Annotated in this window: 41 protein-coding genes and 3 tRNA genes; 10 read left to right on the plus strand and 34 right to left on the minus strand. The window is 36.7% G+C overall.

Features of this window, described 5'->3' with window-relative positions; translation table 11 throughout:
- Positions 1–311 precede the first annotated feature (311 nt).
- The 7 genes from P6940_RS06985 to P6940_RS07015 all read right to left on the minus strand — a co-directional run bounded on the left by P6940_RS06985 (position 312) and on the right by P6940_RS07015 (position 7,961).
- Positions 312–596 (minus strand): type II toxin-antitoxin system RelE family toxin, encoded by a 285-nt coding sequence (locus P6940_RS06985; protein WP_277293601.1) that lies wholly within the window; start codon positions 594–596, stop codon positions 312–314.
- A complete protein-coding gene (locus P6940_RS06990; protein ID WP_277293602.1) occupies positions 577–852 on the minus strand; it encodes a ribbon-helix-helix protein, CopG family in 276 nt (91 codons plus the stop codon). The genes P6940_RS06985 and P6940_RS06990 overlap by 20 nt, the downstream gene beginning before the upstream one ends.
- A 447-nt stretch (positions 853–1,299) precedes the next feature.
- Positions 1,300–2,181 carry a GIY-YIG nuclease family protein gene (locus P6940_RS06995; protein WP_277293603.1) on the minus strand — a complete coding sequence of 294 codons (882 nt, stop codon included), beginning with the start codon at positions 2,179–2,181 and terminating at the stop codon, positions 1,300–1,302.
- The gene (locus P6940_RS07000) at positions 2,162–2,452 is read right to left on the minus strand and encodes a hypothetical protein (RefSeq protein WP_277293604.1); all 291 of its coding nucleotides are present in this window, start codon (positions 2,450–2,452) and stop codon (positions 2,162–2,164) included. The genes P6940_RS06995 and P6940_RS07000 overlap by 20 nt, the downstream gene beginning before the upstream one ends.
- Positions 2,449–4,368 (minus strand): DEAD/DEAH box helicase, encoded by a 1,920-nt coding sequence (locus P6940_RS07005; protein ID WP_277293605.1) that lies wholly within the window; start codon positions 4,366–4,368, stop codon positions 2,449–2,451. The genes P6940_RS07000 and P6940_RS07005 overlap by 4 nt, the downstream gene beginning before the upstream one ends.
- Positions 4,361–7,075: a class I SAM-dependent DNA methyltransferase gene (locus P6940_RS07010; protein WP_277293606.1), complete on the minus strand. Its 2,715-nt coding sequence runs from the start codon at positions 7,073–7,075 to the stop codon at positions 4,361–4,363. Before P6940_RS07010 ends, P6940_RS07005 begins: the two co-directional genes overlap by 8 nt.
- 46 nt (positions 7,076–7,121) lie before the next feature.
- Positions 7,122–7,961, minus strand: a complete 840-nt coding sequence (locus P6940_RS07015; protein ID WP_277293607.1) for a helix-turn-helix domain-containing protein — start codon at positions 7,959–7,961, stop codon at positions 7,122–7,124.
- A 213-nt stretch (positions 7,962–8,174) separates the two neighbouring features.
- Between P6940_RS07015 and P6940_RS07020 the strand changes: the two genes are divergently transcribed.
- The 7 genes from P6940_RS07020 to P6940_RS07050 all read left to right on the plus strand — a co-directional run bounded on the left by P6940_RS07020 (position 8,175) and on the right by P6940_RS07050 (position 14,817).
- Positions 8,175–8,366 (plus strand): helix-turn-helix domain-containing protein, encoded by a 192-nt coding sequence (locus P6940_RS07020; RefSeq protein ID WP_277293608.1) that lies wholly within the window; start codon positions 8,175–8,177, stop codon positions 8,364–8,366.
- The gene (locus P6940_RS07025; protein ID WP_277293609.1) at positions 8,366–8,488 is read left to right on the plus strand and encodes a hypothetical protein; all 123 of its coding nucleotides are present in this window, start codon (positions 8,366–8,368) and stop codon (positions 8,486–8,488) included. Before P6940_RS07020 ends, P6940_RS07025 begins: the two co-directional genes overlap by 1 nt.
- A gap of 339 nt (positions 8,489–8,827) precedes the next feature.
- Complete coding sequence (locus P6940_RS07030) at positions 8,828–9,124, plus strand: hypothetical protein (RefSeq protein ID WP_277293610.1); 297 nt, start codon at positions 8,828–8,830, stop codon at positions 9,122–9,124.
- A 4-nt stretch (positions 9,125–9,128) separates the two neighbouring features.
- The gene (locus tag P6940_RS07035) at positions 9,129–11,045 is read left to right on the plus strand and encodes a type IV secretion system DNA-binding domain-containing protein (protein WP_277293611.1); all 1,917 of its coding nucleotides are present in this window, start codon (positions 9,129–9,131) and stop codon (positions 11,043–11,045) included.
- Between the two features lie 6 nt (positions 11,046–11,051).
- Entirely contained in the window at positions 11,052–13,637 is a 2,586-nt protein-coding gene (gene mobF / locus P6940_RS07040; protein ID WP_277293612.1) for a MobF family relaxase, read from the plus strand.
- Complete coding sequence (locus P6940_RS07045; protein ID WP_277293613.1) at positions 13,606–14,214, plus strand: site-specific integrase; 609 nt, start codon at positions 13,606–13,608, stop codon at positions 14,212–14,214. Before mobF ends, P6940_RS07045 begins: the two co-directional genes overlap by 32 nt.
- A gap of 30 nt (positions 14,215–14,244) precedes the next feature.
- On the plus strand, positions 14,245–14,817 hold the full coding sequence (locus P6940_RS07050; protein ID WP_338116630.1) for a site-specific integrase: 573 nt from the start codon (positions 14,245–14,247) through the stop codon (positions 14,815–14,817).
- Here the strand turns inward: P6940_RS07050 and P6940_RS07055 are convergent.
- From P6940_RS07055 to P6940_RS07075, 5 genes are all read right to left on the minus strand, one after another.
- Positions 14,806–15,171 (minus strand): hypothetical protein, encoded by a 366-nt coding sequence (locus tag P6940_RS07055; protein ID WP_277293614.1) that lies wholly within the window; start codon positions 15,169–15,171, stop codon positions 14,806–14,808. The two genes, P6940_RS07050 and P6940_RS07055, sit on opposite strands and share 12 nt — an antisense overlap.
- A gap of 2 nt (positions 15,172–15,173) precedes the next feature.
- Positions 15,174–15,722: a hypothetical protein gene (locus tag P6940_RS07060; protein ID WP_277293615.1), complete on the minus strand. Its 549-nt coding sequence runs from the start codon at positions 15,720–15,722 to the stop codon at positions 15,174–15,176.
- 90 nt (positions 15,723–15,812) lie between these two features.
- Positions 15,813–15,889: transfer RNA gene (locus tag P6940_RS07065), tRNA-Arg, on the minus strand.
- 36 nt (positions 15,890–15,925) lie between these two features.
- A tRNA-Gly gene (locus tag P6940_RS07070) sits at positions 15,926–15,999 on the minus strand.
- Positions 16,000–16,005: 6 nt separating this feature from the next.
- Positions 16,006–16,082, minus strand: a tRNA-Pro gene (locus tag P6940_RS07075).
- A gap of 376 nt (positions 16,083–16,458) precedes the next feature.
- On the opposite strand from P6940_RS07075, the gene P6940_RS07080 reads away from it, so the two are divergent.
- Positions 16,459–16,623, plus strand: coding sequence for a hypothetical protein (locus P6940_RS07080; RefSeq protein ID WP_156004906.1), 165 nt, complete (start codon positions 16,459–16,461; stop codon positions 16,621–16,623).
- Positions 16,624–17,180: 557 nt separating this feature from the next.
- Positions 17,181–18,074 (plus strand): LysR family transcriptional regulator, encoded by an 894-nt coding sequence (locus P6940_RS07085; protein WP_028257845.1) that lies wholly within the window; start codon positions 17,181–17,183, stop codon positions 18,072–18,074.
- Positions 18,075–18,903: 829 nt separating this feature from the next.
- On the opposite strand, the gene P6940_RS07090 is transcribed toward P6940_RS07085, so the two are convergent.
- The 21 genes from P6940_RS07090 to P6940_RS07190 all read right to left on the minus strand — a co-directional run bounded on the left by P6940_RS07090 (position 18,904) and on the right by P6940_RS07190 (position 47,987).
- Entirely contained in the window at positions 18,904–19,878 is a 975-nt protein-coding gene (locus tag P6940_RS07090) for a dihydroorotate dehydrogenase (protein ID WP_277293616.1), read from the minus strand.
- An 82-nt stretch (positions 19,879–19,960) separates the two neighbouring features.
- Entirely contained in the window at positions 19,961–20,731 is a 771-nt protein-coding gene (locus P6940_RS07095; RefSeq protein ID WP_028257843.1) for a dihydroorotate dehydrogenase electron transfer subunit, read from the minus strand.
- Positions 20,732–20,734: 3 nt separating this feature from the next.
- Positions 20,735–23,935, minus strand: coding sequence for a carbamoyl-phosphate synthase large subunit (gene carB, locus P6940_RS07100; RefSeq protein WP_277293617.1), 3,201 nt, complete (start codon positions 23,933–23,935; stop codon positions 20,735–20,737).
- Positions 23,936–23,939: 4 nt separating this feature from the next.
- Entirely contained in the window at positions 23,940–25,004 is a 1,065-nt protein-coding gene (gene carA, locus P6940_RS07105; protein ID WP_277293618.1) for a glutamine-hydrolyzing carbamoyl-phosphate synthase small subunit, read from the minus strand.
- Positions 25,001–26,290 carry a dihydroorotase gene (locus P6940_RS07110; protein ID WP_028257840.1) on the minus strand — a complete coding sequence of 430 codons (1,290 nt, stop codon included), beginning with the start codon at positions 26,288–26,290 and terminating at the stop codon, positions 25,001–25,003. Before P6940_RS07110 ends, carA begins: the two co-directional genes overlap by 4 nt.
- Complete coding sequence (locus P6940_RS07115) at positions 26,274–27,224, minus strand: aspartate carbamoyltransferase catalytic subunit (protein WP_038152754.1); 951 nt, start codon at positions 27,222–27,224, stop codon at positions 26,274–26,276. The genes P6940_RS07110 and P6940_RS07115 overlap by 17 nt, the downstream gene beginning before the upstream one ends.
- A gap of 558 nt (positions 27,225–27,782) precedes the next feature.
- Positions 27,783–29,378 (minus strand): hypothetical protein, encoded by a 1,596-nt coding sequence (locus tag P6940_RS07120; RefSeq protein ID WP_277293619.1) that lies wholly within the window; start codon positions 29,376–29,378, stop codon positions 27,783–27,785.
- A gap of 22 nt (positions 29,379–29,400) precedes the next feature.
- Positions 29,401–30,342 carry a DNA-binding protein WhiA gene (gene whiA, locus P6940_RS07125; protein ID WP_277293620.1) on the minus strand — a complete coding sequence of 314 codons (942 nt, stop codon included), beginning with the start codon at positions 30,340–30,342 and terminating at the stop codon, positions 29,401–29,403.
- A 41-nt stretch (positions 30,343–30,383) separates the two neighbouring features.
- Entirely contained in the window at positions 30,384–31,733 is a 1,350-nt protein-coding gene (locus P6940_RS07130; RefSeq protein WP_028257836.1) for a gluconeogenesis factor YvcK family protein, read from the minus strand.
- 103 nt (positions 31,734–31,836) lie between these two features.
- The gene (gene rapZ / locus P6940_RS07135; protein ID WP_038152760.1) at positions 31,837–32,751 is read right to left on the minus strand and encodes an RNase adapter RapZ; all 915 of its coding nucleotides are present in this window, start codon (positions 32,749–32,751) and stop codon (positions 31,837–31,839) included.
- A gap of 2 nt (positions 32,752–32,753) precedes the next feature.
- On the minus strand, positions 32,754–33,554 hold the full coding sequence (locus P6940_RS07140) for a Cof-type HAD-IIB family hydrolase (protein ID WP_277293621.1): 801 nt from the start codon (positions 33,552–33,554) through the stop codon (positions 32,754–32,756).
- A gap of 21 nt (positions 33,555–33,575) precedes the next feature.
- Positions 33,576–37,520, minus strand: a complete 3,945-nt coding sequence (gene cydD, locus P6940_RS07145; RefSeq protein ID WP_277293622.1) for a thiol reductant ABC exporter subunit CydD — start codon at positions 37,518–37,520, stop codon at positions 33,576–33,578.
- Positions 37,521–37,612: 92 nt separating this feature from the next.
- On the minus strand, positions 37,613–38,632 hold the full coding sequence (gene cydB, locus P6940_RS07150) for a cytochrome d ubiquinol oxidase subunit II (RefSeq protein WP_038152766.1): 1,020 nt from the start codon (positions 38,630–38,632) through the stop codon (positions 37,613–37,615).
- A complete protein-coding gene (locus P6940_RS07155; RefSeq protein WP_338116631.1) occupies positions 38,623–40,011 on the minus strand; it encodes a cytochrome ubiquinol oxidase subunit I in 1,389 nt (462 codons plus the stop codon). The genes cydB and P6940_RS07155 overlap by 10 nt, the downstream gene beginning before the upstream one ends.
- 46 nt (positions 40,012–40,057) lie before the next feature.
- A complete protein-coding gene (locus tag P6940_RS07160; RefSeq protein ID WP_051212138.1) occupies positions 40,058–40,534 on the minus strand; it encodes an RrF2 family transcriptional regulator in 477 nt (158 codons plus the stop codon).
- A gap of 339 nt (positions 40,535–40,873) precedes the next feature.
- Positions 40,874–41,869: an inorganic phosphate transporter gene (locus P6940_RS07165; RefSeq protein WP_277293624.1), complete on the minus strand. Its 996-nt coding sequence runs from the start codon at positions 41,867–41,869 to the stop codon at positions 40,874–40,876.
- A complete protein-coding gene (locus P6940_RS07170; protein ID WP_028257829.1) occupies positions 41,862–42,491 on the minus strand; it encodes a DUF47 domain-containing protein in 630 nt (209 codons plus the stop codon). Before P6940_RS07170 ends, P6940_RS07165 begins: the two co-directional genes overlap by 8 nt.
- Positions 42,492–42,990: 499 nt before the next feature.
- Positions 42,991–43,488: a MogA/MoaB family molybdenum cofactor biosynthesis protein gene (locus P6940_RS07175; protein WP_277287655.1), complete on the minus strand. Its 498-nt coding sequence runs from the start codon at positions 43,486–43,488 to the stop codon at positions 42,991–42,993.
- A gap of 64 nt (positions 43,489–43,552) precedes the next feature.
- A complete protein-coding gene (locus P6940_RS07180; protein WP_277293625.1) occupies positions 43,553–44,794 on the minus strand; it encodes a serine dehydratase subunit alpha family protein in 1,242 nt (413 codons plus the stop codon).
- 639 nt (positions 44,795–45,433) lie between these two features.
- Positions 45,434–46,804, minus strand: coding sequence for a C4-dicarboxylate transporter DcuC (dcuC, locus tag P6940_RS07185; protein ID WP_277293626.1), 1,371 nt, complete (start codon positions 46,802–46,804; stop codon positions 45,434–45,436).
- 16 nt (positions 46,805–46,820) lie between these two features.
- On the minus strand, positions 46,821–47,987 hold the full coding sequence (locus tag P6940_RS07190; RefSeq protein ID WP_277293627.1) for a M20 family metallopeptidase: 1,167 nt from the start codon (positions 47,985–47,987) through the stop codon (positions 46,821–46,823).
- Positions 47,988–48,328: 341 nt separating this feature from the next.
- On the opposite strand from P6940_RS07190, the gene P6940_RS07195 reads away from it, so the two are divergent.
- Positions 48,329–49,198 (plus strand): LysR family transcriptional regulator, encoded by an 870-nt coding sequence (locus P6940_RS07195; RefSeq protein WP_277293628.1) that lies wholly within the window; start codon positions 48,329–48,331, stop codon positions 49,196–49,198.
- 252 nt (positions 49,199–49,450) lie between these two features.
- Here the strand turns inward: P6940_RS07195 and P6940_RS07200 are convergent, their stop codons facing one another.
- Positions 49,451–52,054 (minus strand): hypothetical protein, encoded by a 2,604-nt coding sequence (locus P6940_RS07200; RefSeq protein ID WP_277293629.1) that lies wholly within the window; start codon positions 52,052–52,054, stop codon positions 49,451–49,453.
- Between the last annotated feature and the right edge of the window lie 914 nt (positions 52,055–52,968).

Here is a 52,968-nt window from a genome sequence, read left to right on the forward strand (position 1 = left end):
ACTTCATTTTATCACTAGGAGGTTCTTTCCTTTTCTCTAAGAAATTTTACTGACCACCAGTTTAACTGGGGGTTAATCATGCCTATTCGGCGTACAATGTAAAAAAGCGGATAACTCATTACGAGCTATCCGCTTTTTTACTCTGGTGATCCAGGAGGGATTCGAACCCCCGACCCACGGCTTAGAAGGAACAATAACTATAATTTATACATTCTATTAGCTCTTTTCTGCATATATTATTGTCATTTTTATCCTTTATTGTATATATATTCTATGTTTTCTATATAGTCTTTACTCTACTGCAACTCAAACTACATATTTACCTTTTTATAAATATCGCCTCTTGAACCAACAGCAAATAGATAAACTAAGAGCTCATTATCTACAATTCGGAACACCGCTCTATAATCACCTATGCCCAGCCTAAAAATATCATTAAAGCGCTTAGAATGGAACTTTTTTATATCGTAGAACTGAATACTTTCCTTATCCGTTACAATTTCATCAAAAGCCTTTAAGAATCGAACGCCGATAGCTCTATGTTTCTTAACGAATTTTTCTGCATTCTTTGAATACTTAACCTTGTAAGAAGTCATCTAAGGTGATTTCCTTTCCATCCAAATTATCAAAGTCTATATTCAAATTCTCAATTTCTTCTTGTTCTTCTCTGTCTACATAAGAAGTCTTAGCTTGCATATATGCCAAAAGACTTGCGTCTTCTTGTTTCGAAATTGCTTTCATAGCTGTTTCTCTTAAAAATTCAGAAAAAGATACTCCACTTCTTTTCGCATATTCATTGATTGCCTCATATACATCAATAGGCAAAGTTATATTCTTTCTAATTGTTGCCATAATATCATCTCCTTTTATCTTTACTTTATATTATACACACTATACACACTTCGTCAATTTAAAATATTACATATTCTGATAACCTAATATTTCAACCAAAAATACACCACAAATGTTGGGATTACGTGAATTTAAATCATGATATAATTTCCGTTTGACGAATCATCCAAACAGGTATCAAAGAACTAGAGAATTTAGGAATTTGAAAACTACCGAAATTCATACAAAAAGCGGATAGCTCATCTCGAACTATCCGCTTATTTACGCTGGTGATCCAGGAGGGATTCGAACCCACGACCTACGGCTTAGAAGAATTAAAGATAAGTTTATATACAATATAAAGGGTGCTTTTTGTATATAAACAACAAATATGTGTAGTATTGAGTATATATATTCCGTTAATTATAAATAGGATATATTTTATTACAAGCACAACTACACATTCAATCACACTTGTAAATCAATTACCATCTTATTAATAATATATTGGATATTTTCTAAGTCTATCAGGAACCATTCTTTTATTGTCATTTGGCGACCATTAGGCGCTACTACAGATAAATCCACTCTTTTATCTGCTAACCTATGATGAATATATTTTTCTACTTTTCTAACATCTATATTTTGAACTTCAAACTCGCATACTAATTCTACTGGCGCAAATAAATATGTTGATTCATTCGCAGTATTATCTAATCTTTTCTTTACATCCTTTGCAAAACCAATCTTATATAGATTTTCCATATGCAGAAATCGAGGATCTTTTCCTGCATATCTTACAACATATATATATCCTGTAGTAATACTTTTACCAGAATCATCCAATGACTTATCAATCACGTCTGTTACAAAACGGCCAAGGCGTTTTGTATCATAAAGCGAAGAAATTAAACTTAATAACTTTACATCATTCTCTGTACCATTTTCATAAACTACATGAATTTTATCATTTCGATTAGTCGAACTTTGTTTACTTTCGCCTGTTTTCGGGTCGTAAATCCTGTCAATATAAAGCATTATGCCATTGTCTATATAAAAAGAACCTTGTTTAATTGGATTCTCCTTACTAATTTTATCTCCTGTATGAATATCATCAAATGATTTAATCTTTCTATGTCCTCTAGCTACGTCATCTTGAACTTGTGTGAACCTCCATTTATACTCATTAAACCCTTCGTTCATTCTTTTACGTTGGCTAGATCTAGCTTTAACTGCCACAGTTCTTCTATAACGCTCATTACTGAAAAGATTTTGATCCATCTCTAAATCTGCAAATAAACTTTCATCTGATAATATATCATCTAAATTATCATGCATCGCTCTCACCATCCAGCAGATTGTAAATATCATATTCTTTACATTTTCCCCATTTATCTGGATTATTTCTTATTCCTTTAAGCCTTGAGTATAACTTTCGTTCTTTCATAACTTTTGATTTTGTTGGCTCCCTTCCATGCTCCTTCATCCAATCAATAATTTCTTGAAACCTTTCAATCTCTCCGTCTATTATTATACTTCTTTTGGGTTTAATATCTTCAACTAATACATCAAAAAGATCATCCGCAAAAACATCCTCTAATGTTGCAAAGTTTTCAATCATACATTACGCTCCTGTTTTAATTGCGCAAGCTTAGCAAGCGCATAATATAGTCTAACTTCCTCAAGATTCTTACTATCTCGTCTAGGAGATCTTCCATGTTCTTTTTGAAAAGATTTTATTTGTGGATAAAGCATTCTAAGTTCATCATTAGTAAATTCAAATTTTTTAGCATCAAAAGCACGTGAAATTAACTGTAAAGTTTTTGAATCTACATCCCTAGAAATGACTTCATAAGCTGATTGGAACGGATTTACGGAATCAATAAGATCAATACTTAAATCTGCAACATTAACAAATTTATCCGCCATTTTTAACAGTTGTTTATTGTCTTTATCTCTCTCAGCATTAGTTAAAGTAAGGTCTACAACAGTATACTGACGAACCTCCTCAACCTCCTGTTGTGTTAAATCTGGATACTTTGTAGCTATAACTCTAGGAATTAATTGTTTATTGATAACTTTTGCATCAGCACCTGCTGATATAGCTGTTTGAACAATTTCATCCTGTAATATTGAAGCTTTTAACTCAACCATATCTTGCTCTATTATTTTTTTTGCACGGTCAGTAGAAATTTTAGGTAGTCCGCGAATAGATATTATCGGTTTATTTATCTCCGTATTCGTTTGATCTTTCGGTTTAAATTTGATAACAGGGGATAAAACGCTTTCCATTAATAAACTCGCTGTAATAGCCTTCATAATATTATTAACAGCATACTGTACTTCCTCATTATCTGCATCCGGTTCTGCTATGAGATTAGTAAACATCGCTTCCGTTTTATTAAATGAATCTCTCGTAACACGTCCAATAATTTGTACTACCTCTGTTAAACTTGATCGATATCCAATTGTTAAAGCATACTCTGCAAATGGCCAGTCGAATCCTTCTTTAGCCATTCCTAATGCAATAATCATATCTAAATCTTCAACTTTATCCATTTGTGCCAAATATCCAGCTACTTTCTCTCTTCCATCCTCTGTAACCAAATCAGCAACTTTAAGGATTCTTCCAGTCTTTGTTTTAATATAAGTAATACCTCGCTCATCTTTTTGTAAGTATGTGCCAAGCACATCCAAAATCTGATCCACTTCTCCATATTTGTCTTTAGTTGACTCCCCAGAGTTTACATTAGGAATATGAATAATAGTTTTTTTATCTATAAACTCGTCCTTTAGTTCTTCTAAAGCATCTATATATCGACCTCTATAAAACTTATAAGACATAGCAAAAGATTTTAAATATTTATAACCCTCTAATTGCTCATAATAAGTATATGTCACTCTATCAAAAAGTTGCTCATCTGAAGGTTCTAAAATTGGAACGGAGTCACCTCGAAAATATGATCCCGTCATAGCAAAAACGTGCGCACTTGAATTCTTAAGAATATCACGTAATGCAACCCCTAACACTGAATTATCTTCCTGAGAAACGTGATGAAACTCATCAATAGCAAGTAAACAAGAGTCAAAATCTCCAGCATCCAACTTTTCAGAAGCAAAACGTAATGTTGCATGAGTTGCAATAAGAATATCATCCGATGGGTCTGAAGACTTCATAAAATTGATAAAAGCATCAACTTTGCTCTTCGATGTACCGCCTATTGTTAAATTATTTTCATCCTTTACAATCCAGTCCCAGTAATATCCATATTCAGAAAGCTTTGTCGATTTAAAAGACTTTCCTATCGACTTCTCAGGCACTGCAATGATAACCTTTTTTAACCCTTGATTTCTTAATTTATCTAACGCAACAAACATAAGTGCACGCGATTTTCCCGAAGCTGGTGGGGCTTTTACTAGCAAATGTTGTGAATTTCTTTTTTCATACACACGTGCTTGCATATCTCTCATACCTAAACTATCTGTATTTACCGATGTTTGCTTTTGACCATACGTCACTTCAAATAACTTACTCATTAATTATCTCCTTATACCGTTTAAGCAAATAACTTAATCTTTCCTCATCTGATTTGAATGGAGCATCTCTATATGCCCGTTCAACAATTTCATCAAGATTATGATGTGCATCACGAAGTTCTTTGGGCATCGTATCTCTATGATATAATTCTGATAAACTTCCACCCAATTCTTCTCTCAAATCCAAGATATTAAAAACTTGATCCTCTATCATACTCTTACGTTTAGCCGATAGTTCAGGAACTGGAAATGTATTATACACTAATCCAGCCGAATATCGATAATCCGTTTTTAGCTTGCCACCTATCGCTGATAACCATATCATATGCATTTTAGATTGTAACAAACCTAATAACCAAACAGGTGCTCCATAAATCGTTATTACTGCATCTGAAACCATCGTATCATCATCATCTAAAAAATCCATAGGAATATACTCCCTATTTTCAGAGGAAACTCTAGGTATTAAAATTGCCTGTCCTGAAAAATCTTTCGTTTCACCAAATCTCCATGGCATTTTAGCTAATTCTTGGGTTGGCTTAGATTTAGATGCTAATCTATAGGTTTTAACTCGTTCTACTCTATTCGAAACAATCGAATTATGTAAAAATAATTTATAATCCTCTTCTGACATATAAAGCGCATATCTATAGATGCCACGAATAAATTCTTGACCATTTATATATCTTTTAAACAATGGCTTCATATCTGGAAATAACTCTATAGCTTCTTCGTATTCAGCTATTTCAAAAATTAATGCACCTCCATCATATCCACCATTCCCCCTACTCATCTTAGGTAAGCCAGTCAATGAATTTCTACTATTCCGAACTAAAATATTTTCTCCATTAGTTAAATATGGACTGATGTTATTCACTATAATTCTTTTATTATTCTCATCAAATAATTGCTTATCACTTTTAGCATTCGATAAATTCGATAATCCAACAATAGCTACCGTTACTCCCGCATTATTAGCTGCAGAGTTTCCCCACTTAAAAGATGTATATGCAAAATTTATTGAGGCTTTTGTTAACAATGGTTCCCATATTATTGCAACTTGCTCTCCCTGAAAAATAGAATTAGTTGTAACGAATGCAAGTTTAGCATTTGCTGAATTAATAAAGTTTACGCCTTTAAAAAACCAGCCAGCAATATAATCCATTTTTCCAAAACCTTCAGCCTCATCCGTTGCCAACTTAACATCCATCTTTTGATTTTTAGACTGTAAACTTGAGCCAATATATGGCGGATTACCTATCAGATAAATTTCATTTGTATCATCATGATTTACTATTTCATTCCAATCTAAAAGCATCGCATTGCCTTGTGTTATATTACCAACATCTTTTAGTGGAAGAAATGCTGGCTTCCAGAAAATTTCCCGTTCAGCCTCTATATCCATCTGATATTCTGCAATCCATAATGATAATCTAGCCACTTCATGTGCAAAATCATCTAACTCAATACCATAAAAATTGCTAAGACTAATCTTCGAAGTCTGGAACATATCAAATTCATAATTTTTTTGCAGTTCTCGTATGGATTTTAATAATTTGATTTCTAATCGCCGAATAGATTTATAAGTAATAATCAGAAAATTACCAGATCCACATGCAGGATCAAAAAACTTTATTTCTGAAATTCTATCATATAATTTAATCAGTGCATTTAAATAAGCGCTTTTATTCTCACGTCGTGTCCGATCTGTTATATCTTTTTCTTCATTTTCATTAATCTTTATAATAATATCTGAATAAATTTTTTCTAATTCATCCAAAAAAAGCGGCCGTATAACCTTCATAATATTCTCAACGCTAGTATAGTGCATTCCTGATACCGCTCTTTGTTCTTTACTAGCCACAGTTTGTATCATAGCACCTAATATATCTGGATTAATCTCGTTCCAATTTAAAAGTTCACCTGCTTCTATAATTAATTTTCTGGTTTGTTTATCAAAGCTCAAAGCTGTATGCGCTTGCGTAAAAAGCTTACCATTTACATATGGAAATTCTCTTAACCATTTATCTTGACTCTCTCTATCAGGAACATCCAGACTAGCAAAGACTGTGTTAAATAGATCATTTAAGTCTGTTCCATCTTCCTTGGTTCTCATTTTAATAGTATTTGTTAAAACACCTTTAGGCATAATACCCGTATCTTCAGCAAATAATAAAAAGAGAAGTCGAATCAAGAAAAGATTAAACTCTTTTTCTTTTATAGTTTGATCTTCAAATTGATTTATTTTTCTTAATTCATCATATAATCTCGTAAATCTTTCCGCAGCTTTAATATCTGCTGGACTCTCTTTGGCATAATCGATTTTTTCAATACCATTCCATGGCAAGAAAAAATCAACATATAAAAATAACTCGTCAAAATCAATATTTAAAGTATCCTTTGTCGCCATATCTTTAGCTGCTAGTTCTTGATAGTCCGTGGCAATAATAAAACGTGGTTTAGAATTTCTATTATTCAAGTTTTTCTCAATTTCTACCACATTAGCAACAGGTGATTGACCTTCTTTAATTTCATTAAATAAAACTTTGTTTTTTACCTCGAACTCTTTATTATTCCTAATTCTAGTTAAAGTAGACTTTGGAAAACTATATAAAGCTAGAAAATCATAAAAAAAAGTGTCCTTATCTAAATTATTTATTAACTCCTTTGCCCGATCTTCTATCGCTACAATATCAAACTGTGCCATCATTTCCCCCTAAAATACACCCTATAATATTCTTATTGTAAAACTTTTATTTGAAATTACTCTTTATATGTCTTAAACGTCTCATCAATAACTCTCTTCGGTCCTCATCCGATAGATTCAACCATGTAGTCAAATGAGGCATTGCACCGCTAGTTGAACTGTAATTTAATCTAACCTTTTCATTAGAAATCGGTTTCAATAGATTCGTCAAATATTGGGGGTCCACACATGGCAAAGCCCCTATAGGTGGCTTTATACTCTCTTCATTCCAGATTAATAAATTCACAAGATATTGTGATTGTATGGCCATCGCACCTACATATTCTTTCATAAATGGAAGTCCTAACTTCTGCTGCATCTCAAATAAAAATTCTTTGACACTTAATTCATCTGTTAAGAAAAGACACTCATACAATCGTTGATTACTTTCTTCTTTAGAAAATTTAAAGCATAAGAATTGATTTAAAGCATTCTCATCTTTTGGCAAATCCATATTCCAAATTGTTAGGCCAAAAATATAATCTAACCAACCTTCTAATCGCTCTTCCTCTTGATTTTTATTAATAAAGATAAAACTATAATTAATCTTTCCAATTGGACAAAAATAAACAAAATCTTTTTCTAAAAATGGTTCATCAGTTCGTCCTAACAAAAAGTCTATAGTTACATTAAAGTATCCTGCAATAGCTACTAAAGCATCAAAAGAAGGCATTGAAACACCCTTGGTATACTTAGTTATTGCAACTGGCGCTATGCCTAAATTATTTGCTAATTCTTTCTTTTGCATCCCAAACTCTTTTATTAGCATCTCCAATCTATTAGAAAATTCACTTTTTGCAGATATATTTACACTACGAAAATTCATTAAGGTATCAAAAAACTTCATAATTTATCCCTCCTCTTCTATTGCTTTTTTATTTTATATATATTATAATGTCCTCAACAGATAGATAATTGCTTATTTAGCAATTAATTTTATTATTAGTAATTTTATTTATTTTTTTATTTTCATAAAAAGATATTGTTATCATTTTTAAGCACTTTTTTATTAATTTATTATATCAGATTTGCTATTTTTATACAATGAAAGGAACGTGCCATGAACCTTTACACTGTACGAGAAGCATCAGAACTTTACTTCAACAAAAATATCAGTGTCAGCCATATCTACAATTTAATTAGAAGTAAAAGTCTAAACTGCATCTATATAGGACATAAAATTTTAATTCCAGAAGAAGCCTTGGAAAATTTTTGCAAAGCTAACTTCAATATTCAACAGGAGAACCAGTAATGAAAAGTAAACAGCCAACTTGGCAAAAGCAACGAGATTATTATCCTATCACACTATCCAACGGAAAAATTAAATATGTAAGAGATCGTATTAAATATAGGAATAAAAATATTACAAAATAAAACTTCTGTTCTATGCTGCGTGAGGCGCTAGAGTTCTATTGCTTTAAATAGTCTTTAGCGCTTTTTATTATCTCGATTTTACAATGCTATTCACAATTTAATGGGAACATAGATACATCACTACCATCTAACCATATAGTATCTAGCCTTATAAGAGTAACATACCTAAATAAAATTATCCTATATCGCTACTTATCAATAAGTGTGTTCCCATAACAAATCTGATAACCAAGCTATTTTCAATCTTTATATCCCCTCGCATGCAGTGCGTATGGTGTATGAAGTAGATTAGGCACTATCTACTCTACTATTCCCCCCTAAAACACAAAGGAGACCTTTATGACAAATACAGATCTAAATGAATCTATTAAAATCTATTGCACATCACAATTAAAAAGACAAATTAAAAATATTGCCGCTTTAGAAAATAAAAGTATATCAAGTTATATCACAAATCTAATTGACCAACACTTTCACCAAAGCACTTGTATAGATTCGGACTTCTATAACTCTTTAAATCAAAATCTAGATCGACTTGAAATTTTAACATTAAGCCTTTTTAAAGGATTATATGAATTATATAGTGCAGAAGATAAATTTGAAGAAATCTGCTCTACAATTTACAGAAAGGACTAACACAATGACAAATATTAACAACAATATTGCTTTTAAAGAACTTAAAAGAGGAAAAATTACGTTTACTATATGGAAAAAATATCTAAGAAATATATTAATTGTCCTATTCATCCTTCAAGCACTTGCATCTGCAGGACTATTTTATGGTTTGCTTTATCAAGCAGAAAATATCATATCCACTCAAAATATTTATGTAACAAAAGAAGTAGCTTTAAATTATATTAATCCTATAAAGCCAGATACTTATAAAACTCAAATCGGTCAATTTATTGCAAGTCATAAATTTGATTTTGAAGTAAATCCTAGGAATAAAATTCCATTCAAAAATTATAAAAATGTAATCGACCATTTAACCAATAATCAGCTTTATATTTTAAAGGAAAATTACAAAAAATATTGGCTAATAACGCTTTTATTAAGTTTAGAGATATCACTATATTGGAATTATAATCAATATTTAAAAGATACTTCTATATCTAAAAAAGCACTCCATAAGCGTGGTATGCAATTATTATCGCAAAAACAAATGAGTTTATATACAAAAAATAAACCTCACGTTTTATCTATTGGTAATATAAATATTCCCACAGATACCGAATGTAAACATATTCTGGTCTTCGGCGCTAGTGGATCTGGTAAATCTGTATTACTCAGTCAATTTCTTAATCAAATTAATACATATAGCAAAAAATATAATGATAAACGCCACTATATTATTACGGATGTAAAGCCTGAATTCGTAGGAAAATTTGCAAAATCCGATGACTACATCTTTTGTCCTTTTGATAAACGTAGTATTAGTTGGTCAATATTTAATGATATTGATGATATTTCAGATTATGATACCTTCGCCTCTATCTTATTTGAACAAGAAGGTGCAAAAGATCCATTTTGGGGATTAGCTGCAGGAGCTATATTTGCAGATGGCTTAAAGTACCTTGATTTAAAAGGTCGAAAAAAAAATTATGATATTCTAGCTTTTTTTAAACAACCTGCAAAAAATCTAACAGAAGCAATTAACTCTTTACCACCAACATTAATAACATCTAAGCAGTACTTAAACGCTCCAGATAATACGCTTGCCTCTATACTTGCAACTCTAGCAAGCGGTCTAAAGCCTTTCATCCACTTAAAAGATTCAACTGATGAAAATGCTGCATTTTCCTTTAAACAATACATTAGAGAGGAGTATCAACGAAAAAATGGTACAATACCAAACTTATATTTATTAGTCCCTGCTAACCGCAAACAAATTATGGCACCATTATTATCACTAGTCATGGATATCATGATTAATGAAGCACTCACTTTACCTGAAAGCCAAAATTGCAGACTGTATTTTATTATTGATGAAATTGGTAGCGTCAACAAAATTCAATTACTACCTGATTTAATCACAAAAGGTAGAAGTTATGGCATTAGTATTCTTGCTTTAACGCAAGCTCCTGGTTTATTAAGGGAAAAATATGGGCCACAAGTAATGCAATCATTCTTAAATAACTTTGGCACGCAAATAGTACTACGGATTAACGATGCAGCTACTGCAAAAGAACTTGCGGATAACTTTGGTGTAGAGGAAATTATTGAATACAAAGAATCAATTCAACTACCTCAAAACGGTAGTCCTGTCCCCTCTATTAGCCAAGATACGACAACTAAATCACTTATTCTTCCAAGTCAATTACAGGCCTTACCTCCATTTAAAGGCTATGGAAAGATATTAGGTTTTAATCCTTTTAATTTAATAATCCCTCAATTGTTCTTTAATGAAAACCCTAATATAAAACACTTTGTTCCTATTGATAAAAAAACAGTAAATTCATTTAAGACAAATATACAAACAAATAGAGAAAGGTTTAAGAAGTATAAAGAACATCGTTATGGCGAAGACTTAATTAACAAGTATAGAAAAGGAGAATAGTCTACTATGGTTACAACATCTAATGTTTCCATCATCCAAGCAGGACAATACTATAATAAAGATGATTATTATAGTCGCACAATTACACAAGAAGACTTTTGGTTTGGTAAAGGATTATTATCCCCTATAGGATATGATATTCCGAATCCATATAAAAGCACTATAGCACCTTTATCTCAAGATAATTACGAACAAAAAATAAATACATTAAAAGACGAATTGGCACCTGATGCAAAAAAATTGGCTATAGATGTAACCTTCTCTCCACCAAAATCTATCTCAATTGCGATGTTAAATCCTGCATTAAAATATGATCTTCTAGATGCACATAATCAGGCTGTTAAAAATGTCTTAACTTTCATTGAATCTAATTATGTGGTATGGCGCAAACATACAAATAAAGATAATAGAACAGAAAATATAAAAACCCAAAATGCTTTATTTGCGTGTTTACAACATAGAGTATCTAGAGAGCAAGATCCGCAATTACACACCCATTGCTTACTTTTTAGGAAAACAATGATAAATGGCAAAATCATGACGATTGAGGATCGATTTATTCACGCAAACCAATATCTTTTCTCTTTAATGTATGACAATGAATTATCTAAAGCCTTGCAAGAAAAAAGGATTCTCCTTCGAGAATCCTTGAGCAAAGATCAGAAAAACATACATTTTGAGATTGAAGGTATAAATGATACTCTAATCGATCATTTTTCAAAAAGGAAATTTCAAATTCAAGATTATCAAGCCAACCAAGGATTTTCTGATACATGGGATGGGGCACATGCTGCAGGTCTGGCATCACGAAGACCAAAACCACCTGAAGATCTAGCAACTTTAGAGAAGGTATGGCGTAAATCTATTGATAGTTTAGGCGGTTTTTTTATAAATAAATCTACACAAAATAAGGATACATCAAGACCTTTAAAAATCAATGATATATTAGAAAAATCCATTGACCATCTACAAGAAAAGTCCTATGCGTTTTCTAAGTCAGACTTAATGATTGAAGTATATAAGCAAGGTATAATGCTTGGCGTAACTTTATCAGAATTTGAAAGTATATTTGAACACCACTTACAAAGCACATTAATACAAGTTGGTTTTCGTCAACTAAATAATGAGATATATTTTACAACTCCTAAAAACTTAGCTCGCACCCAATATATAGAGTCACTCCTTCTAGGCCCCCAAATTGAAGATTATAGTACCTTAAACCCAAATGATACTAATGCCAAAATTGATATACTTTCCAATAATCTCAAAGCATATCAAGGTTGGGAGCTTTCAAAAGGACAAAAAGAAGCTATTAATTTAATGTTATCATCTTCTAACAAATATATTGCGGTAGAAGGTATAGCAGGTTCTGGTAAAACAACTATGCTTGAACAAGCTAAATTACTATACGAGTCTCAAGGAGTTAATGTAATAGGTATGGCATTTACGGGAAAAGCAGCAGAGGCCATGGAGTCAGAGGCTGCAATTTCCTCTCAAACTATTCATAAATATCTAAATCACCTTTCCCCTACTACCACTCACAATTCCTGGGATTTTTCATCTGTAAAAAAATCTGAAATACCAGAAGTCTGGATAGTAGATGAAAGCTCCATGTTACCAGATCACCTACTAAGTAATATTCTAGAAGCCTCTGAAAAAAGGAATGCTAAAGTAGTCTTTCTTGGTGACCCAAACCAATTACTTCCAATTGGTACAGGTAATGCATTTGCTAGAATGACTAAAAAAGATAATGAACAAGTACCTACTGTTCGTATGAGGGAAATCAATCGGCAAGAAGAAGGTTCTAATCTTAGAAAAACAGTAGAGGCCTTATCTGGCAAATTTGAAAATATAGAAAAACAATCTCCACTATCTTATATTGACGACAGTATTAAGGAAATCCCTCAACGACAATATCGCTTAAATTCTGTAATTCATGAATACTGTAATTACACAGTTGAGCAACAAGATAAAAGTGCTATTTTAGTAGCTCGCAATAATGATCGTAATGAACTCAATTCTGAAATTCATAACAAACTTGTAGAAAAAGGTATCCTAAAAAATGAATATTTACTAACTAGCGTCAATCAGTATGGTATAGAAAGTTCTAATCCTTATGCCATTGGTGAAAAAGTAGTTTTTACTAAAAACGACTATAAACTCAAAGATACTAATGGTGAAACAGTAGGAATAAAAAATGGCCAACTTGGTAAAATCATAAATATCAATGGACCTAAAGTTACAGTACAAACCAACACAAATCAAAAGGTAATATTTGATACAAGAGAGTATAAACATTTTGATTATGGATATGCAATGACTACATTTAAGGCACAAGGTATTACTGTTGATAACGCTCTAATCGTACATGACAGTACACAAAAAAACTCCAATACTCGCAATAAAATTTATGTAGATGTAAGCCGTGCTAAAAAGAGCGTAAAAATTTTTACTGATGATAAGAAAGCTCTAATCAAACAAGCTAAGCGCTTCCAACAAAAGATTTCCTCATCAACTTTCACACCATACATTGCTAAAGACAAAGAAAGGAAAACTATACATGTCTCAAAAGAAAAATCTAAGAAGATCTAATGGAGAAGGCACATTCTTTCAAAGTCAGGGAAAATGGCGAGGACAATTTAGTATTACTAAGGACAATCAGCTAATTCGCCGTGCTTTTTCTGGGAACTCAAAATTAGAAGTATATAAATTAGGAAAACAATGGATAGAGGCTACACAACAAAATACTTCTATTTTTTCATCTAAAAACACCAAATTAAAAGACTTCTGTAACTACTGGCTACAAGATGTAAAGAAAGTTAGTGTAAAGCCGAAAACGTTTAAGAAATATGATTCTACACTAAGGCTATATATACTTCCCCTCTTAGGTGAAATAAAAATAACTTCAATTACACCGCAACAAGTACAAACAGTCCTAAACAACTGGAGTAATGGAACATTGAAAGGTAAAAAAGGCCATATCATATCTTCCAGCACCATACGTTGCACTAGACGTTATCTTTCAGAACTATTTGAGTATGCAGTAAATATCGGCTTATTATTAAAAAATCCTATTAAATTAACTAAACCGCCTAGATTAATAACTACAGAAATTCATACCTTATCACTCGATGAGATTCATCAACTTACAAGCATAATGAAACAATAAGTCAGTAATAATATATCCTCGCCTTATAGGATTAATTATTACGCATCCTATATCGCAACAAAAATTGCCTTAGGAACAGGGATGCGACTAGGTGAAGTATTTGGACTATGCTGGGACTGTGTTGATTTAATCCACGGAACTATCTCAGTACGGCGAACAATACAAACAGGTACCAAAGGACAAGTATTCCAAGATACTAAAACTAAAACTTCTCGTCGTTGTATCCCTATCAGCCAAGAGTTACAAAGTGATTTAGCCACTTACAAAGAGTTTCAATCCAATTATGCTAAAGAATTAGGAGATAAGTGGACTGATTCATATGGAGTTGTTATCTCAGGTACCTTTGGGAAAATTTTATCGACCAGTAATTTCAAATCCAGATATTTTATACCAATATTAAAACAACTAGACTTAGACCATATCACCTTCCATGATCTCCGTCATACCCATGCGACACTTCTACTATCACAGAAAATAAACCCTAAAATAGTGCAAGAAAGACTAGGCCACTCTACAATTACACTAACCTTAGATACCTATTCACACTTAGTACCTGATATACAAAAAGAAGCAGTTAAGGCATTGGATAAATTAGGGCTGTGAAAGTAGGAAACTTAAGATATTCTTTCCATATCGAGAAAAAATTTCTGCTAATATTGCACCTATTACTGCATAAAATAAATAATAAATTCTTTGCTCTAACCTATCGTATTTAGCCTCAATTTTATCTAATAAATTTTCATACTTAGCCTCAAACTTATCATCAACCCTTTTAACATCATTACTTATTTGATTACTTTTATTCGATATTTCTAATTTTAATTCATCTACATATTTATTAATCATTTCGATCTGCAAATCATAGTATCGAGTATTAAAAATCTCAGAAGTTTCAATCATTTCTTGATTAGTCAATTTCATCATAAAGATATCTGAGTGAACCTTTTTACCATCCATTTCTATACCTCACTATTAATCTCACATGAATCTTGAATCATTATTTCTAATGTTCGAATAATTGACTCCACATCATGTCTATCTACTTCAAACTCTAATCCTTCTCCATCCATACGTATTAGTTTTAACATTTTAGTTTGACTCATAGGAAGCTGTGATCTAACTAATCCAGCAAATTTAAGTGGTTTAATACGTGCCAGTGCTGCCTGTTCTACTTCTTGACTAACAAGATTATAGTAAATTTCTAATTCATTAATAAAGCGTTCATCTATATTTTCTGGCCACTCTATCGGATGCAAGTCTGCTACCCTATTTCTATTATTTTTCAAATACAAATAGTTACGACTAAAGTTCAATACCGTTTCATGACTAGACCCCATCAAAAGACTTAACGCATTATTCATTGCTTTATAATTATGTGGCCAACTACTCTGCACTTTATAAGAATTAAAAATCTGTAATGCTTTAATAAAAATTGACGTATCTTTATTGTAATTATCAATTAAATCACCAATATAGTTAATTGCTTTATATCCATTTTCAAAACTCATATAATCTACTCCTAACCAGAACTACTAAAAAAACTACTAAATTTTACAAAAAAGCGGATAGCTCATCTCGAACTATCCGCTTATTTACGCTGGTGATCCAGGAGGGATTCGAACCCCCGACCCACGGCTTAGAAGGCCGTTGCTCTATCCAACTGAGCTACTGAACCATGATTACTATATACGATTAGATACTGATAAAAAAATGGAGCGGGTGAAGGGAATCGAACCCTCGTGACCAGCTTGGAAGGCTGGGGCTCTACCATTGAGCTACACCCGCATAACATGGTCGGAGCAGCAGGATTCGAACCTGCGACCCCCTGGTCCCAAGCCAGGTGCGCTACCAAACTGCGCTATGCCCCGTAATGCAATATCTATTCTAACAACAAAATGATAAGTTGTCAACTTAAAACTAGTGAATTTTTAATAAAAAATAACATGTATAATCTAGCTACTTGTATCCGTCACTCCAGTGCATTCATTTTATAAAAATAATAATTATTTTACTTATAACTAAAATTAATATATTTTAATATTTCCAGTTATAAAGCATATATTGCAAAGGATTTTATCATCATATAATTTATAGTAATTAATTTAATAAAAACAAGTTATTTCACATATTCTAAATTTGACGGTATACTGACATTGTAAGTAAATGATGACAACCCATTCACTTACCTAAGTTTGAGGAGACTTAGCTACAATAGTGCATTCGCACTAGGAAAGAAGGATTAGAATGAATTTGTTTAGAGCATTTGAAAAACATTTAGAATCTCGTCGATTAGCAGCTGCACCTGCATGTTATAATCATCCAGTTGCCCATCAAGTATGGCATCCATGGACCACTGAACAACGACGAAACATGAATGTTGGTTTAGTTGGAGTTTTTGCTTCTAAATAATTCAGGAGGGACAGTTATTAGAACCTAGATTTTAATTAAAGTTTTGAGGAAAACTTTAATGTGACCATAAAAGCATCTATGTGTTCCCTTAGTTAAACTATCTCCCTTGCCACACAAAATAGCGTATACAAAATTGAGGAGTTTTGTATGCGCTATTTTTACGTATGTAAACAGGGAGTATCCATATAATCATACCATTTGATTCAATTCTACATACATACTATGCTGGACTATATACATTATAGCCATTATACTATCTGACTTTTCACCTATCTCACAACTATCTAAAACGGAAAATAATATGACATTAAAATTCAATTATCAAATATAATTATATGCAACTTCTATTGTAAACTTTATACAGTAACAATATCAAAGAACCTTATAAATTAATGATTTACTAGCATCTAGATACAGACAAAAAGCTTTTTGTATAGTACAATGATAATATATATTTATTTTTTGGTAGTATCAGTCATATTAGCTGAAAGCTCAGTTAGATTTCGCCCACTCTACGAGTATTAATAGACTACCGTTAGTACACATGGAGAATACATATGGACACATCGTATTATCACAATTTTATCACCCTAGTCCAAACGGGTAACATGACACAAGCAGCTGAATTACTTCATATTACACAACCAGCGTTAAGCAAACAGCTTAAATATTTAGAAGCTGAGTTTGGCACTCCCTTATTACACATCAAACGAGGTCAACGAGGCTCTAATTTGCAATTAACTGATGCTGGTCGTATATTCTATGAAAAAGCACAGCAACTTTGTTCCATTGAAGAATCTACTTACAATGCAGTAAAACAGCTAAATTCAAAAATTGAAGGCACCTTGCGCATTGCCGCCTCTGCTTCACGATCTACCTCATTAATTCAAGACTCTATCAAAAACTTTTCTGTCAAGTATCCATCGGTACGATATGAAATTTATGAAGGATTAATGGCCAACGTAACAAGTCAATTAATTAGCGGTAGTGCAGAAATTGGAATTTGTAATGAACAAATGGTCGATATTGAAAAGTTCGATATCATTCATACAGAAGATGAAGATTTATATGCTTTATTCCGCACTGACGTGTTCTGGACGAATCGTGAAAAAGAATCTCTTTCCTGGACTGATATTAGAAAATGTCCCCTTAGTTTATCTGGTGGTTCGGTTCGCATGATTATGCAATCGCCTTTAGCAGATTTATCTACCTTAAATGTAGTATCCATTACCACAACACGAAGTTCTGCCATTGAATGGGCCGCAGAAACAGGCCGTACTGTAGCATTAGTGCCAATGGATATAAAAGAACATGTTCATTTTAGAAAAGTGACTCGCTTACGTTTACCAGAATTTTCAGGCACCTTCCGTAAGGCGTTCATCGTGTTGAAAGGCCATAGTCTATCACCAGTAGCACAACAATTTATAGATTTCTATAAAGCGAATGCATAATGTCTGTTATACTAACTCAGATCGTTATCAGTTCGAGATTTCTGGTATCTAAGAATACCCTATAGATGTAATTCTATCAACGTAACAACTAAACATGTAACCTATCAATTCATGACTACATTATAAAAGGTACTGACCTTTGCTTACCATGTCCTACTTCAATGGTAACACCAGTTACTGGGGTCTACTCAATTTTGTATGCTGATAGGCATTGCTATTTAGTTACACCATGCCAATAAAAAGGGTCCTTTGTGGCCCTTTTTCCTATTAAATACTAATATCCTTATAGTGTCTCACATCTTTATGCAGTCGAATGTATGGAATGAACGATATCCTATCATAGAGTTGCTATGAAAGTAAAAGCTAGGAAATTATCCCCCTTATCAATGCGTCAAAAAAAAACAAAAAGTCTGTAAGTATCTACACTTACAGACTTTTTTCTTGGTAGTAAAGGACGAGCTAACTAGTTTTATTCTTTCTAATGCAACGTCTTTAATGACATATTGGTCCATGTACTATCTAAGAAACTACTATATCACTACAGTATGATAATAATTTATATCTGGATAATGGTTTCACCATTGATGAAACCATCGTCACGTATATTGCATGATTACCAATGAATGCACCATGTATAATTTCTTTATAGCAAGAACGGTCTAGTATACTGAATTTCTACGCGGTATAATCAGCTACTTCATAACTTATAAACATATATCAATGATTATATCAATCTGTTATCTTTTTTAGAATTCATAGTATATTCCTATACAACAACATGTTCATTCTTATACATCCTCTACATGTACTACATAAAGAGATGAATGTATTATACTTCTAATTGTCCTACAATATCATTTATAGAATCAATCCCATACGTATCTAGATAGTCTTCCATCTCCCGTGCAATGCGGCTTATGGCAGTAGGATCTACCATAGAAGCCGCGCCTACTGATACACAACTAGCACCAGCCAACATAAATTCAATAGCATCTGTACCTGTCATGATACCGCCCATGCCCATAATAGGAATCGCCACTGCCTGTGCCACTTGATGCACTAATCGAAGTGCTACTGGTTTAATGGCAGGTCCCGATAAGCCACCATATAGATTACCTAATATAGGTCGTCGTGTACGCACATCAATAGCCATACCTAATAAAGTGTTGATTAAACTAATGCCATCCACGCCTTCTGCTTCTACGGCCTTAGCAATTTCTGTAATATCTGTTACATTAGGCGATAATTTCATAATAACAGGAAGTGTCGTATGATGTCTGACACTACGTGCCACTGCTGCGGCATCTTCTGGTCGCACACCAAAGGCGAGGCCCCCGCTCTTTACATTAGGACAAGAAATATTGACTTCGAATCCATGAACACCATCGACAGATAGGGTCTCTGCCATCCACCCATATTCTTCTACTGAATCGGCGGAAATATTGCAGAGTACGGGAAGAGCATAGTGTTTTAATTCTGGTAACACCTGGGAAAGGAACCCTTCTGCTCCAGGATTTTCTAAACCAATACAATTCAAAATGCCCGATGGTGTTTCTGCAATTCGCGTGCCCTCATTTCCTTTTCTAGCGCGTGGCGTCAAACCTTTAACGGATACGGCGCCTAATTCATTACTAATATCAATATAGTCTACATATTCCAAGGCGTTACCAAATGTGCCCGATGCAGATATGATAGGGTTTTTCATAGAAATTCCACAAAACGTGGTCGCTAGTTTTGGTGATGGTGTTACAGTGCCGTTTAAATCTTTTTCACTTGCCCTATAGATTGTTGTATTACTAACCATTCTTGTACCTCATTTTCTAGTATATAGTACGATTATATATCGATAGCGTACTCGCTAGGTCACTGACTCTACAGGTGTGCACCTAGAGGAAAAATACATCTTCCGCCGCAAACACTGGTCCATCTTTACATACTTTATAGCGCTTACCTGCTTTGCCATCACAGCCGCAGCCTAAACAGCCACCTGTACCACAACCCATTCGTTCTTCCAAGGATACTTGACAAGGGACTCCTAATTCCATAGCAATCTTTGCTACGCCTTTCATCATCGGCATCGGTCCGCATGTCATAATCGATGTAATCGCAGTCGATTGTAGTAAGTCGGGCATAATCGTTGTAGGAAACCCTTTAGTACCTACAGATCCATCATCGGTGGTAATATGCACAGTTACGGGCAAATTGTTAAATAAATCGGCCCAAAATAATTCACTTTTATTGCGAAATCCCAAAATAACATGAGCCGATTCATGTGCTTTCAAATGATGGGCAATTGAAAGCATCGGTGCAATTCCCACGCCACCACCTATGAGCAGCATAGATGATGTTGTGGTAAACGGTTGTCCTAATGGTCCCAAGCAATCGAGTGTATCCCCTGGTACTAAGCGTGTTAGTAACATAGTACCACGCCCTACGACGCGATATAATAAAGTAATCGTGCCTGTGTTAGCGTCAAAATTGGCATAACTGATAGGGCGTCGTAACAATGGCGCTGTCCCATCAGTCAGGCGGACATTACAAAATTGCCCCACTTGTGCTTCAGCCGCTTGTTTAGGTGCATAGAGGTCCATAACCCATACATCGGCCCCAATTTGTTCATTGCGAACGACTTCGCCCATTTCTACATATCCACTCATGTATTACTCCTGTTCGTAATCTTGTAACGCTTCTACATTAATCGTTGATTCCGTTTTACGACTCGCCACCACACGTAAGACTTCTCGCGCTGTATCTAAGGATGTCAAGCAAGGTGTACCCAACTCAACAGCTAATCGTCGCAATTGGAACCCTTCTCGTTCAGGTCGTTTACCCGCAGTCAATGTATTTAGCACCAAGTCGATGGTGTCTTGACGAATATGATCTGCACAGTTATCGGATCCTTCTGAAATTTTATTCACCACGTGGCAGGAAACGCCATGTTCTTTAAAGTATTGACCAGTACCACCAGTTGCTTCAATATGATACCCTAATTCGATAAAGCCTTTCGCTAATTGACACGCTTCTTTTTTATCACGATCGGCTACAGTCATCAAAATTGTTCCCGCTTCAGGAATTCTCATATTCGCCGCATGAATGGCTTTAAATAATGCTTCTGAGTAAGTGCGACCTACGCCCATCACTTCGCCTGTCGATTTCATTTCTGGTCCTAATGCAATTTCTACTAAGCCCATTTTAGAAAAGGAGAATACCGGCGCTTTCACTGCCACATATGGTTTATTTGGCAATAATCCTTTTGGTAATCCTAGGGAATCTAATGTTTCACCTAAGGCGATGCGTGTTGCATGTTCTACCATGTTCACACCAGTTACCTTACTAATAAACGGAATTGTCCTACTAGAACGAGGGTTGACTTCAATAACATGTAACACGCCATTGGCTACAATGTATTGAATATTTAGCACACCTTTTACATGAAGGCCCACTGCAATGCGCCGCGTATAGTCTACAATTTGATCAATCAATTCTTGGCTTAAATGTTGTGCTGGATACACTGCCATCGAATCACCAGAATGAACGCCAGCCCGTTCGATTTGTTCCATAATGCCTGGAATGCATACATCAGTGCCATCTGAAATAGCGTCAACTTCAACTTCCATGCCTACCATATAGCGGTCAATTAGAACAGGATGTTCTTTAGAGGCTACTACGGCTTCTTTCATGTATAGGTCTAATTCTTTATCATTGTAGACAATCTCCATAGCACGGCCACCTAATACATAGGATGGGCGCACGATAAGTGGATATTCTAGGCGATGTGCCGCTTCTTGTGCTTCCTTATCCGATGTAACTAACGCACCTACAGGGCGCGGAATGCCTAATTCTGCTAGGAGTGCATCAAATCGTTCCCGATCTTCTGCCATATCGATACTATCTACAGACGTCCCTAAAATGGTAACCCCTCGCTCTGATAGGGGCCCTGCCAAATTAATAGCCGTTTGTCCACCGAATTGAGCAATGACACCTACAGGGTTTTCTTTTTCGATGACTTCCATCACATCATCCACTGTTAACGGTTCAAAATATAAACTATCCGAAGTATCAAAATCAGTACTTACTGTTTCTGGATTATTATTTACAATAATTGACTGCATGCCTGCCTTGCGTAATGCCCACGCAGAATGCACTGAACAATAGTCAAATTCTACACCTTGACCGATGCGAATTGGCCCCGAGCCTAGTACAACCACGCTTTTATTGCCTAGTGGTACCACTTCATCTTCTGTAGCATAAGAACTGTAGTAATACGGTGTATGCGCTTCAAATTCTGCTGCACAAGTATCTACAAATTTATAAGTTGGCTCTAGTTGCATCGCTTTACGCTTTGCCAATACATCTTCTCGTGTGGTGTTCGCATAGCGAGCGATAACGCTATCGGTCATGCTGTACCGTTTAGCCATGCGCAAATTATCATCCGTTATACCATTTTCTTGTAAATCTTGTTCTACGCGAACAATATTTTTTATTTTTTCAATAAAGAATGAATCTATCTTAGTAATATAGTGTATTTTTTCCACACTAATGCCTTTGCGGAGTGCTTGGGCCACTACATATATCCGTTCATCATCTACTTTATGTAAGCGTTCAATGAGTTGTTCTACACTTTCATGAGCAATTTTTTTAAGTGCTATATGGTCAAGGCCAATTTCCAAGGAGCGAATTGCTTTTAACAAAGAACCTTCTAAGGTGCGATCTATGGACATAACTTCGCCAGTGGCTTTCATTTGTGTCCCCAATGTGCGGTCAGCTAAGTTAAATTTTTCAAAAGGCCAGCGTGGAAACTTGGTAACTACATAATCAAGGGTTGGTTCAAAGCAAGCTTTTGTTTCACCTGTAACAGCATTAGTAATTTCATCTAAAGTCATACCGGTAGCAATTTTAGCCGCCACTTTCGCAATCGGATAGCCTGTTGCCTTAGACGCTAGCGCAGACGATCTAGATACGCGAGGGTTTACTTCAATCACGATGTATTCATTGCTATCAGGATTTAATGCATATTGTACATTACAACCGCCTTCAATTTTTAAATAGCGAATAATCGCAAGTGCTGCTGTACGGAGCATTTGGTATTGTATATCATTCAATGTCTGACTCGGCGCCACAACGATAGAATCACCGGTATGAACACCGACAGGATCAATATTTTCCATATTACAAACGATGATACAATTATCCGCAGAGTCACGCATCACTTCATATTCAATTTCTTTCCATCCAGCTACTGACCGTTCTACTAAAATCTGGTTTATCGGACTCATTTTGATCCCACGGCGAGCAATTTCATACATTTCATCTTCATTATGGGCAATACCGCCACCTGTACCACCCATCGTATAGGCTGGTCGAATAATGATTGGATATCCTATGGTATTCGCAAAGGATACGGCTTTTTCTAAGTCCGTAAAAATATCTGATTCTGGTACTGGCTGGCCGATTTTTTGCATAGCTTCTTTAAAGAGTTCTCGGTCTTCTGCCTGTTTAATGGCCTCTAACGTGGTGCCCAACAATTTAACCTGATAGTCTTCTAACACGCCTGCTTCCGATAATTGAACGGCCATGTTTAAACCAACTTGACCTCCCAATGTAGCCAACAACCCCCAAGGACGTTCTTTGCGAATAATTTCTGTAACAAATTCTAAACTAATAGGTTCAATATATACACGATCAGCAATGTCACTATCTGTCATAATAGTGGCTGGATTAGAGTTAACTAACACAACTTGATACCCTTCTTCACGAAGTGAACGACATGCTTGCGTGCCTGCATAATCGAATTCCGCTGCTTGCCCAATAATAATAGGACCTGAGCCAATAACGAGAATTTTCTTTCCGTCTCCTGTCATGTGATTAACCCTTCCTCATTAATTCTTTAAATTGTTGAAATAAATATAAATTATCTGTTGGTCCCGGTGATGCTTCTGGATGATATTGAATCGAAAAGATAGGAAGTGTAGTATGTGCCATTCCTTCTACGGTACCATCATTTACGCTCACATGCGTTACAATGACATCATCTGGCAATGTACTAGCATCAACGGCAAATCCGTGATTTTGTGATGTAATATATACACGATTCGTAGCTAACTCTTTCACCGGATGATTGGAACCACGATGACCAAATTTTAATTTATATGTTTTACCACCATACGCTTGTGCTAGTACTTGATGTCCCATACAAATACCAAAAATTGGTTTATAACCAAATAATTTTTTCACTTCTTCTACTGCATAGGCCAAATCCGCTGGGTCACCAGGTCCATTTGATAAAAAGATACCATCTGGATTGACTTCTTTAATGTCTTCTGCTTTTGCATCAGCTGGGAATATAGTGAGTCGACAATCGTTAGCCACTAGGGAGTGTAAAATATTTTCTTTCACGCCAAAATCATACACAGCCACATGAAATTCTGCGTCCTTATCGCCACGAAGGCCTTGCCATTTTGTGGTAACCCGCATAACTTGATCGGTAGGCAATTCTTTTTTTAGAAATTGTTGAATCGTTTCATCTTCGCAATCTGCACGAGCCACAACGCCTTTCATAACGCCCTCTTTGCGAATTGCTCTCGTAATAGCCCGTGTATCTATATCATATAAACAAGGAATTCCATGGAGTCGCAAATATTCAGAGAATAATCCTTCATTTTGCCAATTGCTAGGAAAGTCGCATAACTCACCTACAATCAATCCCTTACAATATGGTTTAGGTCCTTGTGTAATCGCATTTAAGGTCCCATAATTGCCAATGAGTGGATAGGTAAGTGTAATAATCTGATCTGCATAGGATGGATCTGTTAAAATTTCTTGATATCCTGTCATGCCAGTATTAAAGACAACTTCTCCCACTACTGGTGCACCACCTAATAGGTTTCCATAGAATGTAGTGCCATTTTCTAGAACTAATTTACCCTTCAACGAAGAACCTCTCCTTCTTTCATTACCACTTCACCATTTACCACCGTCAATTTAGCGCGGCCTGTCAACGTCATCCCATCAAAAGGACTCATTTTTCCCTTTGTATAGAATTGATTGCGATCTACTACCCATGTTTCCTCTGTGCTAAATACAGTAATATCTGCGTCTTTTCCCACTTCTAATACGCCTGCATCCAATCGCAATAATTCCGCTGGGCGTGTACTCATATGGTAAACCACTTCATCAATACTCAATTTATCTGGCCCGTAAGCATTAGTGATAACTGCTGCTAACGATGTTTCTAAGCCACTAAATCCATTAGGGGCACAACAAAACTCATGGTCTTTATCTTCATACGCATGCGGTGCATGGTCTGTAATAATGCAATCAATCGTTCCATCTTTAAGCCCTTCTAATAAAGCTTGTCGATGATCTTCCGAACGAATTGGCGGTGCCATTTTAAAGGCTGGATTATATTCTCGTAAATATTCATCGGTTAACGATAAATGTTGCGATGTAACCTCACAAGTAACTTGTATGCCTTTTGCTTTTGCTTCTCGCACTAAATCAACTGTATTTTTACTACTTACATGGGCAATATGAATATGTCCACCAGTCATATCTGCTAACATGATATCACGAGCTACCGCCATATCTTCTGCTACTGCAGGGCGACCTGCTACACCTAATTCATAGGAGACAAAACCTTCATGCATATGTCCATGTTTAGTTAATGTTGTTTCTTCTGCATGATCGATAACCATGCGATTAAACATTTGACTGTATTCTAGAGCGCGGCGCATAAATGCTGCACTTTCTACATAATGGCCATCATCTGAAAACCCTACTACGCCAGCTTCAGCCATGTCGCCTAATTCGGCTAATTCTTTACCTTCTAAATTTTTACTAACTGCACCCATAAATTCAACTTTTACAACTCCGGTGAGTTCTGCCTGTTTTTGAAGGCCTCTTACAAGTGCCGCATTATCTACTACTGGTTTGGTATTCGCCATAGTGGCTACTCGTGTAAATCCACCTGCCGCTGCTGCTTGTGTACCAGAATGAAAGTCTTCTTTTGCCTCTTGTCCTGGTTCTCGTAAATGTGTATGAATATCAATCAACCCTGGAGCAACAATCAAGCCAGTTGCATCGTACACCTGGGCACCCTCTTTTGATAAATCTTTACCTATTGCAGCAATCTTACCATTTTCCACTAACACATCTGCTATCTCATGTTGTCCCTTAGCTGGGTTTACAACTGTACCATGTTTAATCAGCAAGCTCACTACCATCACCTCCATGAATTGTTAAGTATAATACGGCCATACGAATAGCCACACCATTACGGACTTGTTCTTGAATCATAGATTCATCACTATAGGCTACATCGGGTGCAATTTCCAAACCTCGGTTCATAGGGCCTGGATGTAAGACCATCACATCCTTCTTCGCCAGTTGTAATATCTCTCGATTGATCCCAAAAATGCGAGCATACTCACGATTTGTTGGATATAAAGCTTCATCGATGCGTTCTAATTGAATGCGTAGTACATTAATAACATCAGCCCCTTGAACGGCTTCTCTAATATCGTGATGAACAGTGACGCCCATTTTTTCTAATTCTGGATAGACTAATGTCCTAGGTCCTGCTAGATGTACATCGGCTCCCATCGTCGTCATGCCATAAATATCACTGCGTGCCACACGGCTATGCATAATATCGCCGACAATAACAATTTTCAAACCTTCTAAGGATGGTTTTTTTTCTAAAATAGAATACATATCAAGTAGTGCCTGCGTCGGATGTTCATGAGCTCCATCACCAGCATTAATGATAATAGGTTCTACTGCTTTCGTCGCATATAAAGGAGCCCCCTCTGCTTTATGGCGCATAACGATGGCATCAGTTCCCATATACGATACGGTTAATAGGGTATCGCGAAAACTTTCACCTTTTACCATAGAGCTACCACTCGGTGTAATATTAATTACATCCGCGCCTAAGTATTTACCAGCTAATTCAAAGGAGCTACGTGTTCTTGTACTTGGTTCCATGAATAAGTTAATAATCGACTTACCTTTCAAATAGGGGATTTTTTTATCATCCGATAAAATAACTCGTTTCATCTTTTTGGCAACTCGTAAAATTAGTTCAATTTCTTCTTTAGAACGCCCTTGTAATCCAAGCAAGTGCTTTCCTTTTAAGCTCACTTCTTCCATCGCGGCCTCCTTGCAATATATAAAAAAACGACCCTTTGCCTGGGGCAAAAGGTCGTATAGTAAACATGACAAAGTACCCGTAACCACGGAACGACTTGCAACTATCTACCTTTATTAGCCTCGCAGGACTAACTTAAAAGGTTCTCAGAAAATACGATGGTATCCCGTACCAAATCTATCATTTTCTTCTTTACTATAATACTAAAAATAAAAATATATGTCAATTGACTTTCCTTGAAGAAACCTATGCGAATCTGTAGTAGTCAACCATTTCTAGTGCCATGTCATAAGGTTCTATACAAAGCACACTCAGTTGCTATCCCCCCCTATACATTTCAAGAAATATAGCCATCCATACTATACATGATGACTCATTACATATGCCTATGAAACTCATATCATCGCACATATAGTTTTTAATGCGTTCCATACTATCTCTGTAGTAAAAGACTATCGCTACATAAAAATCGATTTCTACTAATCCCCTTTGATAGCTAGTACAACGCTACCGTATATAGCCTTTATTAGACATTATGTTTCATACCTAGAATGAGTTGACTATCCTCTTGTATCCAATTCATTCGTAGGCACCAATAAAAATCGAATAGGTAAATTCGAAGCTCCTGCAGGCATAAAGTTAATCGCAATCGTATCGCCGCCTCTATACTCACCTAGATCAAACGTATCATATATCGTCTGATGTCCAATATAGGGTTTACTACTATTTCCCACATCATATCGTTTTGTCCTATACGGCGTACTAATCAAAAAAGAACCTGAATACGCACCGCCTAAGGGATTAAAGAATAGATGAAATCGTTCTTTTCCCGTTGTATGAACTACCATCTGATATGACACGCCGTAATTACCCGTATCGGTTACCGCTTCATGATTCGACAATTCATCTACGCCCTCGATAAAAGGATCCTCTCTACCATTGACGACTTCAATATAGGATCCACTTGTATCACTATTAAACGTTTCAGGTACTGTAATGATTCGCAAAGCCCCCACATAGGTACCACGCAATCGTACATCATCTTTTGGCAGTGTAGGAACACTATATGTCGAAGTAAGAGAAGCCGCACCTTCTGGCAACATCATAACCTTAATAAGCGTATCATCGGATGTAATACAATCAATAAGTCCCGAAATAAGTGCCTCTGGTTTAACCTCTATATCCTCTAAATCAGCAAACAATAGCCGTTTCCCCAACGGTGGTAAGGTAAAGGAATTGGCATGAGGCAAATCTTCTTTTTTAACATTGATGATAGTACCTTCTGTATCATCTGCTTGGTAATTTGCTAGCTGCTTACGACTAGCTGCTAATGACTCTTTCAACTGTTGGTACCGGCTCGTATCTACGCCTTGATACACATCATCTGTCAATGAAGTCGATGGTGTCACGGATGTACGATCAGACGCTATATATCTATGTTCTTTGTCATTCGTATCCCTAGTACCTACATAGGTGCCATCTGATACGTCGTCTTCTTTCGTAACGCTACTAACATGTTGTAACAAAGTAATTTTATGAGCCTTCTTAGTGTCCGTTAGCATGTTTGATACGCGTTTTTTCTCTTCTTTTTCTCGTTTCTCTTTCCATCTATCTAAACGAGCTTGTTCTTTCTCTAATTCTTTTTCTTGTTGTTTAATTTGTTTTTCTAACGCTTTTCGCCATTTCACTTGTTCCAGATTGAATTTCTTGGTATCCTTTTCATTTGTGACTATCGCCACCGATTCTGGTAACGGCGCCGACATATCGAGTCGAGATAATTCGCGTCCCACAGCAAAATAATCGGGACTAGGCTTGCTCACTAATGCTCTACGAACCGTTATATGATTCAATTTCATGGATTTATTTTCAATCACAACTGCTATTTTTTGTGTATCTTTCATATCATTCACATGATAAAAGTAAACTCGTCCATGTCCATGAATCGTACCTGCACTTAAAATTCCACCCATAGGACCTACATATTCTGGACTATCAGAAAAGAGCAACCCATATTTTTGATCTGTCACGTTTGTAGCCATAGGAGATAATTCATAACCCCCTGCCTGTAAATTAATAGTTCGTCCTTGCACTACAGTGTATAAACTAGTTGCTAACGTAGCTCCTAGCAAACAGGATACAATCCGTTTCCACCACATACTAACTCATTCAAATCCTTTCTTATATGTCATCTAAACCATTGGGCTCTAAGGTTAACGCAATCTGTTCAAGCTTGCGCAAGCGATGACCAATACCCGATTTAGACAATACACCACCTATGTGGTCAGCTAACTCTTGTAAACTCGCATCTGGATGCTCTATCCGAACTTCTGCGATATAGCGTAACTTATCCGGTAAACTAGAGAATCTATCATGTCGTTCAATGATCCGAATCGCTTCTAATTGGCGTACTGCCGCATCTACCGTTTTTTGTAAATTAGCCGTTTCACAATTCACTTGTCGATTAATTTGATTGCGCACCGTTTTCATAACCCGTACCGTTTCAAATTCCATTAATGCTTGTCCAGCTCCCATAATTTGAATACAGGAAGTAACTGCATCGCCTTCTTTCAGATACACCACATACTCATCTTTTCGTTCCGTCATGCGTGCAGAAATTTTAAACAATCGCAATACATAAATAATTTCATTGGCAAAAGCTTCGTTACTACTCATAAATTCCAAATGATAATCACTTTGTGGTTTATTCACGGATCCGCCCCCTAGAAAAGCGCCACGCAAAAAAGCTCGCCGTGCTTCTAAGGATTTTAACCATTCATGAGGTATTTGTGCCGTTACTGGCCAGAGCCCTAACTCTTCCATAACTTGCCGACTATTCTCTATTGGCTCTACCGTTAAGGTATACATATTTTTCTTGCGCAAATTCAGTCCTTGCCGTACTACTACAGCAGTAGGCAAGTTATATTGTGATCTAAGTATGGTTAACACACGCCTAGCCACCGCATTGTTCGCAGTAGCCAAGCGAATTCCCACTGTTCCTTGACGCCCAATCAATAAAGAGCCACCCATTCGCAATAAGCAGGATACTTCGATAACAGCACAACGGCTATCTTCATTTTGATACTGACATAATTCATTTTTTACATCTTCTGCAAATGACATACAAAGCTCCTTTCTAGACCTATCGCGTTATATTCTGACTATCAATGATCATCTCGTTGTAAATAATATTCTAAAATATGTGGTTCAATATCTGTTTGTAAGGCGTAAATAACATCCATAATAACTTTAGCTAATCGTTCCGAATTATGTGTAGCTCGATCAAAGCCATCTACTAAATTAGCTCGAACAATACGTATATCCATCTGTTGCAACCGGTCCATATCAATGACAACAGGATTGGCCCCCCTATGACGATATTGTGACAATACCTTTTCATCCAATGTAGTATCATGAACTAAAACAGTATCAATCATATTAGGCCCACAATGACGACCTATCGCCTCAATATGATCGGCTACCGTATATCCATCAGTTTCTCCTGGTTGTGTCATCACATTACAAATATAGATTTTTTCCGCTTTGCTTGCTTTAATATGATCTACAATTTTGTCGACTAACAAATTAGGCAAAATACTTGTATATAAACTACCAGGTCCTAAAATAATGGCATCCGCTTCATCAATAGCTTGCAGTGCCGCCCCTTCTGGTTGTGGATGTGCCGGTTGCGTAAATATACGCTCAATGACTTTACCTTCGTGCGGGATATTACTTTCCCCCGTAACCATAGTGCCATCTGTATAGCGAGCTAACAGTTTGATTTCTTCCGTAGAAGATGGAATCACACGGCCACGGACCTTTAAAATTTTACTCGACGCTTCCAAGGCTTTTTCTATATCTGAGTCCAACACTTGTGTTAAGGCTGTCAAAAAAAGATTCCCAAAACTATGACCAGATAAATCGCCCTTTCCATCAAAGCGATATTGAAAAAGCTGTTCCATAAGGCCCTCTTTTTCCGCCAACGCTACCAAGCAATTTCGCAAATCTCCAGGGGCAATCATTTTAAAATCTTCTCGTAACCGTCCAGAAGATCCACCATCATCGGCTACTGTAACGATAGCTGATAAATTTGACGTATGTGTCTTTAAGCCTCTAAGAAGCATGGATAAACCAGTACCGCCACCAATAACAACTATGTTAGGCCCCTCTGTTAATCTAATATTTTGAAAGATATAATCACTCACTTCATCAGATTCATCAGGTATAATGGCACGAATAATTGTTTTTACTACTTTTCGTAGCCCTTCAATCATTAATACGATACCGATGCCTAACAGGATAAAGCCACAGGATGCTAAAATTGTATAGTTATAGGCACCTGTTGTTTCATATAAGGTCTGTAAAACTATATCTTCCATATACGATAGCCATTGATAGTTCAACATAAGTGTAACGCCTACCATCAATAGGAATACACCTAGAGAAAATAAAAATAACCATCTCTTAATTTTAAGGCCCGGTACAAGCCAGCGAGCCCATTTTCTCCGTATCATCTATATCATCCAATCCTTTATGTAGCATGCACACCATACTATGTGTACCATGAGTGTTCTCATAGTATACATAGTCATACATCATCTATATTCCATTTGCCTACTACTTGCTTAAACTTTCAATTTCATGAGGGTTAAAATCTTCTTCCACTGTATTTTTCATCATATCACGATGCTCTACTGATACGCGATACCCCTCTTCTTGTAGATGACTATACATAGCTTCTGCCATGGCCACCGATCGATGCATACCACCAGTACAACCTACAGCAATGACAAATTGTGTTTTTCCCTCTTTTTCATAATTGGGAATTAAAAAGTCTAAGGTTCCAAAATAATGTTTTTTAAATTCGTTGGTAATGGGAAAGGAATGAATGTAGTCATTCACTTCTTTAACGCGCCCCGTTTTATGGCGATATTCAGTTATATAGTATGGATTTGGTAAGAATCGCACATCCCATACCATATCGGCATCCAAAGGGATGCCATATTTAAAGCCAAAACTAACTACTGTAATCGACATGCCTTCATGGTTTTCTACTTGAATAAATTTTTTCCGTAAAAACTCTTTGAGTTTTGATGTTTTCATATCCGTTGTGTCAATAATATAGTCCGCCCGATGCCGAATGCTATTCAATAGTTCTCGTTCTTTATGAAGGCCTGTTGTAATACGTCCATTAGGTGCTAGGGGGTGACTTCGACGAGATTCTTTATATCTGCGAATCAAGGTTGCATCCGTAGCTTCCATATACACAATTTCATAAGGCACTTTCATTTCTTTTAAAGCATCCAGCGACTCTGATAAAGAATCAAAAAACTCGCCGCCTCGAATATCTACGACTAAAGCGACTTGTGCAATTCGTTCGCCCCCTTGGCGACACAATTCGCTAAATTTTGGGATTAATACGGGGGGAATATTATCTACACAAAAATACCCCATATCCTCTAAGGCTTGCATTACTTGTGTTTTTCCTGCGCCTGACATGCCTGTTACAATGACTAATCGAAATGCTTCCATCCCTATCCCTCCAATATATGTGTTTCAATCCAATGTGCTACACCGTCTTCCTCATTCGACAAGCAAATATCATCAGCTACCGCCTTTACGGAATCTTCCGCATTACCTACTGCTACCGCATACCCTGGTAAGGTCAACATAGAAATATCATTTTCCGAGTTTCCAAACATAACCATTTCTTCTGGCGTAATGCCTAAAGACTTACCATAGTGTAGTAAGGCATTTCCTTTTGATACATCAGGTCCAATGATTTCTAAAAAATCAGCTTGACTCCGAACAATAGACACCATGGTACCTAACTTGTCTTTCATATAAGTTTGTATCGTTTCAATTCTATCCGGTGTATCAATCATAATCAATTTATTCGCTTCTTTTTCTACATCGTAGAGATGGTCACCTAAAAACTCTGGCTTGGCACCCGTCTGTTTTACATACTTGTCCGATTGCCATGTAGGATGGTGACACACTAAATGATCCTCAATATAGGCTTGTATATACCAATTATGTTGACGCGTAATTGCATACACCTTCTCCATCGCACTAAGCGGTACCGTATGCTCCCATACAATCTTTCCTGATAAAATATGCTGTATAACACCACCAGAGTATAAAATCATAGGAATATCGCCTAACCCTAACGATTCTCCTACAGGCTTTGCCGTTTGATACATGCGACCTGTGGCAATCACGATATGAAAGCCCCTATGACTGGCACGTTGAATGACCGATTTTGTATATTCTGATACGGTATTATTAGATCGTAATAAAGTTTCATCTAAGTCTATTGCCACTAGTTTAATCATGATACTATCCTTTATGTCTTATTAAATGCGCGCCATAGATAATTCACTATACTTATAAAATGAACCGCCTAATGCCATCAACTCATCATATGTGCCCGACTCAATGATACGCCCATGATCCATAAAAATGATGCGATCCACCCGATCAAGGCCTTCTAACTGATGTGTAATATATAACGCTGTCTTATTTTCTACAAATCGAAACATTTCTCGTTGTAATTGATAACGTGTTACTTGATCTAATCCTTCAAATGGTTCATCTAATAAAATAATATCACTATCTCTTAAAAATAATCGCGCTAAGGCAACGCGTTGCCGTTCGCCGCCACTTAATGCCACACCATGTGAACCTACCATTGTGGTAAGTCCTGCCGGCAACTTATCAATAACTGACTCTAACCCAGCAGCTACAATACACGCCATCAATTCATCATGACTCGCCGTTGGTTTAGCAAGTCGAATGTTCTCTTCAAGAGTTGCTTCAAAAATATACGTGTCTTGCGTAACAACACCCCATAGAGAACGACTGGTTTCTATATCATAAGAAGATAATTCTTTTCCTTCTACACGAATACTGCCTCTATACGGATAGAATCGTTGTAACAGATTAAACAACGTTGTTTTGCCAGAGCCACTGGCCCCTACAATAGCAACGGTTTCCCCTTTTTCAATAGAAAGAGATAGGTTGTCATAAATTGGTGTATCTTCATAACTAAAGGAAAGTCCTTGGCACACAATAGAAGGCTCTGGTCTGGTAGCTCCTCGTCTCATTATAGCAGAAACCCTATGACTGATTCCATCTTCTGTCATACATTTTGGATCTGTAATAGGCAAAGTATGCTCTACTTCTTCTGGTGATACAGCCTTAATTTCTTGCTGTATCATAGGGCTATGATCACTTGTATATGCTTCTAATGCACGAAGTCGATGTACTGCAATCTTACTTTCATAGCCATGATTAATGGCGATAATCATCGGTTGTAATGCTTCAAACCACGCTTGTAAGCCAATGGCAACGACAGACACATAAATGCTTTCTTGCACCGTATGAAGCGGCACACTAGCTATGATAGCCCCCACAATCATAGTCACTTGCAATGTAAATAAGAATGCTATCATTCCTTGGTTCGTACCATAGGTGATGGTATTATGATACTCGTCCGTTTCTATAAATCGTCGTTCTAATCGCCTTTTTGTATCGCCCACTTGACCATATACAATGATATCACATAACCCGGATAACACTTCTGCTATATCTGCTTTCAATATGCCTTGCTGTGAAGATATATCACGAAGGGCTACGCGATTATGACATAATACATAATAAGGGATAATAACAGTGGTGATACAAAATACAATGATTACGAGCAAGACTAAGTATGGCGAATAGGAAGCCACAAATAGCATCACAATGGCGGTCATCACAATAGCGCCAATAGGCGGAATAAGTACACGCAAATAGAAGAACTGCAGCGTTTCAATGTCTGCCATAATACGCCCTAATAAATCACCTGACCCGATGTAACGAAATACCGCTGGTGCTACTGGTTCTAATTTTTCATAAAACCACAACCGCAACCCATACAGTCCTTGAAAGGCCATGCGATGGGAAACATACCGCTCAATATATCGAGAAACGGCGCGACTAATGCCGAAAAATCGTACGCCTACAATGGATAGTCCCAAATAGGCTAACTCTGGATGTAATGCGGCTGATGCTAATAGCCAGGCAGAAGTACTCAATAGGGCCACGTTCATGAATACAGTGATAACTGTGAAGATTAAGCTTACTACTAAGGCTCCCTTTGAGGGCGATAATACAGAAAATAATAACTGCCAACATGACCAGCTAGTAGTGTGAGATGGTGTGTGCTTTTCTTCCTCTATCGTAGTGTCATGCATAGCGTTTTTACGAAGATCTCCACGTTTTTTACTCCATCTACTACCTACCGAATCTGTTTCTAATTTCACCGTCCTAGCTGGCGTATTCCCGTATTTATCACTCATTAACGATGTATCATCGCCAGCGACTTGCCCCGTCGTTCTCCGTGTCTCTAACATAGTAGTGTTAGAATCGGGGAATGGAAATTGCTCGCCACATCCTAAGGCTCTCGTTTGAGATTCTATAAACGCTTTGCCATTGCCAGTTTCCACCAATGTGGCAAAATAGCCACCGTCTTCTAGCAAAGATTGATAGGTACCACGCTCAACAATACGTCCTTCTTTCATAACCAATAATTCACTAGCCCACGTCATCGTCTTTACGCGATGTCCTATAAGGATGACAAATTTATTTTTCATCAAGCGCTGTAAGGCACGATATAAGGAGCTTTCTGTTTCTACATCTAAATGGGCGGTCAATTCATCTAAAATTAAAACAGAACCGGTACGCAAAAAGGCACGCGCCAAGGCAATGCGTTGCCGCTCGCCACCACTTAACCCCATGCCATGCTCGCCTATCGTCGCATCAAGGCCTCCACGATCCATCACAAAGTCATAGGCTTCGGCCAGACGTAATGCTTCATATATGTCTTCATCGGTTGCCACCATACCAAAGGTAACATTATCACGCAAGGATCCTTCAAATATATGAGGATGTTGTGATACATATATAATTTGTTCACGCCACCAATCGATAGATAAATCAGCCATATCATACTCATCGACTATGGCCATCGTAGATGTTTCTTGCTCTATAGATGCATCGTTTGTTAAGTGAATGTGTTTTTCATCTTTCCATGCATTATGCGTGCTATCATGACCAATGCTATCTGCTGTTCTTACACACCGCACCACAATATGCCCTTCTGTTGGTTGTAAAAATCCTGCCACTAAATTAGCAATGGTCGTTTTCCCAGAACCGCTTTCACCTACCAACATAAGTGGCTTGTTTTTTTCTAATGAAAAGCTAATATTCTGTAATGTAGGCATCTGAGCATCAGTATACATATAATTAACATTATTAAAATGAATCGATGTAAACGCATCATCAATAGTGCGTGTGCCATGTCGCTCTATGGATAAAGGCGATTGTAATAAGGCCTCGACTTTATAGAGGGAAGTAGCTCCCGCCATACCTGTATGAAATGCCGATCCTAATTGCCTAAATGGTGTATAAAATTCAGGGGCCAATAAAAGTACGAAAAATGCCGCTTCATACTCTATATGCCCATACAGTAATGAAGTCCCCATATAGACTGCAATTAAGGCCGTACTGATGGTTGCCACTAATTCTAGCACCATAGCCGATAAGAAGGCTACTCGCAACACACGCAGCGTAGAATCTCTAAACTCGCCGGACAAACGAGCAATAACTTGCAACTGTTCCTTAGAACGGCCAAATACTTTCAGCGTTGTTAGGCCCTGTAAAATATCTAGAAAATGACTCGACAAGAAGCTCATCCGTTCCCATTGTTCTTGATTCATTTTTTCCGCTTGTTTGCCAATAAGAATCATAAAGCAAGGAATTAATGGCACTGTTATCAGTAAAATAAGACCTACCCATGGAGCCGCATCAATGATGGCAATCCCCATAATAAGAGGAATCAACACAGTATACAGCATTTGTGGCATATACGTGCCTACATAGGCCTCAATCTGATTCAGTCCATCAGTTAATAGATGAATGGTATCACCTGCCACCAAGGGTTGTCCTAATTCTGAGTTAAATATATGGCGCAATACTTTATGGCGAATCGATTGCTTTATCAACGTAGCTAATTGATGAGAACAGTAGTCTTGCCAATACGTGGCTAATAGACGAATGATAATTACTCCCCCTAATGCTATGAGCGTATTAATTTCTTCGGTCCATAGCCGATCTTCTAAGAACAGATCACTAATTAATTTAGCAAAAAACCACGCTTGACCGACAATCGCCAGGGAACTCACGATACTTGTAAGAACAAGCATAGCGCTTTGTTTTTGACAATGTTTAATTTCTTTGAAAGCTGTTTTATTAACCACATGCCCTCCTCTATACAAAAGAAGCGCACCCCAACGAGCACGCTTCTTTACCTATTATAACTGGCTAATATCAGCTCAATTATATGTATGGATTAATAATGTAAATCGTCTTCTGTAATACGTTTACGGAATGTGTAGTATACCCAAATTTGGTACGCTAATACAATTGGTACAAAAACGCATGCCACTACTGTCATTAATGCTAATGTATAGGTAGAGGAAGATGCATTGGTAATTGTTAAGCTCCAATCAGGATTTAAACTAGATACCATAATACGTGGGAACAAGCCTGCAAAGTAAGCAGCTGTTACCATGATGATTGTCAAGCTACTAAACAAAAATCCAAATTTAGGATTTCGTGTGCGTGTAGCAAACCAAGATACTAAGAAACATACGATAGCTAATACATAGGCAATGATGGCCAAAATGTTATCGAACATATCTGTACATGCATAAGTAGCACCGCCTAACACTAAGGCACCTACAGCAGTAATAACACCTACTACTAAGGAAGATGCTCTAGCACGTTCAGAAATTTCACCGGCTGTTTTAATACAAGTGTACAATCCACCATGATATAAAAATACTAATATGAAAGCAATACCACAAAGAATGGTATAAGGACTCAATAAGTCAAAGAAGGATCCCACATATGTCATAGTTCCATCAATTGGAGTCCCTTGAATCAAGTTGCCTACGGTAACACCCCACAATAAAGCAGGAATCAAAGAGCCGAAAAAGATGGCATAGTCGAAAGATTTTCTCCATGTGCGATTAGGACTTTTACTGCGGAACTCAAACGCTACACCACGGAATATTAAAGCGGCAAGCATTAAGAATAATGCTAAATAGAAGCCACTAAACAAAGTAGCATATACATGAGGGAATGATGCGAACATCGCACCACCAGCAGTAATCATCCAAACTTCATTACCATCCCAAACTGGGCCAATCGAGTTAATCATTTGACGGCGTTGTACATCAGTTTTGCCGATAATTGGCAACCACATACCTACACCATAATCAAAGCCTTCTAACAAGAAAAATCCTGCAAATAATACGCAAATTAGGATAAACCAGATTACGTTTAAATTACTCATAATTAGTTCCATAATCTTGCCTCCTCTTTTTCAGCTACATCGTGTGATGAATTACCATCAGGTCCTTTTTTAATATGTTCACATGCTAAATATACGGCAGCAATTGCTACAATTACGTAAATAGCCGTGAAACCTACAATAGTTGTAACGATTTCAGGAGCTGTTACATTAGTAGACGCACCTGCTGTTGTAGTTTGTAGACCATATACAAGCCATGGTTGACGTCCAGCTTCTGCGGTAAACCAACCAGTAGCATTGGCAATGTATGTAAGTGGCAACATCCAGAATAACCATTTCAAATATGTTGTTCCTTGTACAAAAGTTTCTTTGTTAACTTTGCATACACCAATTAACGCTACAATAATCATAATGCCAAAGGCTAGACACATAACACGGAATGTCCAGAAAATAGCTGTTACATCAGGAATATAATTACCTGGTCCGTATTGTGCTTCTGCTTGTGCTTGTAAATCTTTAATACCCATTACCTTACCAGATGTAAAGCTGTTTTGTGTTAAGAAAGATAAGCCCCCTGGAATTTGAATCGCAAAATTATTTTTTTGACCTTGTTCATCAATGCTAGCAATAATAGAAAATGGTGCTGGATCTTGTGTATCCCAAAGTGCTTCAATAGCTGCCATTTTCATAGGTTGTACTTCTGCAATGTATTGACCTTGATGATGACCTACACCTGCAGCTGCTAACCCCGCTACTAATGTCACTACCAAGCCCCATTTAACAGATTTTTTATAAAAATCAATATGGGCTTTTCTAATTAAATGCCATGCACTGATAGCTGCAATAACAACAGCAGCAGTCATTAAACCATTAAGTACAATATGGAAATACTGGCCTGGTACATATCCATTTGAAAGAATCGCTAAGAAATTATCCATTTCTGCACGACCATTGCGAACTACATACCCTACTGGATGTTGCATAAACGAACTAGCTACTAAAATCCAAAAAGCCGATAGATTAGTACCAATCGCTGTTAAGGTTGCTACAACTGCATGCGCTTTAGAAGAAAGTCTGTCCCAGCCAAAAATCCATACGCCCATGAATGTTGATTCTAAGAAAAATGCCGTTAATGCTTCCAACGCTAATGGAGCACCAAAAATATCACCCATAAAGCGAGAATATTCAGACCAGTTCATACCAAAATGGAACTCTTGAACGATCCCTGTTACAACCCCCATTGCAAAATTAATAAGGAATAATTTTCCCCAAAATTTCGCCATTTTTTTGTACACTTCTTGTTTAGTGTTTACATAGGTCCATTCCATAACTGCCACCAAAATCGTCATACCTAATGTAAATGGTACAAACAACCAGTGGTAGATTGATGTCAATGCAAACTGTAATCTGGCTAAATCCACTGCATCCATAATTTTACTGTCCTCCTCATAATGATTACCTAATTTAAATTAATATACTCTATACCACTTGTTCTGCTGCATACTGTGTAGAATCACCACATATATGCAACTCGCTTCGAATCTTCTTTTCTCGCATTGCTAACGTTGCAAAATTTTCCGATTCTAACATCTCTATAAGTTTTGTTTGAATCGCACCGATACATTCATGGAGTGCACAATGACCTTGACAGCCTCGAGAGCAACTGTCTACATCATATAAGCATTTCTGTAAATATGCATCACCTTCAACGGCCACAACTACATCGAGCAATGTAATATCTTTTGGTTCTCTTTGTAAAGCAAAACCACCTTCAACACCGCGATAGGATTTCATAATCTTAGCATGTATCAAGCTGCGCATAATTTTTAATAAAAACCGTTCTGGGATACATTCAGCACGAGCTAGCTCTCCACCAGTTTTCTTAGTACCCACTGGCAGCATAGACATATGCACAATCATACGAAATGCATAATCAGTTGCTTGATTAAATTTCATAGTCCACCCCCATTCTATTTTCACTCTGATTAAACTATACTCTGAAAGTGTACATTATGTATAAAAAAAATTACACATCCTGAACTCTTATCTTGAGTGTATTATATATTGATTATTTTTTCAAGCTTTTTTTATAGTCTTCCCCCTACATCAGATATGAAATATAGTCATATATACGTATTATTTCTATAGACCTATAGGTCTATGATAATGCGTTATAATGCTATCCATTACCATACCACATAGGGCAAGACTATCCCCTACGTATATACAAAAATGCTGGAGACAAACTATCATTCTAGTCCTCCAGCATACTATATAACACTCTATATAATTGTATTATCCTAAGACAAAAGAAACCACTCCATATACAATGGCTGATACGAGCGCACTCAAAGGAATGGTCACGAACCACGCCATTACCATCGAGCGTGCAACACCCCAGTTAACCGCTTTTACGCGTTTAGCTGAGCCAACGCCCATAATGGAACCGCTTACCACATGAGTAGTACTAACAGGCAAGTGTAAAAATGTAGCCGTAAAAATAGTTAATGCAGAATTTAAATCCGCAGCGAAACCATTAATCGTTTCCAATTTAAATATTTTTGTACCCATCGTAGAAATAATTTTCCAACCACCTGCTGCTGTTCCTAGTGCCATTGCTGTGGCACACATAAGTTTAACCCAAACAGGCACATCCAGTGTATCAATATAGCCTCCGCTCACCAAAGTTAATGTAATAATCCCCATCGCCTTTTGAGCATCATTTGATCCATGGGAAAATGCCATTAACGCAGCCGATACTAATTGCATACGTTTAAACCCATCATTTAAAAGAATGGGAGAAAATCTGCCAAATATAGCCGCCAAGATGTGCATAATAATATAGCCACCAATCATAGCTACTATAGGAGATGCAATCAGGGATATAAATATTTTGCCAATCCCTTCCACATTTAATGCATCAAAGCCTACGGATACACCAACAGCACCGATAACACCACCAATTAATGCATGGGAAGACGAACTAGGAATACCAATCCACCACGTTAATAAATTCCATACGATAGCGCCAAATAAAGCAGCCGCAATCACACCACTATTAATTAAATCTGGCGATAATACTAAATTGCCACCAATAGTCTTAGCAACGCCCGTACTAACTAATGCACCAATAAAGTTTAAACAAGCTGCCATAATAATAGCATTTCTAGGGGATATAGCCCTTGTTGATACGGATGTGGCAATAGCATTAGCCGTATCATGGAATCCATTAATATAGTCAAATCCGACTGCCAACAGTACTACGAGCCATATTAAATAGTGATCAAGCATATTTCAATACTACCCGGCGGAATGTTCCTACCAAACGCTCGCATCCATCAATAGTGTCTTCCATGGAGTTAAGAATTTCCTTCCACTTAATAATTTCAATAGGATCCTTACATTCTGTAAATAATTTGGCCATCGCTTCATGATATACATCATCTGCTTCCGATTCTAATCGTAATACTTCTAATGCGCGACCTTCTACTTTAATATAGTTTTTCTTTAAACTCCCCATATAAGAAATAGATTTTGTAATATGTTTCATGCATTTCGCTGCAATTTCTGCTAATCGAATAGATCCTTCTACCGGATCACCCGCCTGATACATACACATTTTATCCATAATGTCTTTAATGCTATCAATAGTTGTATCTAGTTCATCAATCAATTCTTGAATATCTTCACGATCCATAGGAGTAATAAATGTTTTACGTAACCGCTCTACCGTTTCATTAACTAACTCATCAGCTTCTTTCTCTTTTCGATCAATATCACCTAATGCAGTTTCTTTCGATATTTCTCCTTTCAATGCTTTTACCATCAATAAGGATGCTTCATGACATAATTCAGCATGCTCGTTTAAAATGCTAAAAAACTTTTCCTCTTTTCCTTTTAGTTTAAAAGCCATAGATCCTCCTGTGAAAAATATACGCATCTAGCATATAAAAGTATACCCTAGTACACCTAAATTATACCATATAATAATTCTCTACATCCTATGTTTTTATAAAATGTAATCATGAGAGTAATAGATATTATTAATTTTCACTATGCAATTTTATCATGACTAATCATTACTGAATAATACATATCTATACGGTGGTGTGCTGATACTTTTTTTATCATCCTTTACTAGGTTATGACCATGAGTCATAGATACTACATGTTACAACTCCTGTTACATTACACAATATATATGCACTAACGTACACCTATATGTAATACATCCTATTGATGACCACAGTCATACCTATAACAACTAGCATGAGGAGCATAGCTTACAAAGCTATGCTCCTCATGTAGGTATAAGTGGTCTATAAAATTTTACAATATAGTGCCAATTGGCGCCTGCTCACATCATATCTCTATCGTTTTCTACTATTGTATACGATATCAGCTTTGTCATACTATTTATTAACTTCATACACGGCATGCGCCATTTCAGGAATAATAAGCCGCTCCATACCTAGTAAAACGGCTCCCACAGAACCAGGAAGTGAAAAAATGACCGTTTTCTCACTGACACCTGCTACAGCTCTTGATGCCATAGCTCGTGTACCAATATCATCTACATAACTTATATATCTAAAAATTTCACCAAATCCAGGAATTTCCTTATCTAACAAATCGGTAACCGCTTCAATTGTTACATCCCGCTTGGCAATGCCTGTTCCACCAGTCGTAATGATACAATCCGGTTGTATCTCTCTTAACCATGCACGAATTTGCGACTGAATTTGGTCATAGTCGTCCGGCACAATCGCCTGTGCTGCCACATGATGATGTGCCTCTTTCACAAACTGAGCCACTGTTTGTCCCCCTGTATCAGTTTCCCAAGTCCGTGTATCAGAGACTGTTAATATGGCAACCTCTAATGGTCTTCTATCCATTTCCATGTGTGACATAATAATGGTCCTATCCCTTTCTCTATACTACAAATCTTCGTTTACGTAAAGCAAGATGGTATGTCTATTTTTCTAACATAGATTCTAAAATGACCACATCCGTACTACGCATTCCTTCACGAGCGATTTTGGCAATCGTATCTACCGTCGTATCAATGTCGTCTTTTACAATGCCATCCCCTGTATGAAAGCTATTGCCCGTCTTAGCTTGTCGATGCCCTAAAAATGCATTATTCAAAGCCAGTGCGATTTTCATAGCACAGGAGGCTTTTGCCCCATCACAAATTACACCCGATGTGCCTGCTAATGCATTCGACAAAGTTTGTGCTACTACTTCTCGACTTTCACCTAACAAAAAGGCAATGGCCGCCACCGTAGCGGAGGAAGAACTAACCACGCCACAATAGGCACTCAAACGGCCTATGCCAGATTTAATATATAATGCTAACATATTGGCCAATACGAGGGCACGTACGGTTCGTTCTTCTGAAATATGGTAGGCCTTCGCATATATTAGAATCGGCACTGATAATGTAATGCCTTGATTTCCACTACCACAATTAATCATAACTGGCAAACTACATCCACTCATACGCGCATCCGACCCTGCTGCCGCATAGGCACGTGCCCGTTCCTCTATGGAATCACTTTCATGGATAATCAATTTTCCGATATTCGCCCCATAGTCATTGGCTAATCCTTCTTCGGCAATCGCCATGTTATAGTCTAATTGTTGCTTAATTACATCATAAATTTCGGAAATATCTCCATGATCGGCAAAATCATAGCACTTATTAAAATCTAGTTCTACTGGTACGGTGGCTGTATCAACTACAGGGTTATCTAATAGTACGGTGCCATTTTTTTCAATCCGTACAAGATTTGTGTGGGCGTGTTCTACAATCACTCGCACCACATCATCGCCATGATACGCAAACACTTCGATATATAAATTTTCTACATTTTCTGCTAATTCAACGGTACAAAATTCAGAGTCCACTAGTTGATCTGCTTTCACTAAATCACTTGGCGATAATGATTCCAGTACTTCTAGTTTACGGTCTGCATTACCCACAATCGCGCCTAACACTAAGCTATAGTAAATACCTCGTCTGCCTTCTGCATTAGGTATGGTAACACTCTTAGCATTCTTGATGATATTGCCACTGCACAAAGCATGGATTCTATCTGGGAATGCACCTAATACTTCTACGGATTTTGCCGCCGCAAAGGCTAAGGCAATCGGCTCTGTACAGCCAAAAGCTGGCACAATTTCATGTTGTAATAATGTAATAAATTCTTTCATAGTATCCCTCATTTTATCTTTCTCAATACATACTGATTTATCAAATTATAACTATGTATAGTATATATCATTATCTACTATATTGCATTAATAAATACCATTCTTTTGAGTATAATATACATTTTTAATAGGATATCCTATAGGAGTAGATACATTTTCTATAGCAACGCTCTAGGTTCTAGTGGATAATTGATATATGTAGCCACTAGAAACCTACCAATCTAAGAATCCATGCGAATCATCTTCACATAGATACCAGATGTAATAATAGCACTTAGTCAACATCATCTGTACGACTAAGTGCTATCTCCAAGATGTAACACTATATACTACTTTCAAAATGATTCCATAAGAACCTTTTCCTGTTTCCCTCAAATTCTTGTGTATAGGATACACTAGCTAAAGCCAACGTGCGTATAGGTAGATACATGTTCCATACCATGTATATTCCCACTCATATAATAAGGTCTTTATGATTTTCCATGGCCTACATAGGAGAAAGGAAATATGCCTACACCACATGATCGTCATAGGCACACTACCACAATAGATCGATGACTCACTGCTAGGCGTTGTATAGAAACGATACTGCCCATAGTAGGCTACTTAGTTTCACCATATCCATTATCATTTACTCGATTAATAGAATAGGATAATACAGATAACAGACGTAATAAATGTGATAATAGCTGGCACAGAAGCCCGTTTCACTAAGTCTACACTAGAAATATTCGCCATGCCTGATACGGCAATAATAACTGCACTAATCGGGGATAACAAACGACCTACACTCGCTGAATTTTGCATAGCCAGTAACATAGGAGTCGCTTCCGCCCCTAATTCTTTGGCAAAGCCCGGCACTAATGGTGAAAAGGCAAACATAGAAGCAACACCAGATCCCATAACAACGCTCAATACGACAATCAATCCTGCAATGCCCACGAGAATACAGTCGAAAGGCAACGCCATCCCTTTAATGCCTTCTACAAAAGAATTAACGACGCCTAAGGATGTTAAGCCAAAGGCAAATGTTTCCCCTGCAACGATCAAAGTTACTGTATTCGATAATTGGTTGCCCATGCCTTTAAAAAATACGGTAATACTATCTGCTACTTTTCGCAAACTGCCTAACCGAATTAGCTCACATGTCATGGCAATAAATAAACTTAAAAACATGGCTAAGTTAACATTCATTTTAATACTGCCTATGGCATATGGACTAAATCCTAAAATAAAAATTAGTGGCAATAATGGTAAAAACATATAGATCATAGGTCCTACAACTAATTCTGTATGTTCCACATTTTCTTCTTGCTCTACCTCTGTAGTCACTACATGACCTGAGCGCTTATCACAATATTGTTGCCAAAAATAATGACTAATCGCAGCCATAAGTCCACAAATAACATACACTTTCAACTGATAATCAACAAAATATGCATGTACTGGAATATTTGCCGTTTTAGCCACTAGCAAGGTAGTTGCTGAAGCAGGTCCAATATCAAGTAAATGACCAGTGGCAACAGCTGCTGCAGCACCTACAGGACTCACGCCTAAACGAACTAAAATGGGGAAAATCGTTACCATCATTAGCATCGCCAATCCAGAGGCACTAGGAATGACCAAGGACATGAACATATTGATAACGAACGTAATCGCCAACACTAAATAGGGTGCTTTCATTTTTTTCAACGGTTTTACCGCCACCGTAACCAAACGAGCACTGGCACCGATATGATCCATATATTTTGCAAAGCCCGTACAGGTCATAATCATAAGGCCAAGTCCTGCCACATCTTTACCTGCTAATACGACGATGTATTGAAAAGCGTCAAATATAATATTGCCTGTTTGTTGTTTTGCATCTACAAATTGTGTCGTATACCCCAAGCAAAAGGAAATTAGCATCATAATAAGCCCACCTGCTAATAATACCGATTGCGGTTTAAATTTTTTAATCACCAAATAACCTACAATTATAATAACAATAAGTGCTATCAATATATTCATTATTTAGGACCCCCTATTAAAAGTTTTCTTTACTTTCTTTAAAATCAACTTTAATTTGTTCTAATACGTCTGGATGTTCTAACAGTTCCACTACAGTTAATGCAATCCCCTTGGCGCCATTCATAATTACATCTTCTGCAAATTGTGTTTTTCCCTTATCCAACCACTCTTTAGAGTGACTACTTACTCCACGATTAACATATTTTACCCGTAAACACGCACCTGGCACACGGAATGTAACGCTCGAAAAGTCAGTAGATCCTGTGACTTTACGTGGCTCAGAAATATCAGGAATACCGATTTCTGCTGCATGCTTTAACAATATATCATTGAGGCGCTGCACATTCACTTTGTTATCATAGGCTTTTACCTCATCAATCGTTAAGGTGGCCCCCACTTGTAACGCTGCCCCTTCTGCAACTTTATACACTTTTTCTAGTACTTCATTGAGTCGAATACGACTGGAGGAGCGAATATACCATTGCGTACAGGCATAATCTGGTACAATATTAGCCGCCTTACCGCCATCTGTAATAATGCCATGCATTCTTACATCTGTTGGCACATGTTCTCGTAAATATTCCATACCATTAAAGAATAACAATACCGCATCTAAGGCGCTAATACCTTTTTCTGGAGCAATCGCCGCATGTGATGCTTTGCCGTGAAATTTAAAATTAATTAAATTCAGTGCCAGTGACTTACCATCAACCGTGGTAGAATCACTGCCATGCATCATAAACGCCACATCTAAATCATCAAATACACCATCTTTCGCCATGACTAATTTGCCACTTGCCGTTTCTTCTGCAGGTGTACCTAATACAATCAACGTAGCTGGTACATCTAATATTCGTTTTAGTGCAATCGCCGTAGCCATAATAGATGGTGACTGCATATGATGACCACATGCATGTCCTAATCCTTCCAATGCATCATATTCACACAAAAGACCTATCTTAGGTCCACCACCTTGAATATGTGCTACCGCTTTAAATGCGGTTTTCAATCCACTAACTTCTCGTTCTACCGAAAATCCTTCTTTCTCTAACCGTGCTGTAATTCGTTTATGTGCCTCAAACTCCTCATTGCCTAGTTCTGGATGATCAAACAAGTAATCAGCGAATGCTTTCATTTCACCCCGAAGACTTTCAATTTCATTTAATAGCTTGTCATTATCCATGATATTCCTCCCTAGTCTCCTATATTACTACTCTCTAACTATTCCTATTACTTATCATATTAATGCTCTAACTAGATAAAATAAAATAGAAATACTTAATGCGATACTATTTATTTTTTCTATGTCCAATAGTAATATAACCATGAAAAATTTTAAAAAAATAAAGCTAGAGTTAGAAGGATTTATCGATTATAATAATAAAAACTACATTCTATCCTGAGTAATCTCTCGCACCAATGCTAATTCTCCTCATTAGTACACAGAGTATATATGTAGTAACACAATTGTCTCAAGAGTATGTAGTATTTTGTCTTTTTAGATACTGTAACGTAGGAGTTAGTATGGATTTTAAAGATTTAACAATTATTAAAGAAATCTATGAAACAAAAAATATTACCAAAGCGGCTAACAACTTATTTATTTCTCAGCCTACCTTAACCTATCACCTTCAAAAATTAGAAAAAGACTTAGGTATTTCAATTATGACGCGACAGCCTAAAGGTGTTGTGTTTTCTGAAAATGGGCTCTTACTAGCCCACTTTGCGCAAAAAACATTACAAGATTGGATGCACCTAAAAAAAGAATTTGTACTGACTAGCACCTCTTCATCAACACCGTTAAAAATAGGTCTATCAACGGTTATATCAAAACTAAAATTCCCGCGCCTATTTCAACAGTACACCCACATGCACAAAGAATTTAAACCACTCTTATATACAGGTTCTAGTACACTAGAACTACCTAAATTGCTGTATACAAAAGAAATTGATATAGCCATTGTCCGAGGCAATCTAACTTGGGAAGGCCCTCAAATTCTGTTAAAGGAAGAACCGTACTATTTAATTTCCAATTCACCAATTCAATTAGAAAATTTACTAAAAAGTACTTGGATTTGCTATCAATCATCCTATATTACGAAAACGGATTTACAACTTCGTCAATGGTGGAATGGTTATTTTACACACCATACACCGAAAACAATGTTACTAAACTCTATCGAAGCAGCCATTGAGATGGTGAAACACAATTTAGGATGGACGATTATTCCTGAAATCTACTTAACTCACTGTAGCACTCTACATGCTACGCCGATTGCAATCCGCAATGAACAACCGATTACTCGTAAAACGATTCTCGCCTATCAACCTTACATAGAAACCCATAAAGAAGCACAAATGTTCATCCATTACATAAAAAAGTATTACAAATGAGAAGCCTATCCAATTCTCCAGCGCCTGTTCATTACGCTTACTACTAGCAATATACTCACTGTACTTATATCACAATGCGCTTAGCAGCGTCACAACGATTCAACGTATCTATCGCTTTTTATAGGCTGTCCATCGTGTATATAACAATAAGATTTTTACTAACAAAAAGAGATATCCCATTAGGATATCTCTTTTTTAGTAGATGTTGTGTAGGTTGTGTAGTAAATAATTATCTTATAAATATAAATCTAACTATATCATAAACTTAATGCCTGAATTAATATTCCAGGATGCATGGTTACTATGTCCAAATGACTGACCATAGTCAATATACATGGTAGCTGCATTTGATACCTGATATGCTAATCCAAGATCAACATGGCCCCAATTATATGTACCCCGATGATGTGTCGTCTTCTGACCTCCATCGTTTGCCATATACGATGTGCCTACTGTACCATTATATTCACGGAATACACCAATCGATCCATATACATTCACGCGATTAAACTCTTTTGAAGCACTTAGCATGCCCCCTAGTATACAACTAGTGAAATCCTTCTGTGTAACAGTGACTGGTTGATCATTTTTTAACGCTTTATAGGTTCTTCCCGGTATGTTAGCTATACTCATAAGAACAGAACTATTAATATGCCATCCACCATACACAGTGTTATGGGCGTATTTAATAGCCGTACCTAATGCAGTTGTTGTATAACGTCCCCTAGTAGACACGCCAAAATCATTCACCGATGTAAATCCATGTTGCATATGACCAAGTCCCATAGCAAGGGCAATTGAGTTACGATCATTTAAATGATACGTACCTTCTACTTTACCCGTATAGATTGTATCTTTGTTAACAGTCTTACCCGATCCATTAAGATAGCTAATGGATGTTACCAAATCAAGACGTGGCTGTATACGGTTTCCATATGCTATTTCCACTTCATTGTATTTTGTTGATACATCGTCTTGCACTGAAAGTTCGCCATGAGTCATACGAACATCAAATTCCTTATCCCGTATTGGTGCATGGAAGTTTTTGAAATTGTTGACCCAAATTCTATTAATGGCAGTTCTAGCTAACCGTTCATCTTTCATAACCTTTGTTTCATAGGTCCCCATTGTAACAGGTTTTTCCAAAGACCCCTGTACATAGGATCCCACCTTATCATCTGTATAGGTAAGTGTGCCTTCTACCAAGGTAGCAGAAGATGATGTAAGGCCTTCCGCAATACCTACTTTTCCTGCTAACTGTTGCGGATGCTTAGTCGCATCTTCATATTTCAATTTTTTACTCAGTGCAGTTAATACCTTTTCAACAGAAGTGCGGTCCTTCATATTCACATCAGTGCTATCCGTCAATAATGTAACCTGAGAATTTTCTTTTGCTTCTTTTACAATGAAAGCGCCACCTGTGTAATCATCATCTGATGTGCCTTGATTTCTATGTGCATACATAACCTTCATCGCACCAGATAAAGAATCCACTAGAATCGGATGTGGATCATTTTGTAAAATAGTACCTGCTGTATCAGCTGTCGCACCACCGATTAAATTTTTTATCTTTGAGCCAGTAAAATCACCTACGCCCTGAAACCCTTTAAACGGTCTGCCATAATTAATATTATTCCAGGTAGCTTTATTTTCTAAAATAAAATTCATCCCCGTAGCTTTTCGAATCTTTGCTTTGTCCGCAGCTGGATGTGTTCGTTCGATTTCTGCATAATGATTAATGACACGGCCTTTTAGTAACGAGTCTGGTGTAGAAAGAGATAGATTAACATTGGTAGGTGTATTGCCATAGGTGAGCGTATCATTATCGGCACCGTTCACTGGTTCACGATTGAACATGCCCACATTACCTAATATTTCTACCTTATGCCCATTCGAACCTATGAGATTTCCTGTGTCATCTAGCTTGGAGTTCATGCTAACCGTTGACTCTTCAGAGACAATCGCATAATGTTCGAAATCCATAGTACCCTTTGTCGCAATACGACCACCGCCATCAATCGTAATGGCGGAGCGAGAATTAGCCTGTATACCTGTGCCATCTCCATCGATATCTACATCGCCAGTAATATGTACTGTAGGTCCTTTATTTTCTCTCACATAATTTAACCCTGCATAGATACCATTGACAAAGTAATGGCCCACAAAATAGTAGGTACCTCGCACGCCTTGATTAGGGATTGCCAAATGAATCTTAGCATTGCCGTCAATTGTTACTTCACCAGCGTTGACCGCCCCAATACCACCTGTTACCGTTTCACTTGCTTTTTTATCTGGTTCTTTCCAATACCCATTCGTTACATTAAAATCTACATCACCTTTAATATTCACTTTAGCTGGTGTATTATCCTTACGATGTGAAGAAATAGCTAAGGCAAAGGTATCCCTAGGTTTACTTGTTTCATCTACCGTAACAGTTACTTTTTTAGCAGTAATATCGATATTCCCTATAGGGGTCTCTGTCTTATCGGCTTTCCATTCACGCCAACCCATAGTAGTTTCAGACCCTTTAATGGCGCGAATAGGCATATTGTTATTCACTTTATCAAACGTTAGCTCAACGCCAGGTGCATGGATGGTAACATTAGCTTCCTTAGAGTCTATACCTTTAAACTTTTTATTAAAGGTACTATCTTTAGTAAACGTATATGTTCTGCTAGTATTATCCAAAACACCAGCTTTTTTTAATGGACTAAATGGCATAGCTTTCCCATCCATAGTATCAGTTTTACTAAACTCCGTTGTTGTTTGCTCCGCCAAAACAGTGTGCGGCATGAATGTTAAGGTACTTAGACTTAAACATATAGCCATGGATAACTTTATTTTTTTTGAATTCATAATTCCCCCTTGGTTGTTACTATAATAAAAAGATATCCCACATGTGTTTAATAGATTATAATCTTCATACTATACTTTATGATATTTTCAATCTTTCAACAAATGAAAAAGTATTATCATATTTTCTCTATCAATATAATACTAATTTAGAAAAACATAAAGAATTAAAGAATTTTTAACAACTAGTATACGTTTAAAACTGAAAATTTTTCATATTAATAATATTTATGGCTAATATAGATATTTTCGATAAATTATCATATATATTTTGAATGGAAATTTAATTTTCTAATCTCGGTCTATGGATAGTAAAACGAAATCTCTTATCATCCCCTTGTTAATCTATTTAGTATCTACTTTATACATACATCACAATACGTTAGATCATAGCAACGTTTTTATGCCTATAATAGAAATCAAACTTCGATTGACATACAACTTCTTATCATCCCTTTTTAGAAAATAGGATAACAATATACTACACCTCTTATTTTTAACTGTTTCTATGCATCGAATACTCTGTATAGTAATAAGTCACAACTTTACATCTTATACCTATTCCATACAAAGCATACTTATTCTGACTCGTGGTATTTATCCATTATACGCCCACATGCTACGTAGTAACGGGTATACTCTTACAAGGCTATATTCACTAACGATATTAAAAACTTTTTATTGGTCTATTCTGCTTAAAGTTCACTAGAAAAGATAAAATGCCGATGGAGCTAGGAAATACCTAGCTCCATCGGTATTTAAAACAACACGTTTTGTCCTATAACTCCCAGTTTAACTGGAGGGGTAATCATGCCTATTCGGCGTACAATAAAAAGCACTTACCAAATGGTAAGTGCTTATCCTTAATCAGCAACTTCCTATCCTCCCAGGCCGTCGCCAGCCAAGTACTTTCGGCG

This window comes from Veillonella montpellierensis (genome assembly GCF_947090115.1).
In the GTDB taxonomy this organism is placed as follows: domain Bacteria; phylum Bacillota; class Negativicutes; order Veillonellales; family Veillonellaceae; genus Veillonella; species Veillonella montpellierensis.

Excerpts from the sequence above, each read along its gene's own strand:
- P6940_RS06985 (WP_277293601.1), bottom strand. The coding sequence starts at position 596 with ATGACTTCTTACAAGGTTAAGTATTCAAAGAATGCAGAAAAATTCGTT.
- P6940_RS06990 (WP_277293602.1), bottom strand. The coding sequence starts at position 852 with ATGGCAACAATTAGAAAGAATATAACTTTGCCTATTGATGTATATGAG.
- P6940_RS06995 (WP_277293603.1), bottom strand. The coding sequence starts at position 2,181 with ATGGTGAGAGCGATGCATGATAATTTAGATGATATATTATCAGATGAA.
- P6940_RS07000 (WP_277293604.1), bottom strand. The coding sequence starts at position 2,452 with ATGATTGAAAACTTTGCAACATTAGAGGATGTTTTTGCGGATGATCTT.
- P6940_RS07005 (WP_277293605.1), bottom strand. The coding sequence starts at position 4,368 with ATGAGTAAGTTATTTGAAGTGACGTATGGTCAAAAGCAAACATCGGTA.
- P6940_RS07010 (WP_277293606.1), bottom strand. The coding sequence starts at position 7,075 with ATGGCACAGTTTGATATTGTAGCGATAGAAGATCGGGCAAAGGAGTTA.
- P6940_RS07015 (WP_277293607.1), bottom strand. The coding sequence starts at position 7,961 with ATGAAGTTTTTTGATACCTTAATGAATTTTCGTAGTGTAAATATATCT.
- P6940_RS07020 (WP_277293608.1), top strand. The coding sequence starts at position 8,175 with ATGAACCTTTACACTGTACGAGAAGCATCAGAACTTTACTTCAACAAA.
- P6940_RS07025 (WP_277293609.1), top strand. The coding sequence starts at position 8,366 with ATGAAAAGTAAACAGCCAACTTGGCAAAAGCAACGAGATTATTATCCT.
- P6940_RS07030 (WP_277293610.1), top strand. The coding sequence starts at position 8,828 with ATGACAAATACAGATCTAAATGAATCTATTAAAATCTATTGCACATCA.
- P6940_RS07035 (WP_277293611.1), top strand. The coding sequence starts at position 9,129 with ATGACAAATATTAACAACAATATTGCTTTTAAAGAACTTAAAAGAGGA.
- mobF (WP_277293612.1), top strand. The coding sequence starts at position 11,052 with ATGGTTACAACATCTAATGTTTCCATCATCCAAGCAGGACAATACTAT.
- P6940_RS07045 (WP_277293613.1), top strand. The coding sequence starts at position 13,606 with ATGTCTCAAAAGAAAAATCTAAGAAGATCTAATGGAGAAGGCACATTC.
- P6940_RS07055 (WP_277293614.1), bottom strand. The coding sequence starts at position 15,171 with ATGGATGGTAAAAAGGTTCACTCAGATATCTTTATGATGAAATTGACT.
- P6940_RS07060 (WP_277293615.1), bottom strand. The coding sequence starts at position 15,722 with ATGAGTTTTGAAAATGGATATAAAGCAATTAACTATATTGGTGATTTA.
- P6940_RS07080 (WP_156004906.1), top strand. The coding sequence starts at position 16,459 with ATGAATTTGTTTAGAGCATTTGAAAAACATTTAGAATCTCGTCGATTA.
- P6940_RS07085 (WP_028257845.1), top strand. The coding sequence starts at position 17,181 with ATGGACACATCGTATTATCACAATTTTATCACCCTAGTCCAAACGGGT.
- P6940_RS07090 (WP_277293616.1), bottom strand. The coding sequence starts at position 19,878 with ATGGTTAGTAATACAACAATCTATAGGGCAAGTGAAAAAGATTTAAAC.
- P6940_RS07095 (WP_028257843.1), bottom strand. The coding sequence starts at position 20,731 with ATGAGTGGATATGTAGAAATGGGCGAAGTCGTTCGCAATGAACAAATT.
- carB (WP_277293617.1), bottom strand. The coding sequence starts at position 23,935 with ATGACAGGAGACGGAAAGAAAATTCTCGTTATTGGCTCAGGTCCTATT.
- P6940_RS07115 (WP_038152754.1), bottom strand. The coding sequence starts at position 27,224 with ATGGAAGAAGTGAGCTTAAAAGGAAAGCACTTGCTTGGATTACAAGGG.
- P6940_RS07120 (WP_277293619.1), bottom strand. The coding sequence starts at position 29,378 with ATGTGGTGGAAACGGATTGTATCCTGTTTGCTAGGAGCTACGTTAGCA.
- whiA (WP_277293620.1), bottom strand. The coding sequence starts at position 30,342 with ATGTCATTTGCAGAAGATGTAAAAAATGAATTATGTCAGTATCAAAAT.
- P6940_RS07130 (WP_028257836.1), bottom strand. The coding sequence starts at position 31,733 with ATGATACGGAGAAAATGGGCTCGCTGGCTTGTACCGGGCCTTAAAATT.
- rapZ (WP_038152760.1), bottom strand. The coding sequence starts at position 32,751 with ATGGAAGCATTTCGATTAGTCATTGTAACAGGCATGTCAGGCGCAGGA.
- P6940_RS07140 (WP_277293621.1), bottom strand. The coding sequence starts at position 33,554 with ATGATTAAACTAGTGGCAATAGACTTAGATGAAACTTTATTACGATCT.
- cydB (WP_038152766.1), bottom strand. The coding sequence starts at position 38,632 with ATGGAACTAATTATGAGTAATTTAAACGTAATCTGGTTTATCCTAATT.
- P6940_RS07160 (WP_051212138.1), bottom strand. The coding sequence starts at position 40,534 with ATGAAATTTAATCAAGCAACTGATTATGCATTTCGTATGATTGTGCAT.
- P6940_RS07165 (WP_277293624.1), bottom strand. The coding sequence starts at position 41,869 with ATGCTTGATCACTATTTAATATGGCTCGTAGTACTGTTGGCAGTCGGA.
- P6940_RS07170 (WP_028257829.1), bottom strand. The coding sequence starts at position 42,491 with ATGGCTTTTAAACTAAAAGGAAAAGAGGAAAAGTTTTTTAGCATTTTA.
- P6940_RS07175 (WP_277287655.1), bottom strand. The coding sequence starts at position 43,488 with ATGTCACACATGGAAATGGATAGAAGACCATTAGAGGTTGCCATATTA.
- P6940_RS07180 (WP_277293625.1), bottom strand. The coding sequence starts at position 44,794 with ATGAAAGAATTTATTACATTATTACAACATGAAATTGTGCCAGCTTTT.
- dcuC (WP_277293626.1), bottom strand. The coding sequence starts at position 46,804 with ATGAATATATTGATAGCACTTATTGTTATTATAATTGTAGGTTATTTG.
- P6940_RS07190 (WP_277293627.1), bottom strand. The coding sequence starts at position 47,987 with ATGGATAATGACAAGCTATTAAATGAAATTGAAAGTCTTCGGGGTGAA.
- P6940_RS07195 (WP_277293628.1), top strand. The coding sequence starts at position 48,329 with ATGGATTTTAAAGATTTAACAATTATTAAAGAAATCTATGAAACAAAA.
- P6940_RS07200 (WP_277293629.1), bottom strand. The coding sequence starts at position 52,054 with ATGAATTCAAAAAAAATAAAGTTATCCATGGCTATATGTTTAAGTCTA.